We start from the raw sequence: 57,671 nt of genomic DNA, 5'->3' as shown, positions 1-57,671 counted from the left end.
AGTCCCCCTTTAAAAAAGGGGGACTTAGAGGGATTCATTCAAAAGGGTAATTAAATTTGTGGCTTAAAATAAGGCTTCTTGGCTTTTACTTTCTTTTGAAAGCGGCTCACGCTGAGTTTTTTAACCAGACTTGCTGGAACAGGACAGGCTTCACCCAGAATCTGGGCGGCCAAAATTTCACTACAAAGGGGTGCAAATAAAAAGCCTTTGGAGCCTAGACCGGCAAAACTATAAATTTCCTGTTCAGGCTGCATTTTACCGAGTAAAGGAAAGTAATCCTGACTTTGGGCACGTAGCGCTGCACGGCCATGCCAGGTGTCCATCGGTGCTAATGACGCGGCATAATCTGGAAAGACGCTCTGGAGCAGCTCATGATTATGTGCATGATCTTCTGGGAGCACCTCTGTATCCTCCCGGCCGGGATGGAAAGATGCACCGAGAATTAAATGTGTATCATCCAGTTGCATACAATACCCACCGTAGTTATAAGCAGTATCTTTGCTTAAAGGCTGAGCGCTATTGTTTAGCCAGCTCACTTGTCCACGAATTGGCTTGAGTGCCGGATAATGCTCAAAGAATTGTGCTGTCTCGCGGGCGCTACAAACCAGCGCATGATCAAACTGACCCAAACAATTTTCATTTTCAAAAAGTTTGGGTTGAGATAGCTGCTCAATTTTGGTGATTTTTGCTTGGATATATTTAATATTCGGATGCTGTAAAATTTCATCACGCAATTGATGCGGAGAAATAGTTCCTGCTGCTAAAAGTTTTAAACTTGAATATTCAGTATGCAGTTTCTGCTCATCCGCCGTTTGCACTGAAAGAATATGTGCTGGATATTCATCTGCCAGACTTAAAAGAGTCTCGGGATGTTTGAGTGCCAATTGACTGACCTGAATCGGTCGAAAGGCTTTGAATTTTGCATAATGAGTCAGGGCATGTTGCCAAGCCAAGGTCATTAAATGTTCTGCACTCTGCTCAATCGGGCAGAGTTTTGGGTTCAAGAGCGCAAGCGGATTACCAGAACCACCAGCAAGTGGCGCTGATTGATCGTAAATCGTGACTTGGTGGCCACGCTGTGCAAAGGCCCAAGCAGCACTTAAACCTGCGATTCCGGCGCCAATAACTGCAATCTGGCGTATGTTAAATTCAAGCTCAGGATTTAATGCTGTTTTTTTTTGAGTAATATCCTGATCTGCACCCGAATTGGCTGGTTCAGATAGCTTCCAGATGGCTTTGAGCATTTCACGTTTATGCCCAAAACCTCTTGGACGTGAAATGGAAATCCCATGATTCTTTAGGCCACGTTTCAGGACACCTGCGACACTAAAAGAAGCGAAAGTGGTGCCGATCTCGGATAAACGCACAATATTATTTAAAACATTTTCTTCCCACATGTCTGGATTACAAGACGGCGCAAAACCATCCAGAAACCATGCATTCACAGGTGCGGTTTTTTCCATGATGGGAAATACATCATGGGCATCTCCGAGCCACAAGTCGATTGAGAAACGTTCTTCCGGGAAGCTTAAACGGTGGCAGCCTGCAATTGGCATCGGATATTGGGAAATCAGTTGATCTGCCAATGGCTTGAGTTCAGGCCAGACATTTAAAGCGCGAATCAGATCGGGTTTAGAGAGCGGAAATTTCTCCACTGAAATCGCATGCAAATGACTGTGATTGTCCGGACGGGTCTGCTGCCAGAGCTGCCATAACGCCAGAATATTCAGTCCTGTGCCAAAGCCGGTTTCGCCCACACAAAAATATTCAAACGGTTTTAAGTCAGTCAGGCGGGTCGGCAGGTCATTGCCATTTAAAAAAACATGGCGGGTTTCCAGCAAACCATTGTCTTTAGAAAAATAAACATCGCCAAACTGTTTAGAGACAGGCACTTCAATGCCATCCACCAAGTGCCAATCGAGATCGGCGGTTTGAATTGCATGCGACAAAACGACTACAACCTTAAATAAGTCCGAAAGGGGAATAGATTACCATTGACGGCGGCGCTTGGTATAAACGTAACTGGCAATCAGAAAGCCCAGCAAAACGCCCACGGCCAACGTGGCAGCACCATACAGGAACATCTGCGCACTGCGTTCGCTTTGTAAAACCTGTACTTGCACGCCAAGATTGTCATTTCTGAGCTGTAGTTCCTGATTTTGTGCTAACGCTTCCAGATTGGCTTTTTCCAGCTGTTGCAGACGCGTCGCCTGATCTTTCACCAAAGCTTTTACTTTGGCGTCTTGCTGAGCTTTATTTCTGGCAAGTTCTTCAGCAGTCAGTGGCTTATTTCCAGTTGCCGGAAGTACTTGAGATGCTGTTGCAGCCACAGGGATGATTGCAGGTTTTGGCGTAGCAGTGGGGGTTGCGACCGCAGCTTGTACAGCAGCAGCGGCGACACTGTTTGGTGTTGTCTGAACTGTGGCAACTTCTACTGCCCATACAGAATGAAAGGTACAACAGAGGCCAATAACACTGGCAAGAACAACACGCATAAACCTTATCCTTGAGGGAATGCTTTGTTAAACGGTTTCACATCAATCTGTGCATATACACCTTCTTTCAGGAAGGGTTCATCCTCTAGCCAGGTATCCAGGTCTTCACGGCTGTCAAAATCGACAATGATGGTACTACCATAAAAGCCGGCTTGTGGATTACTCGGATCTTTCGGCATCGCGCCTGCAACAATCAGACGGCCTTCATCATTCAGCTTTTGCAAGCGGGCAAGATGTTGTGGACGAATGGCAAGACGTTTCTCCACTGTACCTTCCTGATCGGTACAGCTAACGACAAATAATGGCATGATGATTCTCAATTGTTTGTAGTTGGATTTATTCAGCAGTCTTAAAGTATTTACGCAATACAATAAACTGGATAATGATAAAGGAAAACATCACGATCATGTCACCGAATGCCGTGAATTCGCCCCAATATTTTCCATCCAGCCACAAGTAGGCAAAGAAGGTATGTAAAAATGACATCAGTGCAAACATGGCGACCCAGGCATAGTTCAGTTTGATCCAGCCTTTTTCACTTAAGTTGAAAACCGGGCCAAACAGACGCTGAATCAGTGGCTTTTTATCTTTACTAAACCAAGGCGACAGCAGGAATACGCCGGCAAAGACCAGATTCAGCAATACCGCCTTTAAACGGATATAGAAATCGTCGCTCAGCATCAGAGTGATCCCACCAAAAATCACGGTCATAAACAGCACAATCCATTGCTGCTTATCCAGGCGGAATTTTTGCATGACAAATAACGCACCATAGACCACCAGCATAGCAATAATCAGACCCGTGGTTGCCACAAGAATATTATTATTGTCGACACCCCCCGCAGAACCGATCAATTGCAAAAGTTGATGGTCAGTGTCTTTTGGATCTACAGTTTTATATAAATAAAAGAAAATAATGAGTGGCACAAAGTCTAAAAGTGCTTTCATGTTAGAGTATCTAAATCTGATTAAATAAATGTCATAGTATAGAGATGCACGGCGTAGATTTACATACACATAGCAATATTTCTGATGGAACTTTAACTCCACAGCAATTGGTCGAGGCTGCCGTAGAGAAATCGGTGCATACTTTGGCATTGACAGATCACGACACTATGGATGGCCTGGAACTGGCACAAGAAGCCGCTAAAAATCATGAGATTAAGATCATTTCTGGGGTGGAAATCTCCAGCCAGTGGTCACGTCCAGCCACCAAGAAAAATTATGGCGTGCATATTGTTGCACTGAATATGCAAAATCCTGAGCCTTTACAAAAAGCCCTCAATCAGCAGAAGAAAATCCGGGCGGAACGCTCGAAACAGATCTGTGACTTACTGATTCCTTTAATTGGTCAGGATATTTATGCCGATGTACTGGTCAAAGTCGATAATATCCCTGATCGGGTAACACGGACGCATATTGCCAAAACCTTAGTAGAAAAAGGTATTGTGACTCGCCCGCAACAGGCTTTTGATAAGTACATCAAGGAAGGCAAGAAAGCCTATGTCAAATTTGATGGCTTGAGTCTTGAAGACACGGTTCAGGTGATTCATGAAAGTGGCGGTTTTGCAGTGCTGGCACATCCGACCAAATATGACCTATCTGCGACCAACATTCGTTACCTGATCGAGATCTTTGCCAAGTTTGGTGGCGACGCCGTTGAACTGCCGCCAGCGGTAGATCCAAGTTCCACTCGCCAGATGGTCGATCGGATGATTGCGGAGCATCGTCTGAAAGTTTCGATTGGCAGTGACTTTCATGGCGACCATATGCCATGGATCAGACTCGGGAATGTGCCGAGCCTAAAACCGGGACAAGTCGGGATTTGGGAGAGTTTTGTTGATTGAGTGCTTTACTCGAACTTTGTTCTTGCAAAGCAGAAGTGCCTTTTGCTGATAGAAAAGGGCAAGAGAAGAATAAATTACAGTAGGTTATGATCTTTGGCCTGAATCGGTGGTGGGGTTGGTTTGCCCAGCGTGCCTAAGAGTTCAATTTCAATTGTACGCACCATTGAGTCCAGTGGCAAATCATTACTTTGCGTGCCAAAAGGTTCTTCAATTTCTGAGCTTAAGGCATCTAGTCCTAAAAAGGTATAAGCCAAAATTCCGACCAGCAAAGGCGTAAATAAACCCAATGTTGAACCCAGGCTAAAAGGCAAAATAAAACAGAAAAAATAGACGGTACGATTCAGCAAGACCGAATAGGCAAAAGGCAAAGGCGTTGTCGCAATCCGGTCACAACCAGTCTGGACAATACTTAGTTCTGCCACATGATTATTCATCTGCATATAGATGATGTCTGAGATTTCACCTTCTTTGAGTGCCTGCATTAACTCCCATTGAATCAGGCTTAAGGTATATTGCGGCGCGTTGGCCTGTTGATAGAGCTGGGTCACCGCTTGCTGGCTCATGCCGCTGGTTTCAACCAGTTCGGTCGGATTGGCTGTTTGATGGCGTAGCCGGTCACGGAGAACATTGGCAAAGACAATCACATGCTGAATCACACGCTCACGGCGACCTTGGGACAGCATCCTGCAATCCCGGTCAAAATGACGTGAATTGGCAATCAAAATACCCCAAAGTTTGCGCGCTTCCCACCAGCGGTCATAACAGGCCGAGTTCTTAAATCCGAGAAAGATCGACAGCACGACTCCAATCAGGGTAAATCCGACCAGGGGTAATTCTGGAAAATGAAAATAGCCAATATGTGATAAGCCACCAATGATAGCTGACATCAGCATCACCACGCCTAAAGGTGGTAAAACTTTAGGTAAAATCGTCCCCCGCCAGGAAAACAGCAGTTTAAAAACAGTCGGCTGGTCACGTACGATCATTTATTGGAATCATCACAATTTTTTTCATGATCTTGTGGAGTTGTGCCTGCTTTGTCAAGTGCTATTCAATACTGCATTTCCGGTTTGATGAGTTGCTGCTCAGCAAAGGAAAAACTGCCTTCCAAAGCAATGATGCAATGGTCGATTAAATGGATATCCACCAGCTGGCAAGCCTGTTGAATCTGACGGGTCAATGCCAGGTCGGCCTTGGATGGAGAGGGCCGACCCAGCGGATGATTATGCGCAATGACAATCGAGGTCGCCTGCTGGCTAATCGCATAACGTAGCAATTGATTAATAGAAATATCACATGCATTGATGGACCCATAAAACAGTTTTTTAAAGGCAATTTTTCTTAAACTGGCATCCAGACACAGCACGGCAAACACTTCTTGAGTTTCACCGAGCAGTTCAAAACGTAAATAATCTCTCAGCCGTTTGGAATTATTGAGCTCCAGTGCATCCTGTTTCAGATGTTCGGAAATATAACGCCGTCCGAGTTCCTTGACGGCCATGAGTTGGGTATATTTACTGATGCCCATGCCATGAAACTGGCTGACTTCCTGTAAAGGTGCATCCAGTAAGGCAGTGAGATGACCGAAATGCTGAATCAAGAGTCGGGCAAGTTCGACTGCGGAATGTTGCTGGGAGCCCGAACGAAGAAAGATGGCCAGTAGCTCGGCATCGGACAGACTTTCTGCGCCATATTGAATTAAGCGTTCTCGCGGCCGTTCTTGTTCCGGCCAGTTTTTAATAGAAAATTGCATAGTTATTAGACTTATTTATTATGAATTATCAGTTTTCCCGCAAGCCGATCTCTTGGGAATGCGGTTATTTAATGCTATTGTGAGCCCCACTGCAACAGAAAGGTAGCCTGTTTGTGAGCTTCGACGTAAGTGTAATTCCTCATAAAAATATCATTTTAGCTGTGACTGGCGGCATTGCTGCCTATAAAAGTGCGATTCTGGTTCGTCGTCTGAAAGATGCTGGATTTAATGTGCGGGTGGTGATGACCCAAGGGGCACAGGCTTTTATTACACCTTTAACGTTTCAAGCCTTATCAGGCAATCCGGTCCATACGGCATTACTGGATCCTGAAGCGGAAGCAGGTATGGGGCATATCGAGCTGGCACGTTGGGCGGATCTGTTACTGGTTGCACCTGCAAGTTGTGACACCTTGGCAAAGTTTGCAGCAGGTCTAGCAGATGATTTGCTCAGTACTTTATATCTGGCGACCAAGGCCCCGGTCTGGGTGGCGCCTGCCATGAACCAGCAAATGTGGGCAGCTAAGCCAACACAACGCAACTTGGCCACTTTAATTGAAGATGGTGTGCATGTGATCATGCCGGATGCCGGATCTCAAGCCTGTGGCGATGTGGGTTTAGGCCGTATGCCTGAGCCGGAAGATCTGGCACGACAAGTCACAGAATATTTCCATCAAGCACAGCGTGCGATCGCAGAAAAATTTGGTCAGCTTGCGGGTAAACGTGTCACCATCACCGCCGGTCCAACCCGTGAAGCGATTGATCCGGTACGTTATATTTCCAATCACAGTACCGGTAAAATGGGCTTTGCTCTGGCAGCTGCCTGTTATGCCGCTGGGGCAGATGTGACCCTGATTGCAGGGCCAGTGACTCTGGATACACCAAATGGCGTCAAACGCAAAAATGTCAGTTCTGCCGTAAAAATGCTCAATGAAAGCATGCAGATGCTGGAAGATGGCTGTGATATTTTTATTGCAACTGCTGCGGTGGCGGATTACCGCGTGGCGGAAGTTGCAGAACACAAAATTAAAAAAACTGGCGATGAGCTGAATGTGGCGCTTGTGAAAAATCCGGATATTGTTGCGACCATCGCCCAGCAAGAGAAACGTCCGTTTATGGTCGGTTTTGCGGCGGAAACCCGCAATATTGAAGAATATGCCGCGGGCAAACTGGTCGCGAAAAAACTGGATATGATTGCCTGCAATGATGTCTCACGTGCCGATATCGGTTTTGCGTCGGATGAAAATGCCATGACCGTATTTTTTGCCGAACAGTATCAGATGGATAAGCGTGATCTGGAAAAAGCCTCCAAGCAGGAAATTGCCCAGCAGCTGATCGAAGCGATTCATGATGCCTTGCATCGTGATCCATCCAGTGATGACGATTTTTAAAAGAATCTTCACAAAAAAAAGCCCTGTTAGACTCAGGGCTTTTTTATGAGTAAATTTTTATCATTTATTCAAAAAGCTGTAGAAATCTTAAATAATTTAGTCATGATTCATGCACTGCTTATTTCTTGTTTTTTCAAAAAAGCATAAAATAGGTCACAGAATAAGCAAGCATAACAATACTGCATATATCAGCTATAAGCAGGAACAGGAAAGAAAAAGAAGGAGGCGCTATGAGAACAATCATTGTGTTATGGATGATCGCCTGTCTGGCTGGATGCAGTTACTTTGTCTCGATGGATGAATTGGCCAGAAATATTCAAGCGCAGATGCAACAGGAATTTAATTCCAATCAGGATTATCAACGCTATCGTTTTACTGTGCAGAAGGTCAAAATTGTCCAGCGGCAGGGCAATCAATTTAAAGCGATTTCTCATCTGAATTATCAGGGGGAGGCATATCCGGTCAATGTCAAAATCTTTAAGGTCGATGGAGGCTATAGGTGGGCGATCGAAGAGGATGCCTTTGCTTTTATTGATGAAATTGAAATAGAGCAATACCGGCAGCAACTGGATCGGGAGTTACAGCAGCTGGCTTCAGCCTTAGATGACCTGGAACCTGTAGATGAGTCAAAAGAACATGAGCGCGGTTCTCTGGTCACACCCATTGCCGAGCCAGAATTTCAAGGTGTTTCTTATCAGGAAGAACCGGTTCCGGTCGGTAATATCACCGCATATACTCAATAACGTCTTCGCTCATCTCTATAAAAAAGCACCGATGATCGGTGCTTTTTTATATCGATTAGACTTTTAAATTCGTATTTAGGATTCAACTTGCTGATGTTCACGCACATAGTCTTCAGTACGTTGCATTGCTTCTTGAATATTAAACAGCGCAGTTTCCACATCTTTCAAGGTTTTGGCATTGCCACCGCTTAGTGCCTGACGCCATTTACGTGCACCCGGCAAGTTCTGGAACAGTCCTAAAATATGACGGCTAATAATTGACAATGGTGCACCTTCTGCCATGCGCTGGGCAATATAAGGCAGCATTTGTTGCATGATCTCGAAACGATCCGGTACATCCAGATTCCACAATTGGCCCAGTTCAGCCAATAAGTACGGATTATGATAGGCTTCACGACCAATCATCACGCCATCGACATGTTTGAGATGTTCCAGCGTTTCGGCATAGGTCTTGATCCCGCCATTGATTTCAATCAGCAGATCAGGACGATCCTGCTTCAGGCGATAAACATCTTCATAACGCAGGGGCGGCACATCGCGGTTTTCTTTAGGCGATAGACCTTTTAATAAGGCAATGCGCGCGTGTACGATAAAATTATTGCAGCCGGTTTTGGCTACGGTATCGACAAAATGCAGCATTTCTTCATAAGACTGCATATCATCAATCCCGATCCGGTGTTTTACAGTCACTGGAATATCCACCGCATGCTGCATTTCAGCAATACATTCCGCGACTAAATCGGGTTCAGCCATGAGGCAGGCCCCAATTTTATTATTCTGTACCCGGTCACTCGGGCAACCCACATTTAAATTGACTTCGTTATAACCCCAATCCTGTGCCATCTTGGTACAGATCGCGAGATCTTTAGGATTCGAGCCACCAAGTTGTAGCACGATCGGCTGTTCTTCGGTGTTAAAGTCCAAATGCCGTTTGGCATCCCCATAAATGATGGCACCTGTGGTGACCATTTCAGTGTACATAATCACATTTGGGTTAAACAGACGGGCAAAGAAGCGATAGTCTTTGGTGGTCCAATCCATCATCGGGGCAACACTGATTCGTGGTTGAAGTTTATTTTCAATGGTGGTCAGATCAGTCATTCAAAATTATGCCTTAACGAAATGGAAGAAGAAGGGATGAATAAATCACCCAAAGATTATTTTTTTTTGCCCAAGCTCGCTAGGCCAACATCGCAAAAAAAGAGGGCGTAATACTAGCATAAAATCAGCAGAACGACCCGGCGAACTTGAGTCAAGCCAGTAAGTCCAGGACATAAAACAAGAAATAAAATTAGAATTCCAAGTCATTCCAGAATGGTATATTTTGATAGTAGAAACACCAATATAAAAAATGATAGAAATAAGGAGAATAATTATGCTGTTATTGGAGGAGATTTATAAAAGCCATAAAGCACAAAATTCAGCACATTTTAACTTAAAAATTCATCGTGGCTTAGGCTGGTTTAAAAAAGCGCTAGACTTGGATCAAGATCTGGATTTTAAATTCATCAGTCTATGGATTGGTTTTCAGGCTATTTATGCAGAAGAGGATGATCGGGTTCAGGGAAAGGATAAGCTGCATCAATTTCTAGAAATACTTTGCCAAAATGATCTGGACCAGAAGATTAATCATATTGTCTGGGAAAAGTACAGTCAGCCAATCCACTCACTCTTAGCGAACCCCTATATGGAACAAAGTTTTTGGGATTATCGTCACCAGAAAATTAGTCTGGAACGCTGTAATGCTGAACTGGAAACGCAGAAAAAAATCATACAGCATGCTTTAAATGAGCGAAATTCTGTCGAAATTTTAGTCGGGGTATTTCGTCGTTTATATACATTACACCATCAGCTCATGCAGGGCGGAGTTACCTATCATAGTTCCCTGAACCACAAGTCACTCGAGGAAAGCTGCCGGATTCTGGCCGCTTTGCTGCCGGTCTTTATCTGTATTTTATTGGAAAATTCAGTTGCTCTAGATTTAAATAAACCTTTCTATCCAGCGGCTCAAGTCAGCTAAGTATAGTTAAGCATCTAGGCTGCTGTCCGGGCGTGATGCCATTGGTCCAGTAAGGCGAATAGGGTGGCGCCTAGGGCTAGCCCGAGTCCTGCTATACAGGTCATGCTCCAGCCCCCATGATGCCAGGCATATACACCCAAGGCCGAACCACAGGCACCGCCAATAAAGTACAGGGTCATATACAGTGAATTGACCCGTGATTTGGCATCCGGGCGCAGGCGGAAAATCACATTCTGATTACAGCTATGCGTAATCGCCAACCCCAGATTAATCAGTCCATAGCCCAGAATATAGCTCAGCAGCGATACCGCACCAAAATATAGGAACAGCCAGCTCCCAATCAGGATCGAACAGCCAATCCAGCTCAAGGTTTTGATATGGCCCCGATCGGCCCATTTGCCAATAAATTGAGTTGACAATGCACCAAAGACGCCGACCAGTGTCACCAGACCGACCATGACATCAGACAGCTGGAAAGGTTCTTGGGTCAGCAGCAGGGCAATGGTCGAGAACAGCATGCTCATGGCGGCAAAAGCACAGGCACCGGTAAGAGAGCGCAAGACCAGTCGTGGTTCATGTGTTAATAAGCTCGTCATAGATTTGAAAATCGCTGTATAGCTGATTCTTAGACGTGGCAGACTCGGTAATTTTCCTCGCAGATAAAAACTTAAAGCCAGCATGCTGATGCCACTGACGATATAGATCATTTTCCAGTGAAACAGGTCGGACAATAATCCCGCAATACTGGTCGAGAGCAGAATGCCCACCAGTAATCCGCTCATCAGGAAGCCCACCACTTCTCCAGTTTTTTCCGGTTTGACTGCCATGGTGGCCAGGGGAATCAGAATCTGTGCAGCCACGGAAAACAACCCGGCAATGATGGTGCCAACCCACAGCATCGGCAGGTTTATTGCACTGGCACAAATAAATAAACCTGCAGCTGCACCCAGCATGAGAAAGGGAATCAGCTTGGTTTTATTCAGCATATCGCCCAAAGGTACAATAAACAGCAGGCCTAATGCATAAGAGATTTGAGCAAAGGTAACGGTGAGTGCCACTTGTGATTCCGGCACCTGATAATATTGCTGAATCGATGAAATCAGTGGCTGGCAATAATAGTTGGCGCCGGCACATAAACCACAGGCAATCGCCATCAGCCATAATAAGGGCTTGTTTTGACTGATATCGAGGGGCGTGTTCATAGCAGCAACCTTATCTAAGCCGAGGAGAATTTAAAACAAGCAGCGCATTGATGCAGGAATGAAAGGCACTATAAGTGAGAACTTTAGGCTTTAAAAGTAGAAAAATATTACAATGACTCAATGAAAAGATCTTAGATCGCAAGGACTACACAAGACTTGAATTAGAAAACCAGTCAGGAATGATCAGGTTGCCAGATTTTTGATCAATAGCTGGCTTTATTACAACGCATAGGACAAAGAAAGAACGGAAAATCCCCTGAAAATGAAAAAAATTAAATAATGGCTCTCATTTTATGCGCAGATATGGTGCATAAACTTTATTTTAGTCACTTATTCGGTTTATGACATTAATATAATAAATGGTCAGCAAGATTTTTGTTCCTCTTGGTCTGATCATTTTAGAGATAATTGATCCTTAGACCCACAGATCTCGTTGTGTCACATCCATCAATTCAACCCTAGCTCGATGGGTGTTAAATCATAACTAAATTGAATAAAAGGTATTACTTTACAGATCAGATAGCTTATCGGGAATAAGTTCTTTATTTGTCAATAAAGTCAAATTTAGAAAACTTGGAAAGCTAAAGTGCCGCTGTCCTTAGCAGAGAGACCTATTCAGAAACGGGTAGCATAAAGAACCAAAACAGAAATTTTGGTCAGAAAGATCAATGTAACAAAATAAATCTCAAGTAGGCGGCTTATCAGCCGAGCGCATTTTCAGATTTTCATTCAGGTGAATGAATATCGTTTATAAAATAATCAAATATAAATATTTGGCGTATATAAGCCACGCACCAGTACAGCAACATTTTTATGAATCATCAGTTCAATATATAGGCATTTATTAAATAAATAGTAGGTAGTAATTTCAAACAGTTTGATTAGAATCCAAAAATTCAACAAGAACACATCCTGAGGGGAAGCATCGTTTAAGCGATGTTTACTTAAGAAAAATTAGCTTGAGGAACGCTCATGCAGATCGGAATTCCAGCCGAAACTGTTGTCGGTGAAAATCGCGTCGCTGCGACGCCAGAGACAGTAAAGAAATTGATCAGCGCAGGACATAGCGTGATTATCGAACGTAGTGCAGGGCTTAAAGCTGCCTATATCGATAGTGCCTATGAACAAGTTGGTGCCAAAATTACGGATGATGCCTACACCGGCAGTCAATTGATTTTAAAAGTTCGTGCACCGAAAGGTGAGGAAATTCAAAAACTCAATCCGAACACCGCCATCGTGGCAATGTTTGATCCTTACCGTAATACTGAGCTTGACCAATTTGCGGCACAGAACGTGTCTGCATTTGCATTGGAGCTTTTGCCACGGACCTTGTCTCGTGCGCAGAATATGGATGTCTTGTCTTCTCAAGCCAACCTTGCAGGATACAAGTCAGTCCTTCTGGCTGCGGCTGAATACCAGCGCATGTTCCCGATGCTAATGACGGCTGCGGGGACGGTCAAACCAGCCCGTGTGGTGATCATGGGGGTCGGGGTCGCGGGTCTGCAAGCCATTGCCACTGCAAAACGCTTAGGCGCTATTGTGGAAGCCACAGACTTGCGTCCAACAGCAAAAGACCAAGTGGAATCATTGGGCGGTAAATGGCTGGATGTGCCGATGTCAGCCGAAGAGCAGCAAAAAGCGGCGGATGCGGCCAAGAATGGTTATGGCTGGATGCCGGGTGAGGAATACATCCGCGATCAGGCTGCCATTGTGGATAAAGCCGTATCAAATGCTGACATTGTGATTACCACAGCGCTTTTACCCGGCCGTGATGCACCGCGTTTAATCCGTGCTGAAACAGTTGCGAAAATGAAACCGGGTTCAGTCATTTTAGATATGGCAGTGGAATCGGGCGGTAACGTTGAAGGTTCGAAATGCGGTGAAACTGTGCATACCGACAACGGCGTCAAAATTTTGGGTATTCCCAATATTCCTTCGACTGTATCGACTGAAGCATCGGCTTTATATGCACGTAACGTGTTTAATTTTGTCGAAACGCTGTTTGATGCCGACAAGAATTTTGTCCTGAATCCAGAAGAAGAAATTCAAAAAGCCCTACTTGTCACTCATGCCGGCCAAGTGCTGCTAAAACGTGGTTAAGGAGAAGACTCATGGTTGAAACAATTACGATTTTTGTCCTTGCCATTTTCGTAGGTTACTACGTGGTGTGGGGGGTAACACCAGCATTGCATACGCCGTTGATGGCGGTCACCAATGCCTTGTCATCGATCATTATTGTCGGTGCGATGATCCAGACCGTTGGTCTGCCGGTGATCGGCGTTGAAGGCAGCGTGGATTTCCAGACCATTAACGTGGTGAGCGTGCTGGGTGCAATCGCGGTGTTCCTGGCCAGTATCAATATTTTCGGTGGCTTTGCCGTGACTGCACGTATGCTGGAAATGTTTAAACCTAAGCAAAAGAAAAAAGAGGGTTAATCCATGGAAATGATTCGAGAATATGCGGATTGGTTCTACCTGATTGGTGCCGTTCTTTTTATCCTGACGCTACGTGGTTTATCAGGTCCTAAAACTGCAATTCAAGGTAACCGTTACGGTATGATCGCCATGGCGATTGCAGTATTGACCACCTTCTTTGTTGCAGATAATCCTGTGGTGTGGATAATTGTGGGCGCAATGGTAGCAGGTGCGGTGGTGGGTATTGCCCGTGCGCGTACTGTCCCTATGACCCAAATGCCAGAAACTGTGGCGCTGATGCACTCATTGGTGGGTCTGGCTGCGGTCTTGATTGCGATTGCTGCAATTATTCATAACAACAAACTGATTGAACTCGGTCCAGACCTTTTGGCGGCCAATGGTGTCAATTTCCATGAAATGAGCCGTGTTCATTTATTTGAACTGTTCGTGGGTTGTTTTGTCGGTGCAATTACCTTTACAGCATCAGTCTTTGCTTATGGAAAACTGGCTGCGAAGAAATGGGCAAAAACCATTTCTGGCGCATGGGTAAAACCTGTTCAGGCCATCATCTTTATTGCCATGTTGGTGTTTGGTTTCATGTTCTTCTCAACAGGGAATATGACCGCATTCTGGGCAATGACAGCACTTGCACTGGTCTTTGGCTGGGTATGGATTGCACCTGTCGGCGGTGGTGATATGCCGGTGGTGGTCTCGCTACTGAACTCATTCTCTGGTTGGGCTGCAGCCGGGATTGGTTTCACGCTTGAAAACAACATGCTGATTGTGGCAGGTTCACTGGTCGGTTCTTCAGGTGCGATTCTGTCTTATATCATGTGTAAAGCCATGAACCGTTCAATCATCAACGTTCTGTTTGGTGGCGCAATGGGCGGTACAGCTGCGCCGACAGCAGGTGCGGGTGAGCAGGTACAACGTAACCACCGTTCTGGTTCAGCAGATGATGCGGGCTTCCTCATGTCAAATGCGGACAGCGTGGTGATTGTACCGGGTTATGGTATGGCGCAAGGTCGTGCACAGAATGCGGTCAAAGAACTTGCGAACATCTTAAAAGAGCAGGGCGTAACCGTACGTTTTGCAATTCATCCGGTGGCAGGTCGTATGCCAGGTCATATGAACGTATTGCTGGCTGAAGCTGACGTACCCTATGAAGATATTTTAGAGATGGATGAAATCAACTCTGACTTCCCGGCAACGGATGTGGTGCTGGTGATTGGTGCAAACGACGTTGTCAACCCGGCAGCCAAAGATGATCCAACATCGCCGATTTATGGCATGCCGATTCTGGAAGCGCATAAAGCACGTACTATTATGGTAATCAAACGTTCAATGGCGACCGGTTATGCAGGTCTGGACAATGACTTGTTCTATAACGACAAGACCATGATGATCTTCGGTGATGCCAAGAAAGTGGTGGAAGATATGACCAAAGCGATTAATGGTACGGGTCACTAATCATTTAAATCCCCCTAAGTCCCCCTTTAATAAAGGGGGATTTTTTATTTTATATTTTATATTTTGGAAAAAGGATGATTGAGCGGTCATCGAACGTCTATGTTTATGATGAATTTATCCTAAAATACCCATCAAATCGGTGCATAAGACAAGATGAAAATTAAAGAAAAATAGCTGTAGCTTGAGTTGTATTAACGCTTATAAAGTCCGATGAACAGGCAATAAAAAAGCGACCTACACAGGTCGCTTTTTTGAATATTTGATTTTACGCTACAGAGTTTGTATCTGCAGGATTGCGCCATAAGCTTTCTAGATCATAGAATTTACGCGCTGTTGGAAGCATACAATGAACCACTACATAACCGAGGTCGATGAGGATCCATTCAGCATCACGTTCGCCTTCAATACCAAGCGGACGGAAGCCAGCTTTACGTGCTTCTTCAGCAACGTTATTGGCCAGTGATTTGATATGACGTGTCGATGTGCCGCTTGCAATGACCATAGCATCAGCCACATTACTGATACCGCTGACATCAAGCTCAACAATTTCTTTTGCTTTTACATCTTCAAGTGCAGCATGTACGACTTTTAAGCAGTCCTGTACAGCTTGAGAATTTGAATTCATAGTAAGATCGTGAGAATTAGAAGCGCTGGGCGATGGTTCTAAATTCATGGGGTGTGTAATTTCCTAACAATTATGCATGGTCTAATATAGCGGTTTTAGTGCTGAATTTCAAATGAAGCCGCAGTCCACTCAGTCATGCTCCGGAAAGAATTCGGCTTTCCAGACAAAGGAGTCATTGGAATGCTGCATCGGCTTATATTCGGCAGCGACATAAGCTTGATATTGACTATGTTTTAACCACTGAAATATATCATGATATTGAATAGACGCCGTATTGGGTTGATGTCGTCCCGGACAATCCGCAAACTGGATATGACCAATCAGGTGAATATTTTCTTTTAAATTTTCCAGTACATCTTCGCCCATCATCGCCATGTGATAGCAGTCATACTGCATTTTTAAGGCCGGATGATTGACTGCTTCCAGCATTTCCTGAGCTTGTGCAACATTTTGAATCAAAAAACGTGGCATATCGGTGCCATTGACCATTTCAAAGACCGGTTCAATTTGATGCTCGAGCAGCATTGAACAGGCCATTTTCAGATTACTTGCCAGCGTATTCAGGCAGGGCAACAGGTCACAATCCAGAGGCTGTTTGCCTGCCAGAATATTGACCCGAGGTACATTTAAGGCCGTGGCATACTGGATGGCTTGTTCAACAGCATGACGGAACTCGATTTCCCGCCCCGGGATACCGGCCAGGCCATGGCCGCCCTGCATTAAATCACCGGCAGGCACATTAATCAGGCATAAGTTCAGTTGATGGATGCTGAGCTGATTTTGAATCTGGCCAATCGTCAATTCATAAGGAAACTGGATTTCGACATGATTAAAGCCCTGTGCTCGAGCCAGTGCGAAGCGTTCGATGAGTGGCACTTCGGTAAAAATCATCGACAGGTTAACGGCGAGTTTAATCATGTATTTTCCTTATACATTCAGGGTATTACAAAAGTAAAAATTATGCGTGCTTGAGCTGTTGAATCACAGTGGCCAGATCGGCCTCGGCAAAGCCCTGGGCCTGATGGATTTGCAGCTGTGATAAGGCCTGAGTCGCGACCGGAACATCCAGGTCAAAGCTTTGGGCCAGTTGCACGGCATTGTTCAGATCTTTAGATAAGGTCTGCACTTTCCATTGCACCGGTTCGAAAGTTTGTGTGGCCATACGTGGCGCCAGAATCTGGAAAGGTTTGGAATCGGCAAAACCACCCGCCAAGGCAGGTGCCAGTAGGCGTGTATCTACACCTGCAAGGCCCGCCAATGCCACTGCTTCCGCGATCAGGGTACTATTGGCTGCGACAATGAGCTGATTACAAATTTTGGTCGCCTGACCAGTACCGGTGTCGCCCATACGGGTAACGCGCTGTGAAAGTGCTGCATAAATTGGGTCAAGATGTTCAATCATTGTGGCATCACCACCGGCAAAAATCACCAGACTGCCTTGTTCAGCACCTGCGGTACCGCCTGAAACTGGGGAGTCAATCCAGTTCACCTGTCTGGTCTGTGCTTGTGCTGCAAGCGCGTGGGTTTGCTGCACCGAAAGGCTGGAAAAATCCACAATGATTTGATCGGCAACCAAATACGGCACGATCTGCTCAAAGACCGATTGCACCGCCTGATCATCTGCCAAGCAAGTCAAAATCACTGGATAATCCGCAATCTGATTCAAAGACAGCGCAGTTGCACCCAAGTCGATTAAGGGATGGCAAGCCGCCGAGGTACGGTTCCATACCGCGACCTGAAAACCTGCCTGTAGTAGACGGGTCGCCATCCGGCGTCCCATCAGGCCCATACCCAAAAAGGCAATCTTAGTATCGCGATTTAACTGCATGCTTTTTCTTATTCCTTGCTTGGACTCTAACTCGATTTAGTTATATTGGCGTGGCACGAACTGGACTTCCGGATTCTTGTCCTTTTTGCGAGCCAGCTGACTGTTTTTACCTAGCAATAATTTGAGCTGCCAGATTTTTTCCATACGTAAAGATTTATTTGGGCGATGCTGCATGGCATCCAGTACAAACTTAGAGGCCATCAGGGCATCCGGAGAGCGTTGCAGCATTTCCTCAGCCAATGCTTGTGCGCGTGCCAGTGGTTCTTGATCCACATGGGTAACCAGACCAATCTCTTTGGCATAGGCACCGTCAAAAATCCGGGCAGTCAAGGTCAGCTCTTTGGCCAGATCAATCCCAATCAGGCCTTTCAGCGAACGGCTGAGTCCCATATCTGGTACCAGTCCCCAACGGGTTTCCATAATCGACATTTTGGTATCAGGATGTGCAATACGGATATCTGCGGCCAGAGCAAGCTGCATACCAGCGCCAAAACAGAAGCCCTGCATCGCAGCGATCACCGGCACCGGTAATTCCTGCCAGACCAGAAAGGCTTTCTGGAACAGGCTCTGACCCGGACGGATTAACTCCCAGGCCGCATAGGCACGATTTTTAGGATTATTTAAATCGGCCAGATCAATGCCGGCACTAAACACCTGCGCTTCACCGGTTAAAATGACGCAACGGATACTTTTATCTTTTTTGATTTTCTGCGCAGTCGCAACCAGTTCACGCAGCAGGGCAAAGCTCATGGCATTGCGTTTATCCGGGCGATTCAGTGTAACTGTGGCAATGCCGTTATTTTTTTCCAAGCGCACGAGTGACATGGCATTCTTCCTTATTTTTCCTGAGCCGAGCATAGCATGTGGCCTATGAGCTTGCATGACAGCTCAGTCATACTTTCTAAGTCACGGACTGAGCAGCTTCAAGTTTTAATTCAAATGTTGTTTCAGAATTTGCTGGGCGGCCTGTTCAACTTGTTCGACCACGGCTTTAAGTTCATCAAAATGTTTCAGCACGTCTTGAACAAAGTTTTCGTCGGCCTTGCGACGTTCTTTGCGCAGGGTTGAAACGAACTGTTCAAATCCGCCCGTGACTTTCTGCAAAGTCGGTGCGCCGACATAGCGGGTTGCACCATATAAACGATGCAAGACATGTTCCAGTTGCGGGAAATCTTCCAGTTCGATTAGCTGCTGCATTTCAGTGAGTTCATCGGCAAAACTGTCGACCAGCATGCGCAACAGGTCTACTGCCAGATCTTCCTTATTGGCTGCCAGTTGCAGGCTTTGCTGCCAGTCCAGAATATTCGGATCCAGTGCATCAATCACATGGGCGCGTTCCAGCACTGGAAGCCGTTTAAAATGTTCTGTGGTCCAGTGGGTCAGAATCTGCACAATCTGCTCGATCTGGATCGGCTTGGTGACATAATCATCCATGCCATTTTGCAGCAGCTTATGTTTTTCATCCGACAGCGCATGTGCAGTCAGGGCAATAATCGGCAGTCGGTTATGGTTTTCAAAGGTCGATTCCAGTGAGCGAATCGCACGTGTGGTATCAATTCCCGACATCACCGGCATCTGAATATCCATAAAGACCAGATCAAAAGCCGGCTGTTTCTGCTCATAACGGCGCTGGATGATATCAATCGCTTCCTGTCCGCTCAGGGCTTTGCTGGTGGTGACATTCAGTTCAGCGAGTAATGCTTCCAGAACAATCAGGTTGGGCAAATGGTCATCGACGGCCAGAATATGCAGACCCTGACCATTAAAGTCTTCATGCTGTTCCTGATCGAAGACCGGTTGATTGCCCAGCAGCTGAATCAAGGCACTGCGGCTGAGTGGCTGATGCAGAGCACGGGCACGATGGTCGTTCAGCATGCTTGGATCGAGTTGCATCTGATAACCATATACGGCCAAATGACCCTGATAACGCGAGCGGATCTCGCGTAATAGGACTTCGCTGTCGCCACTATGATCGACGATGAGCCAGGTGTTTTCAGAATTCTGTAGATGATTCAGGCGGCTAAACAGATCCAGAATCGATGCGCATTCAATATGCTTGACCTGATAATTTTCCAGATAATGACGCAAGACGTTCGCGGTTGCCGGATGGGCCAGATAAGACACCACCGTCAATTCATTGAAATCTGGATGTTCAATTACAGTATCTTCATCGACCAGGAATTGTGCAGTAAACCAGAAAGTTGAGCCTTTTTCGGTTGGGGCACGTTCCTGATTATCTTCAAAACCAATCTGGCCATGCATCAGGCTGACCAGCTGTTTGGAAATGGCCAGCCCCAGCCCTGTACCGCCAAACTGACGGGTGACCGAAGTATCGCCCTGTGAGAAAGACTCGAATAATTTTTTACGATCGGTACCACTCAGGCCAATGCCGCTGTCCTGTACACTAAAATGCAAGACACATCGATCGATCCCCTCATGTTCCATACGTGCCCGCACGATGATTTCGCCATCCGGCGTGAATTTGATCGCATTGGAAATCAGGTTGGTCAGAATCTGCTTAAAGCGTAGCGCATCGCCAATCACATGTTTCGGTACGCTATCTGCGTAGTAGAAGGCCATATCAATATGTTTTTGTGCCGCCAGGGGTGAGAGCATGTCCATCACATCAAAAATGGCTTCTTCCAGATCGAAAGCTGCGGTTTCCAGTTCCAGTTTGCCGGCATCAATTTTGGAAAAATCCAGCACATCATTAATCAGCGCCAGTAAATGTGCGGAAGATTTACGAATGGTCTGCAAATATAGACTTTGCTCATTGCTGAGATTGCCCTGACGCAAGAGCAGATGAATAAAGCCATCAATACTGTTGAGCGGGGTACGCAGTTCATGGGAAATATTGGCCAAAAACACCGACTTGGCCTGGTTGGCTGAAATCGCCTGGTCACGTGCCTGACGGTAAGTAATATTCTGTACTTCGAGCGTATCTAAAGTACGACGTAAATCATCTTCAGTCTGTTCAGTATGTTCGCGCAGTTCCAGAAAACTAAAATGCAGACGTTTTACCACATTGGCAATATCCCGTTGCAGTAAACGTAGCTCTCCGGTGCTGTTAATCACCATATGCTGGCCGAGGGTATCGGCATTCAGGCGTTGCAACTGCATGCGAATTTCATACATCGGTGCAATCCAGCGCCGTGAGTAGAAATTCAGACAGAGTAATAACAATAATAAGGTTAATAGACCCGTTGCAATCAATACGATCAAGACCCGGTAACGGGCAATTTCCAGCGGCTGATTATCCAGTTCAATTGCCAGCCAGCCTTTAGAAAAACTGTTTTCATTCACTTTAATGGCATAAATATGATTGTCTTTATGCAGAATCGGGCCAATAAAGTTACCGCTTTTATCAAAATCGGGCCAAGCGGCCTGTTCCTGAAAGCCGATACCTAAACGATTCTTGCCACTGTCATCCAGAATGGCTGCCCGAACCAGATGTTTTTCATTGAGCATATTCTGCATGGCATTGTGGGCCTGATCATATTGCCAGGGATACAGGCTTAAAATATCCAGTGCATACTCAGACGTGCCTTGAAAACGCGTCATAATGGCAATTGCCATCTGCTTTTGCTGGGCACGTGCGGCATTCGAGGTTTCAGTCAACACCAGCATCGCGCCAACACAGGCCAAAATAGTAATCGGCACAAAAATCAGCGCAATCAACTGTCCATAGGCGTGATTTAAGTGTAGGCGTTTAAACAGCTTTTTATTGATCGTTGACATGATTTAAGCAGTATTTTCTTTATGTCTGGCATATTAGCATGCTTTAAATCGACAGTTAAAATTTAAGCATTATTTTTATAAGGGTTCAGATCAACCTTTAAAAATACAAGAGATTTCAGTTAAATGATTGCTGAAATACAGTGAAAAGCGGGCGATGAAGACTTCAGTCGTCTGAAAGTCCGGGGCTGAAAATAACGCTTTTATATTCACAGCTGAGCTGCTTGATCTTGCTAAATCACAGGGAAATGAAGTTTATAGCAGGATACTGAGTCTGTTTTAGAGAGTTTCCTGAAAAAGCAGTGCTAAATGGATGCAGGGAAAAGCATTTTTTCATACAATAGCCGCACCTCGATATAGGTGCACACAATGAGTAATACCACCCCCGATTTTCAAGCAGATGAATTTTTGTTAGACCACTATGTCGGCAAAACGCCACTGGTGCGTTTACAGCGTCTGGTAAGTCACACTCAAGCTACAGTACTCGCGAAACTCGAAGGCAATAATCCGGCAGGATCGGTCAAAGACCGTCCGGCCTATAATATGATCATGCAGGCCGAGAAGCGTGGACAGATCAAGCCGGGTGATACCCTGATTGAAGCAACGAGCGGAAATACGGGGATTGCATTGGCGATGGTCGCAGCGATGCGTGGCTATAAAATGAAGCTGATCATGCCGAACAATATGAGTCAGGAACGTAAGGATGCGATGCGTGCTTATGGTGCCGAGCTGATTGAAGTTACCAAAGAACAAGGCATGGAAGGTGCACGTGATCTGGCCGCTCAAATGCAAAATGATGGCGTGGGTCTGGTACTGAATCAGTTTGGCAATCCGGATAATGTCGAAGCACATTATCTGACTACAGGTCCTGAAATCTGGCAGCAAACCGGTGGCAAGATTACCCACTTTGTCAGTTCTATGGGTACAACCGGCACTATTATGGGTGTCTCGAAATATCTGAAGGAAATGAATCCGGAGATTCAGATCGTGGGTTTACAGCCATCTGATGGTTCAAGCATTGCCGGAATCCGTCGCTGGCCGGAAGAATATCTGCCGACCATTTTTGATCGCAGTCGCGTGGATCGTATTATCGATATTCCACAAATTGAAGCTGAAAAAACCATGCGTAAGCTGGCGCAGAAAGAAGGCATCAGTGCTGGTACTTCATCTGGTGGTGCAGTGTGGGCTTCCATAAAGCTGGCGGAAGAACATCCGGATGCCGTCATTGTGTGTATTATTTGTGACCGTGGTGACCGTTACTTGTCTACAGGGTTATTCTCTGTGCAAGATTCTGAATAATTATTTGAGCACTGTGTTATGCGCCTGCCTGTTTTAACTTTCGATATTGAAACCCAAACCGATCTCAAATCAGGCGCGCATTTATTTGGTCTGGACTTGCCTGAAGCAGATCTGGATCAGGCCCTGACCAAACTGCGCCGTCAGGATTCAGGCTCTGATTTTCAGCGTCCGCCCTTGCATGAAATTGTCTGTATTTCCGGTTTATGGATCGATGAGCAGGGCATGAAGCTGTTTTCTTTTAGCCGGGAACAGCATTCTGAAGCGGAAATTTTAAGAAAATTCTTATCGATTTTTGATAAGCGTCATCCGACGCTGGTCAGCTGGAATGGTTCACAGTTTGATTTACCGGTGATTTTATACCGTGCCATGTATCATGGACTCTCTGCACCGAGTCTATTCGATCAGGGCGAAATTGACACGCAAAAGCGTTATAATAACTACCAGAATCGTTACCATCATCGTCATGTCGACTTAATGGATGTGATGGCCATGTTCCATGCGCGTCATTTCCAGAAGCTGGACGATGTTGCACATTTGCTGGGTTATCCGGGTAAACGCGGTGACGGGGCCTATCGGGTTCCTGAATATGTCCGCAATCAGCAATGGACCGAACTGACCTCTTATTGTGAAGGCGATGTGCTGAATACCTGGCTGGTCTATATCCGCTGGCTGTTGTTAAAAGGACAGCTGTTATTGCCGGATTATCAGCATTTGCTGCACAGTACGATTCAATATTTGCATACCCAACCGCAGCATGCGGACTTTTTATCGGTTTGGCGTGAAACGTCACAAAGAACTGACTTTAGCCGTTTTGATTTTCCAACTCCCACATCCTAGGTTTTCATGAAGCATCGAGCACACACACGTCCTACCCAGCAACCCGAGTACATTTTTCAGGTTGAGTCACTTTCGCATGAGGGACGTGGCATCGCTCATTATGGTTCACACCCGGATCATCCACCGCATAAACACGGCAAGAAAGTCTTTATCCGTTATGCCTTGCCCGGTGAAACCGTGCGTGCTCGCATTACCCGTGAAGTTAAAAAACTGGAAGAAGCTGACAGTCTTGAATTACTCAGCGAAGCTTCCGAAATTCGCGTCAAGCCGATCTGTGCACATTTTGGGGTCTGTGGCGGCTGTAATATGCAGCATATCGCAGCCGATGCACAGATTGAACTAAAACAGAATGTGCTGAAATCGCATTTACAGCATTTTGCTGGCATCCAGCCTGTGCAGTGGCTTGCACCGCTACGTTCCGAGCGTGAAGATTATCGCCGTAAAGCCCGGATCGGAGTGCGTTATCTGCCGGCTAAAGACACATTGGTGGTGGGTTTTCGTGAGAATCAAAGCAATAAATTAACCTCGATTGATCGCTGCATGATTCTGGATCGTGAATTTGGATCGCTTACAAGCCTTAAACAATTGCTGCAAAGTCTCAATGGCAAGGCTGACATTGGTCATATAGAATTGGCCATGGGGGATCAGGATATTGCCTTACTGGTGCGTGAAACTGCAAAATTATCAGTGGCTGATGTCAACCAATTGCGCGAATTTACGTTACAGAAAAGCTGGCAACTGTATGTGCAGCCTGCCGGCAAAGATACACTCTCGCGAATTGATGCTCCAGATGCCGCGGCGCGCTTGCACTATAGTCTTGATGACTTTGATGTGAAATTCGGTTTTAATCCTGTGGACTTCACTCAGGTGAATTCGACTATCAATCCGCAAATGGTAGCGCTGGCATGTAATTTGCTACAGCTGCAACAGGGTGAGCGGGTTCTGGATCTATTTTGTGGATTAGGAAATTTTTCTCTAGCACTGGCACGCTGTGTAGGCACATCCGGTCAGGTGATTGCGGTGGAAGGGAGTGAAGAAATGGTGCAACGCGGTGCGGAAAATGCCAAAAATAATGGTATTGCCCAAGTTGCTTTTTATTCACAAGATTTAACCAAAGATTTCTCGCACCAGACTTGGGCAAATCAAGGTTTTGATGCATTATTGATTGACCCGCCACGTGCTGGCGCAGAAGAAGTCATGCATTATCTTCCTCAGTTTGGTGCAAAAAGAATCGTTTATGTGTCATGTAATCCTGCGACACTCGCAAGAGATGCAGGGCTCTTGGTACAACAGGGTTATCGCCTCACTCAAGCCGGAGTGATGGATATGTTCACGCATACTGGGCATGTTGAATCGATTGCATTGTTCGAAAAAGAAAATTAAATGAACGATTGAAGAAATGATGTATTTACAAGTAGGAGAAGGGTATGGTCACAGTACGTGAGCAACTCCCTGGACGACTCAATGAGTTGTCACAGGAGACGACTGTAGAACATGCCGAACAAGCACACCACGATCTGACTGAGTGGTTGGATCGGGTTCGTGGCATATTAGATGGGGCACCTTTACAGCAGCTCGAAGAAGTCGCCCACTTAACATTAGAAAGAGAGCTGCAAAGTACGGTTCAGCATCGTTCCAATACCTTTTATACCGGTATTGAGATGGCAGATATTTTGGCACATCTGCATGTCGATGAAGATACCCTGTCTGCGGCCATGCTCTATCGTTCGGTGCGTGAAGGCGTCATGCCACTGACTGAAGTGTTAGAAAAATTTGGTGAGCAAGTGCATAGCCTGGTCAAGGGCACGCTGGCCATGGGTAAACTGTCTGAACTGATCGAAAAAAATAAACGTCTGGAAGACCATTTCGATAATAATCAGCGTGAACATCTGTCCGGCATTTATAAAATGCTGATTTCAGTGACTGAAGATGTGCGTGTGGTTCTGGTGAAGTTGGCAGAGCGTACCTATGCCTTGCGTGAGCTGACCAATTCCTCGCGTGAACGTCAGGAGCGGGTTGCCCGAGAAATTCTGACGATCTACTCACCACTGGCGCACCGTTTAGGCATCGCCCAGTTAAAGTGGGAACTGGAAGACTTGGCCTTCCGTTATCTTGCGCCAGAACGTTATAAAGAAATTGCTTCTTTACTGAATGAAAAACGTTTAGAGCGAGAGCAATATATTCAATTCGTGATTGATAAATTACGCAATGAATTGTCTGAATATGGCATCGAAGCTGAAATTAACGGACGCGTAAAACACATTTATTCGATTTATCGAAAAATGAAAAGCAAGAGCCTGAGTTTTGACCAGCTCTATGATATTCGTGCCTTAAGGGTATTGGTCAAGAGCGTACCGGAGTGTTACCACAGTTTAGGGATTGTACATCAGATCTGGCGACATATTCCGCATCAGTTTGATGACTATATTACCAATCCAAAAGCCAATGGCTATCGTTCCCTGCATACGGCTGTAATTGCCGAGAACAAATCACTTGAAGTGCAGATTCGTACTTACAGCATGCATGAAGAAGCAGAGCTGGGGGTGTGTTCGCACTTTAATTATAAAGAAGGCTCGAAAACCACCGATCATTCTTTTAACCATCGTTTGCATTCCTTACGCGCAGTTCTCGAGCATTATCAGGAACGCAATGAGTCCAGTGCACATAAAGAAGCAGAAGATGAAATCGAAAACTTCGAACATATTCAAGACTTCGAAGGCTTCGAAAAAATTTATGTGTTTAGTCGTGATGGTGATATCAAAGAGTTGCCGCGTGATTCAACTGTGCTCGACTTTGCTTATCATGTGCATACCGAAGTTGGTAACAAATGCTATGCCGCGCGTGTCAATCAGCGCTATGTGCCACTGACCTATACCCTGAAAACCGGGGAACAGGTCGAGATTCTGACCAAAAAAGACCGTGAGCCGAATCGGGACTGGCTGGTTAACTCTCTGGGTTATATCAAGACTGCACGTGCGCGCGACAAGTTGCGCCACTGGTTCCGTCAACAGGACCGCAGTAAAAACCTGGAAGTCGGCCGTGAAGTGCTGAATAAAGAATTGTCACGTCTGGCGATTCATCCAAAATCAATCGATTTGAGTGATTATTGCAATCATTTTAATGTCAAAACCGGTGATGACATTCTGGTGAATCTGGTCAATGGTGATATCAGCCTGCATGCCTTGATTAATCAGGTGAATCGTCATATGCATCTGGATCAGGATGAACCTGAGCTGGTGCTGAAGCCAGCGCTGAATCCGCGTGCCAGTCATACGCTGTCAGCGCACGGTATTCTGATTGACGGGCTGGATAACGTAGAGCTGCATGTCGCGCAATGTTGCCAACCGGTGCATGGTGAGTCGATCGCTGGCTATATCACCCTGAATCGTGGGGTAAGCATTCATAAGGTGGCTTGTCCGGACTATGTGCGCATGATCACCCAAGAGCCTGAACGTGCGGTAGAAGCCGACTGGGAAATGCAGCCAACACGTGGCCAGAGCGTACAGATTGTGGTGGAAGCCTATGATCGACGTGGTCTGCTCAAAGATCTGACGCAAGTGATTTTTTCCGACCAGATCAATATCCGTCAGGTCAATACTATTTCGGAAGCGGACGGTATTGCCAATATGAAGCTATTGATTGAAGTTAAAGGTCTGGCGCAACTTTCCAAACTGCTGGCGCGTCTTGAACAGCAGCCGGGCATTATCAGCGCCCGCCGTCTGGTACAGGGCACTTAATTCTTTATTTCTAAGCTGAAGAAAGCCTGCAATTCAATTGTGGGCTTTTTTATTGTAAGGTATTTGAACAAAATGGATAAAAACAGATCAACAGACCGATATGAGTGCGCCAGAAATATTTGAACGAAGACGACATCATCTGACAAAAGTGATTGATCAGCTGATTGACACCCAGCAATTTAAAACCGGCAAAGAGATCTGCGAGCATTTTGGCTTGTCTGCTGCTTATATCGCGCAGTTACTGAATAGCAAACGCCAGATCGGAGAGAAGGTGGCAAGGGAACTGGAACAGCAACTTGGCTTAGCTCATTTAATTCTGGATCAGACGGTCGAACCGAAGATTGAACTTGCTACAGCTATAGAACAGGTCGCTTTATTTCAGATGCAGGTGGTACAGCAGCAGGCCTTTAAACTCAATCCCATAGATTCTATGGTTTCGTTCAATCAAGATATTTTTCATCTGCAAGCACAGCATTATGCGATTCAGGTGGCAGAGCACTATTATTTTCCCATTCTGAAACCGGACTGGTGGCTGGTTTGTGATAAAGAGTTGCCAGTTTTTGGGATGTGCTGTGTGTATCTGGTCAACGGCTTGCAGCTCATTTTAGAAGAGTTGGGCGAAGCTCAGGATGTTTATGAATTTCGAAGTCTGGATGAAAATCGGAAAGTCATTTTCCAAAAAACAGATATTGAAAAAATCCATCCAGTGATTGCGATTCTGCCGGCTACTTCAACATTCAAACAGCAGAAATAATTCAGCCCATCCTAGGACGGGCTGAACGATGAAAATGAAATATCAGATTAGGGAATCTGGTTTTCGTCTTCAAATTCTGGCTTGACTTGTACGATAAAGTCCTGACGGTTTAAACCACGCCAAAGTGCAAATCCAGTCCCGATATAGATTGAAGAGTAGGTACCGACAAAAACGCCGACAAACATCGCAATCGAGAACCATTTCAGACCATCACCGCCCATAACCATCATTGCAACAACAACCAGCAATAGCGTCATAGAGGTATGAATGGTACGGCGTAAGGTTTCGGTCAGGGCAATGTTAATCACTTCAAGCGGTTCTGCACCCCGAATCTTACGGAAGTTCTCACGGATACGGTCAGAGACCACGATATTATCGTTCAGTGAGAAACCAATGATCGCAAGGAGTGCCGCAAGTACCGTCAGGTCAAATGGCCACTGCGTCATGGCAAAAATCCCGAGGGTCACCACGATGTCATGGAACAGCGACAGTACTGCACCGATCGCCAGTTTGAGCTCAAAGCGGATGGTGACATAGACCAGCATCAGCAAGAGTGCCAGTGCCACCGCGCCACCAGAGCGGACATACAGCTCATTACCCACCTGTCCGCCGACTACATCAAGCTTCGGTACCTCTGCCGCATTATTTGGCAGCTGAACCGCTGCTGTGACCGCTTTAGTCAGGTCTTCAGCTTCAATGTCTTCCTGAACGGGCATACGTACCATCAGGTCGCGTTCTGAACCTAAAGTCTGCACCACGGCATCGTTGAAGCCAGCCTGGCTCAGTGCCTTGGAAACATCCTCCGGTTTGACCGGATTGGTATAGTTCAGCTCGGCTGCCACACCACCGGTAAAGTCCAGACCCAGGTTCAGACCTTTAGTGGCAATAAAGAACAGACTCGCAACCGTTAAGAAGATAGACAACAATGCCGCAGGCAAAGCAATCTTCATAAACGGAATGACGCGTTCGTCTTCAGGGCGACCATACTGTTTCTGATTCAGTTGAGTATTTTCAGTCATCATCGATCTCCTTAAATGCTCAACTTTTTCAAGTTACGTTTTTTGCCATAAATGATCTGTACCACGGCACGGGTTACTGTAATGGCAGTAAACATCGAGCAGACGATACCAATCATCAGGGTCACGGCAAAGCCTTTGATCGGACCTGTACCAATCGCGAACAGAATGAATGCAACCAGGAAGGTGGTGAGGTTCGAGTCAAAAATGGTGTTATAGGCTCGATCATAACCCGCCACGATCGCCTGTTTCGGCGAGGCACCCCATTTCATCTCTTCCCGTATTCGTTCACAGATCAGTACGTTGGCATCTACCGCCATACCGATGGTAATCACGATACCGGCAATACCAGGAAGGGTTAAAGAAGCCCCAATCCATGACATGACGGTAAGAAGCATGGCCAGGTTAAAGACCAGAGCAAAGTTGGCAATCACACCAAACAGACGGAAGAATACCACCATCCAGATCGCCACCAGAATGAAGCCGATTTGCGTTGAAAGTACCCCTTTGTCGATGTTTTCCTGACCCAGACTTGGACCAATCACACGTTCTTCGACAAAGTACATTGGTGCAGCCAAAGCACCTGCACGTAGCATCAAGGCAAGTTCAGCAGCTTCCTGCGGAGAATCCAGACCAGTAATACGGAACTGAGAGCCGAGTACTGCCTGAATAGTTGCAGCATTAATCACGACAGATTCAGTATATGGCGTACGCACTTCAGTTTGAGTCCCAGTCGCTGGATCTTCTACATAGCTAATGCGCTGTTTGTTCTCGATGAACAATACTGCCATCCGTTTGCCGACCGCATTCCGGGTCGCATCCGACATCAGTTTGCCGCCTGCGCTGTCTAGGGTAATGTTGACCTCAGCACCGCCAGTGTCCTGGCTAAAGCCGCTTGATGCATTCTGAACACGTTCACCGGTCAAGATACGGTTACGGTTCAACAGCAGCTGACGACCGCTGTCCAGTGATTCATAAGCGAATACTTCTGTGCCCGGTGGCAATGTACCCGTTGCCTGGCCGGTATATGGATCGATGTACTGATCATTCAGGTCAGAGACCAGACGGAACTCGAGGTTTGCAGTACGACCCAAAACACGTTTGGCTTCGGCTGTGTCCTGTACACCCGGCAATTCAACCACAATACGGTTGCTGCCCTGGGTTTGCACCAGTGCTTCTGCCACACCTAACTCGTTAATACGGTTACGTAAGGTGGTCAAGTTCTGGTTGACTGCATAAGACTCGATTTCTTGCTTACGTACATCAGTATAAGTCAAACGTAAAGTCGAACCGGTATCAGTCGCAACAGCCTGCTGGGTAAACTCATTGCCATTACGGCGCAAGAAGTCCATCGCTGCAGCACGATCATCATTGCTGGCAAACTGCACCACAATGGTGTTGCTGCTTAAGTTCAGGCTATTAAATTTCAGGTTGTTATCACGCAACTGACGACGTAGGTCTGTCGCAGAGGTTTCCATGCGCTGCGCAATCGCTTTGTCCATGTCCACTTCGAGTAAGAAGTGAACACCGCCACGTAAATCCAGACCCAGCTTCATTGGCTTGGCACCAATTTTTTGCAGCCATTCCGGCGTGGTCGGGGCAAGGTTCAATGCAACCACGTAATCATCACCTAATCCGCGACGTAAAGCTTCTTTGGCTTTAAGTTGCAATTCACTTGAATCTACACGTAATAAGGCAGCATTGTTGCTAAAGCTATTGTCATGGGTGGCAATATTTTCAGTTGTTAAAATTTGCTCTGCTTTTTGTACGATGCTTGCATCAATTTGAGTACCGGCTTTGGCACCCGAAATCTGTACAGCAGGTTCATCTGGATACAAACTTGGCAGGGCATATAAGGTACTGATGACTAGTACAACTAGAATCAGTACATATTTCCATGCTGGGTAACGCATTTATTTTCTTCTTAAAATGAAAAAGTCGTGCAAGGGCACGACTATTTTTGATTAAAGGTTATTTAAAGTGCCTTCAGGAAGGACTGAAATCACACTCGCACGCTGAACTTTAACTTCTACGCCACGGTTCAATTCAACCACTGCGAAGTCACCTTCAATCTTGGTGATTTTGCCCATTAATCCGCCTGCAAAAACGACTTCACTGCCAACACCAAGGCTTTCAACCAAAGCACGATGTTCTTTGGCACGTTTAGATTGAGGGCGCCAGATCAAAAAATAGAAGATTGCAATAAAAACCGCAATCATCAAAAGGTTCGCCATCATGCTGGGTTGTTGTGCAGCTTCACCTGCAGCGTGAGCAGTCGAAATAAAAAGGCTCATTACATTTTCCTAAAATAAAAAAACTGGTGATCAACTTGATAATAAATTGACATATTCTTGCAATTTACATTGTCTTTTTCCTCAGCGCAAATGCTGATGGATTAATCTTGCGGGCAAGGGGGTACTTCCAGGCCACGACGGGCATAAAAGTCCTGCACAAACGCATCAAATGTACCGTTGTCCAAGGCATCACGCATGGATTCAGTCAAGCGCAGGTAATAACGCAAGTTATGAATGGTACCGAGCATCGAACCGAGCATTTCCCCACATTTTTCGAGGTGGAATAAATAAGCACGAGTGAAGTTGGTACAGGTATAGCAATCGCAATGTGGATCAAGCGGGCTTTGATCGTGACGATATTTCGCATTACGGATCCGTACCAGACCATCTGTGACAAAATAATGACCATTACGTGCATTTCGGGTTGGCATCACGCAGTCAAACATATCGACACCACGGCGCACCGCTTCCACAATATCTTCAGGTTTGCCGACACCCATCAAATAGCGCGGTTTATCTGCCGGCATTTGTTCTGGAAGATAATCCAGTACCTTGATCATTTCCTCTTTAGGCTCGCCAACGGACAGACCGCCAATCGCGTAACCATCAAAGTCAATATCCAGCAGGCCTTTTAACGATTCTTCACGTAAGTCTTCATACATGCCACCCTGAATAATCCCAAACAGTGCATTACGGTTTTTCAGAACCTCATGATGTTGGGTTTTACAGCGCTTCGCCCAGCGCAAAGACAGTTGCAAGGATTTTTGCGCTTCTTCATGCGTCGCAGGGTAGGGCGTACATTCATCAAAAATCATCACAATGTCAGAGTTCAGCGTGTGCTGAATGTCCATTGAAATTTCAGGCGATAAAAATACTTTTGAACCATCGATGGGTGAGCGGAAGGTGACCCCTTCTTCTTTAATTTTACGCATTGCACCCAGACTGAATACCTGGAAGCCACCGGAATCGGTCAAAATGGGATTATTCCACTTCATAAATTCGTGCAGGCCACCATGTTCACGAATCACATCGAGTCCTGGACGTAAATACAAATGGAAGGTATTGCCCAAAATGACTTGAGACTTGATCTCTTTAATATCACGCGGCAACAGGCCTTTCACCGTACCGTAAGTGCCGACAGGCATAAACATCGGGGTTTCAACCACACCATGTTCAAGCGTTAAACGACCACGACGGGCGCGACCCGACTGACCTAATTTTTCAAACTTCATAGGAGTTCCACATCCAGGCGAAAAAACAGTTCGCTGCTAGTTCATAGCTAAAGGGCGCTATTTTCCTTGATTCTTACGCTAAACGCCAGCATTGTAGAGCATTCGCTCTGTAATTTTATTTATCGTTGAATAAATGCAAGATCAGGTGAAATAGTCGAATTTGCAGAAAACTGTTGCAAGCGCTGCTGGATATCTTCCCGGCTAAGAGCACAGCTGCCATCCGGTTCAGAGGCCATGGCGGCAATATGCTGGATCAGTTTCTGGATATAGATATTGCTGTCGATAAAGTAGGATTCCAAGGTCAGCAAATAGGCATCGTGCGCCACTTGCAGATAATCATAAGGCTCCATCACCAGCATTTGCTCCAGATCAATCAGAATGTCTTTGTCATTTTGCGAGAGTTTTAATCGCTTACTGATTTCAGAAAAAGGCTGGGTATGTCGGGAGGCTAGAAAGTTTTGCAATAAGGCGCTTTCTGGGTTGAGTTCCAGTGCAGATCGGCGTTCAAATTCGGCCTGGTTTGGCAGGCTCAGGAAAAAAAGTATATTGCCCAGATCCAGACCATAGGCTTCGGAGAGGCGATATTTGGCCTGTTTGAATGTTTGCAGTAATAAATCCAGATGTGTTGTGTGGAGCTGTTGCTGTTCTAATAGCGGATGACCAAAACTATGCTGGGTTTTAAAATAATCAGCCAGCAAAGTTTTGAACGGGATCAGTCCAGAGTCGGGCGCAGCTTGTGCCCGATAACGCCATTTTGGGACATTCCAGCGATCTTGTTCAGCCAGATATTGCCGCTGATCTTCCGGATCTTTAAAAATACTGCATTCAGTCGAAATGGCCAGATCATCCAGCAGTAAAAATTCGTCAAAGACCAGACTACAGGCATAGATTCCATCGTCCTGATAATGGTCATAAAGCTGATAAAATTCTTCCACCAGCGTCTGCTCTAAGCGCTCTACATAATTCAGCATAATTTTTATTCTTTATTTTATTGGTTTTATAAAGGTGTAGCTTCATCCTGGGTCATTTTATTATAAGTTGAGTACGCCAGGATGAGAAAGTCGATCAGATGAGATAGTTGCTCAGTGAAAATTTGGACGATAGTCAAAACTCTGGGTTGCGCTCTGATCGCGAAAAGGGCGAACTGCTTTTTTTCCTAACAGCATATTATTAATCACATTGTGTGGAAAAATCTGGATCTGGTTATTAAACAGTTCCACATTGCGATTATAAATGGTAATTGCCGCACCGACATTTTCATTCTGTTCTTCAATTTCAGCCATCATTTTCAGATAAATGTCATTGGCTTTTAGCTCGGGATAGTTTTCAACCACTACATTGAGGCTATGCATGAGTTGTTTGTTCAGGCTTTCAATGCGCTGTAACTGAGAAATGTCGGCATCGTTGATATTTAAATTCATGATGTTCTGACGCAGTTCGGTGACTTTTTCCAGTGTGCCTTTTTCAAAAGAAGAATATTGCTCGACCAGCGGCTGCAGCCCATCCAGAATTTTCAGTTTCTGCCGTTCATAACTGGCAACATCCGACCAGGCGCGAATCGTCGCGTTGTGATGACGGACAATACTGTTGCGGATCATAATGATCAGCACAATCAGCGCAATAATGATCAAACATAAAACCAAAAATCCCATGCGAGATCTCCCCAATTCATATTTATATTCTGAAAATATTGATTTAAAAAAAAGCAGTTATTTTAAAAACTGTACAAGATCATGTTGTAACTGTTCGAGTTGTCTTAATTTAAACGTTCTGAGATGGCCGCGCAATGTCGAAATATCATTGATATGACGATGCTTGCTCGACACCTGAAATAGGTCATGAGGCCCCAGATAGCAGAGCATCCGATTTTCTGGATGAAACAGTAAATCCCCCTGACGCTGTGCAAAAAAATCGGCCAGACGCAGTACAAAACCCGGACTGAGTAATTTGGCGGTTTGCATCGGATCACTGCCATAAAAGCTTAAGCGTTGATTGGTACGAATATCGCTACTATGCCAAGGATGGCTATAAGGATAATAAAATTTACGTCGAGAAGTCGTGACCGCCAGCCCCTGAATCTGGATATCAAAGACAAATACGCCCCACAGGTCTTTGTGAACCTGCATTAATTTAACCGGCTGCCCTTGCTTGTTGCGAACTTGTACTTCATCAATATAATGATATTGAAACAGCAGCACCTGATGTTGCTGGCCGTTTTCATCTTCCCATATCGTACTGGCATAACGTGTAATCTCATTACTCAAAGAACCTTGATTGAATAAGGGGAATAAACGTTTTAAATGTCCAATAAAATGCAGGGGATTTAAAGGAATTGAAATATGCTGTGGCTGTTGCTGAAAGGCAAGCTGATATTTTTTGGTCAGTGCTACATCTTCCAGAAAACCAATAACTTCATCTAGTGGTTGCTGCTGCTCATAGCAAAGATAGGCCCAGAACAGCAGCAGGCCGCCCAGAAAAACGCCACTTTGAATCCAGATATTTTCCGGTGCAATAAAAATGCTGACGATGAGCAACAAACCAATACCAGCCAGCGCCAATGGCAGATTATTTTCAAATTTTAGCGTTATCGGGCCATTCCAGGGATGCAATCCGTCAAGCAGGTCTTGATGACTCTTGGCTTGACGGCCCAAATCCCACAGCCGGGCGATATTCTGAAACACCACTGCATTTTTCTTGCGGCGAATATGAATGGACTGTTGTACAGACTCGATCGGCATGGGCAGCTATTCTCGCTATTGTGCCTGATCAATCAGCATGGCATCGCCATAACTGAAGAAGCGATAGTGGCTGTCTACTGCATGCTTGTAAGCATTCAGAATGTTGTCACGATTGGATAGGGCAGAAACCAGCATCAGCAGGGTCGATTCCGGTAAATGGAAATTGGTAATCAGACGATCGACCACTTTGAACTGATAACCCGGATAAATGAAAATCTGGGTATCACCGGTCCAGCCTTTCAGCTCACTGCCATTGGCCTGCGCCGCACTTTCTGTGGCACGGGTAGCCGTTGTACCAACGGCAATGACTTTATTGCCACGCGCTTTAGTTGTTTTGATGAGTTCCATCGACTCATCGGACACCTGGCACCATTCGCTGTGCATGATGTGATTTTCAATATCGGTAGTGCGTACTGGTAAGAATGTACCTGCGCCCACATGTAGTGTGACAAAGGTGGTTTGAATTCCTTTGGCTGCTAACTTTTTCAATAAGTCTTTATCGAAATGCAGAGAAGCCGTAGGTGCTGCGACACTGGCCAGCTTGGTTGGATCATTAAACACAGTTTGATAACGTTCGGTATCAATTTCTTCTGCTTCACGGTTGAAATAGGGCGGAATAGGGAGGGCGCCATATTTGTCTAAGACGTCTAAAATCGGCTGTGAAAATTCCACAATAAACAGGTTTTCATGACGACCTTGCACGGTCACTTTTACTGCATCTGGGCCAATAAACAGTTCTGCACCGGCTTTCGGTGAGTTGCTGGCCTTAATATGACAATGTGCAATAAACTGATCCATCATGCGCTCAACCAGTACTTCTACCGCGCCGCCTGAGGCACGTTTGCCTTTTAGACGTGCTTTCATGACTTTGGTGTCGTTCAATACCAGTAAGTCGCCGTCTTCAAGCAAGTCCAGAATATCGGTAAATTGATGGTCGTGATATTGACCGTGTGCATCGAGGTGCAGCAGGCGAGAGGCACTGCGTGTTTCCAGGGGATAGCGAGCAATCAGCTCATCGGGGAGATCAAAATTAAAATCAGAAAGTTGCATGATGATTTACGCTAAAAAAACTGCGGCTAGTATAAACTTTTTTCTTTTTTATGGCGGGAATTGCTCGATTTTAAAACGAAAAAATGCCATTTGTTTTAAAAATAAACAAATGTAAATATTCTGCGTTGACAGTGCCGAGAAATCGCGTATTATACCTTTCATCCACTCCCGAGGTGGTGAAATTGGTAGACGCGGCGGACTCAAAATCCGCTGTCAGAGATGACGTGTCGGTTCGAGTCCGACCCTCGGGACCAAAATTCTAGAAAACCCCAAGCACATTCAGTCTTGGGGTTTTTTATTGTCTGTATATTTAAAAGTATTTATTTTCATCATTTCTTAAAATGGTTTTTGACTGAATTTGAGTGGTTTTGTCAGTAAGATGATGATTTATATCTATAGCGAAAAATAGATTAATTGAATAACTTTGATACATCAATCAGACATAAAAAACCGGCGCCTAGACGCCGGTTTTTTTATTTTACATTACTGATCAAGTCAGTTTTGCAAAAGCTTAGATCGTAGCAAGTGCTGCATTCAAAGTAGCACTTGGACGCATCACTGCATTTACTTTCTCTTGATCAACAGCGTAGTAACCACCGATGTCTACTGATTTACCTTGAACTTCAGCAAGCTCAGTAACGATTTTCTCTTCATTTTCAGCTAAAGTTTTTGCAAGTGGTGCAAATTTCGCTTTCAATTCAGCATTTTCGTCTTGAGCAGCAAGTTCTTCAGCCCAGAACTTCGCCAGGTAGAAATGGCTACCACGGTTGTCGAGTTCGCCAGTACGACGAGAAGGTGACTTGTCGTTATCTAGCAATTTGCCAGTTGCACGGTCTAAAGTTTTAGCAAGTAACTTGATGTTGTCATTGCCTTCTTTAATACCCATTTCTTCTAGAGAAACTGCAAGCGCCATGAATTCACCCAGTGAATCCCAACGTAAGTGGTTTTCTTCAACTAACTGCTGTACGTGTTTAGGAGCAGAACCGCCTGCACCTGTTTCATACATGCCGCCACCCGCCATTAACGGCACGATTGACAACATTTTCGCAGATGTACCCAATTCCATGATCGGGAACAAGTCAGTCAGGTAGTCACGTAAAATGTTACCTGTTACAGAAATGGTATCTAGACCACGAGCAACACGTTCAAGCGTATAACGCATTGCACGTACTTGAGACATGATCTGGATATCAAGACCAGTCGTGTCATGATCTTTCAGGTATTTTTCAACTTTCTTGATCAGTTCGTTTTCGTGTGGACGGTACGGGTCAAGCCAGAAGATGGCCGGCATGCCAGAGTTACGTGCACGCGTTACTGCAAGTTTCACCCAGTCGCGGATCGGTGCGTCTTTCACCTGACACATACGCCAGATATCGCCTTCTTCCACGTTTTGTGACATCAACACTTCGCCAGTTTCAAGATCAACGATGTTGGCAATACCCGCTTCAGAGATCTCGAAAGTTTTGTCGTGTGAACCGTATTCTTCCGCTTTTTGTGCCATCAAACCAACGTTCGGTACGGTACCCATTGTACGTGGATCAAAATTGCCATTCCACTTACAGAAGTTGATCATTTCCTGGTAAATACGTGCGAATGTTGATTCAGGCATAACTGCTTTACAGTCATAAGGTTTGCCATCAGCGCCCCACATTTTACCGCCACCACGGATCATTGCAGGCATAGAAGCATCTACAATCACGTCGTTTGGTGAATGGAAGTTCGTGATGCCTTTGGCAGAATCAACCATCGCAAGTGCTGGACGGTGTTCTTGGCAAGCATGTAGATCTGCAATGATTTCTTCACGTACAGAGGTTGGTAGAGTTTCGATCTTTTCATAAAGACCAGCCATACCGTTGTTTACGTTCACGCCAAGCTCATCAAATAACTTGCCGTGTTTTTCAAATGCGTCTTTGTAGTAAATTCTCACACAGTGACCGAATACGATCGGGTGTGAAACTTTCATCATGGTTGCTTTCACGTGAAGTGAGAACAAGATGCCAGCTTCTTTACAATCATCTAATTCTTTTTCATAGAAATCGCAAAGCGCTTTTTTGCTCATGAACATTGAATCAATGATTTCGCCATCTTGAAGCGCAACTTTTGGCTTAAGAACGATGGTTTCACCAGACTTGGTGATCAATTCCATTTTCACATTACGTGCACGGTCTAAAGTCATCGACTTTTCGCCATGGTAGAAGTCGCCTTCGTCCATGTGTGAAACGTGAGTTTGAGACCACTGTTTCCACTCGCTCATAGAGTGCGGGTGTTTTTTCACATAGTTTTTAACGGCAGCAGGTGCACGACGGTCTGAGTTACCTTCACGTAGTACCGGGTTTACTGCTGAACCAAGACATTTGCTATAACGTGCCTTGATTGCTTTTTCTTCTTCAGTGGCCGGGTTTTCAGGATAGTCAGGAAGGGCATAGCCTTTAGACTGGAGTTCCTTGATACACGCTGTTAGCTGGCCAACAGAAGCACTGATATTTGGGAGTTTGATAATGTTCGTGTCTGGATCTTGTGTAAGACGACCTAGCTCAGCTAGAGTGTCAGGCACCTTTTGCTCTTCGCTTAGGTAATCTGTAAATTCAGAGAGCACGCGCACAGCTACAGAGATGTCACTTTTGACGATCTCAACGCCAGCTGGCTTAGTAAAGGTCTCAATGATCGGCAGCAGAGAATAAGTCGCCAGTAATGGCGCCTCGTCGGTCAGTGTGTAAATGATAGTTGACTTTCCACCAGCCATATATAGCCCCTTGCGTTGGATTGAGTTTCTGAGGACCGAACTTTTGGTCCAGCCTCATTGAACCGATTTGCTTAAATAAAAACATTGAGAGTATCGTCTTTCAGCGCATTTCAGTCAACGAAATATGCTTTTAGATTGAAATTTGGGCGAAAATTTGTACAGATTTGTATGGTTTAGCTGTGTTTGTATTTTGTACAAAAAAATAATTTTCGGCGCTTAGAAATCATTGTGGTGCTGGAAGGAAATTTTATGCTACCAGATTGTATTCACTGAAGATGAGTTTTTGAGCATTGGGCGGGATCGTGATGATCTCGAAATACAAATAAATGTTGAGTAATCAGATACTATTTCGGGACAATTTCTTAGGGTCAATTGAGGAAATTTGTCTTGACGAATCATCACCTCAATATCATGGAATTACTTTGCGATATACTTCTAAGTATTGATCAAATCATTCTTAAAATTGCAGCGAAATAAGGAAATCGAATGCCCAGTTTATTTATTGTGATGCTTGGTGGCCGTCATGCCCGTGCCAATACAGAAGTTCATGATGTGGTACTGGCAGTAGGCGAAACTCTGGAAGAAACCTATCCTCAACTGAAAAATGCCTGGTTTGCCGAGCAAAAAGGGCTGCATATTGATGCCTGGGCGCAAATTAATGGACTGGAGTTCGAGGGCAAAAATTATCACGTTCAATTTAGCGATGCTGCTCCGAATCAGGCTGCCGAAAAGCTTTGGCTGATTAATTTAGGGGGGTATGATGCACGTGAATTTGGTGAGCTGCACCGTTATGTGCTGGTGGTGGCACAGAATGCCATGGTGGCAAAACAGCGCGGTAAAGCTTATTTCGCCAAGCACTGGCAAAAACAGCATACTGACCGGGTGCTGGATGTCGATGATTGCATTGCGATTGATCAGGTGTATGGCCGATATGTACAGCTGGTCGAGGGACATTTTAGTGCGAATCGCTGGGAAAATACCTATCTCACGATTTAAAACTGAAGCATAGGGCTATAGCGTGGCTGAGGGTCAGGATTCGACGAGTGACTTAAAAAAAATCTTTATCAAAGTTCAATAATCTGCATAATACCGGAAAGGAAAAACAGCTTTTGACTGAGATGGAACATCTTAAATGGATTTAATTCAGGCAAATGGACAACCGCACTATGGACGTTTCAAGGAACTTCCAAAAAGTATTGACTATCAGGCATATCAATACAAGAACCCTTATGGTCAGGTGCTGTCAGGCTGGCGTAAGCATCTAAAATATAAGAAATTCAAATTTTGTAGTATTCAGCACGAACATTATACCATTGGGCTGGCGATTGCCGATATTGCATGGGCAGGGCACAGTTTTGTCTATGTCTACAACCATATGACCAATGATGTTCTGGAATGGAATGCGATTAATTTCCTGTCTCGCCATACTGTGCTGGACGAACAGCCATTATTCAATCACAGTTATTTCCATAAATCGCCTTTTCAGGTCGATATTCAGCATGCCAACGGTGTGCGCTATATCAATGTCAGTAAATACGGCGAAATTCAGCTCAGTGCACGAATCTTTTGTGCAGGAACCGATCCTTTAAGTATGTGTAGCCCAACTGGTATTAATGGTTGGACTTATACGCAAAAGCTCACGACCTTAGGTTGCGAAGGCTATTTTCTAAATAAACAAAAACAAAAGATTCAATTTAACGAACGAACTTTTGCCTTGCTGGATGACACCTGTGGTTTTCTACGTCCAGAAACTGCCTGGTTTTGGTTGTCATGTAACTTTTGGGATGCGACCAATCAGCGGATTGGAATTAATTTAGCATCCGGTGTTAACGAAAGCTTTGGTAATGAAAACTGTTTGTGGATCAACGGAAAAATTTATCCATTGGCTGATGTGCTCTTTCAGCAGGAAACTGAAACTCAATGGACGATTCAATCACTAGATGAAAAGCTGAATCTAACGGTGACAACCGGTTGGCGACGTTATGAAAATCTGAATTTGCGTCTGGTCGGCAGCCAGTTTAGCCAGTGGCAGGCCAAAGTCTGTGGCACCATTCAGCAGGATGATCAGGAAATTATTTTACTGAATGAATATGCCTTGCTTGAGCAGCATTATGCCAAGTGGTAAATCATCTTAAATCAAAAAGCCTTCAATTTTGAAGGCTTTTTGATTTAAGCGATGCTCACGTTTAGTCTTTCGCGGCCTGCCAGAAGGCTTCACCGGCTTGAATCGGATCGCCGGTTTCATTTAGGGTGTTGATCCAGACCTCGTATTGGGCAATCACTGGGTGCTGACTCGGATGAAAGTCTTTTTTAAACCAGTCTCGATACTGTTTGCCCATTCGGGCCAATGTGCCTTTTGGGCCAAAAAACCAGGGTAAGCTCTTGATATTCATCTGCAAGCGTTGCAAGGGACTAAAACCATCATGTTTCAGCATGACATTGGCACGGTAGACGGTAAAACTAAACATTAAAATGGTCGTGCTGACTAAGGTGGCTCGACGGGTAAATTCTGGGGTTTTGGCCACATTTTTCATCACATCAAAAGCTACATCGCGGTGTTCCATTTCCTCAATGGCATGCCAGGCCAATAATGCCCGTACAAAAGGATGGGCATCTTTCAGGGTCTGTTTTTGTCCATAAAAAGCTTCTGCCATAAGCGCCGTTAAATGCTCTGCCGCAGCGGTAATGGCAATATTAAACTGGGGTGAGCGGTGCTTCAGATCATAATTGAAAATTTTATTTAAACGTTCAATAAATTGGTCTACAGGCATGCCTTGTTCGCGCATCAACTGATTCATTTTGTCATGCGCGATGCCGTGCTGGGCTTCCTGGCGGATAAAATCCGCGACACGTTGTTGCAGCTCCGGGTCCTGGATCTGATCGCGGAACAGGCGGACACTCTGAATAAAATAGCGCTCGCCGTCTGGAAAGGTCAGGCTCAGGGCATCGAACATGCGTGTCATAAAGGGATCGCCGCCGAACCAGTAACGTGGAATTTCATCCAGTTTAAAATCAAGTTGGGTGCGAACCACAGGCTGTAGGGCGGATTTTAATATGGCGTTCATCTTGTAGATTCTTTTTTGTGACGATGCTGACAGTATGTCGGCGAATCTCGCCATTGTTTTGACAGAGCTTGCCAATTTTTATACATTTTATGCCAAATGAAAATAAAACTGGTCAGATTAGAGCTGCCAGCGAGAATCGCACATGCAAGACATAAAAATATCCAATGGTTATCTTCAGCTCTGGGCGACTTATTTGCGTGATTTGGGGATTGAACCCTTAACTGCCGACTTTCTGCAAGATGTACATGACTCGCTTGTGACCCTCATCGATCAGCCTTTTGATACACAAGTACCTTTGGAATTGTTGAATCATATTATTTTAACTACCCGGCAACATCTGAACTGTCCGCAGCTGATTTTTGAAATCGTGCAGGTCATTCGTCCTGAGCATTTTGGTGTACTGGGTTATATGGTTTCACGTAGCAGTAGTGTCGCGGAAATGATCGGCTATAGCATGCGCTTTCAGCGGCTGGTGATTGATGGCAGTGAATTCGTGCCTTTACAGTTGAAGCAGCATGAACACAGTATGGAACTCTATTGGGACTATTTAGATGGAAAATATAATTTGTTAAATGAGCTCACCATGGCAGCAATGGTGCAACTGGGACGGGTTATTTTGCAAGAGCAGCCACTTTTATTGCGTTGTGTACGACTGGCTCATGCAGCTGAAATGGCACAAATGCATTATCAAAAATTCTTTGCCTGTGAGGTTCAGTTTTCTCAAGATTATTATGCTCTGGAACTGGATGTACAGGGGCTAGGTCATGGGTCTGAGCAGGCAGATCCGATGCTGTTGCAGTTGCTGACTCTTCAGGCGGAACAGGCGATTGCAGCAAAAGCACCTGTTGAAAATACCTTGCAGCAAGCACAGCAAATCATTGCCGAACAGTTGCGAACCAGGCAACAGGCGATCAAAATTGAGCAGCTTGCCCAGCAGTTGTGGATGTCGACCCGAAGCTTGCAACGCTTATTCAGCATATATCAAACTTCATTTAAAAAACTGCTGCAACAGCAGCGCATCAAACGCTGTGAGATTTTGTTACAGCAGGGGCTTAGTCTGAGCGAGATTGCTGAAGCGCTGGATTATTCCGACCAGTCGGCCTTGGCCCGCGCCTATAAAGCAGCCACCGGACAGACTTTGTTCCAGCGCAAGAAACAGTTAAAGCATGCACAGCAATAAAAAAGCGACCCAATCAGATCGCTTTTTGATGTGAGGATGATACAGAGATTAAGCGGTTGCTTTAAGGTTGGGGAATCTCAACGCAATCGCAGCAATTGCGAAGATGGCCAGAATCCAGCAATAGTACAAGCCGCCAATCAGTTCAACCGGTGAGATTTTTGCAATCGAGCAGGCGAGGAGCAACTGTGCACCATAAGGAATCAGACCTTGTACCACGCAGGAGAAAATATCCATCAGTGCTGCAGAACGCTTGGGATCCACGCCGTATTCTTTGGCGACTTCACGTGCCATATCACCCGACAGAATAATTGCGACGGTATTATTGGCCACAAAGATATTTGAAAATACCACCAGAAAGCTGATCCCGATTTCGCCGGCCCTTTGCTGCCCAACTTTAAACAGACGGGTCAGGCTATAAATGCGCTCGATTAGCCAGCGTAAACCACCTTCACGTTGCATGATCGCTGACAGACCCGCCAGAAACATGGACAGTAATGCCACTTCAAACATGCCGACAAAGCCGTCATAAATCGAAGTATTCAGCTTGAGCAGGTTAAATTCAGGCGTCGCAAACAGACCGAACAGACCCGAAAGCAAAACACCAATGGTCAGTACTGCGAGGACATGCAGGCGACTAAAAGCCAAAACAAAGACCGCAATATAAGGTAAGACCAGTAACCAGTTAAAATCTTTATATTCTACGGAGCTGGAGCTGCCTGTACTTAAAATATAAATCACAATGGTGCTGATAGAGGCCGGTACAGCAATCCAGACATTGACTTTAAACTTGTCACGTAATTGCACCCGCTGGCTGGTGGTGGCTGCAATGGTGGTATCTGAAATCATGGAAAGGTTGTCACCGAACATGGCACCGCCTACGACTGCACCAATGGCGTAGATCACATTAATATCGGTGACCTGGGTAAAACCAAAGGCAATCGGGGCACAAGCTGCAATGGTGCCCATGGAGGTGCCCATCGCCGTGGCAATAAATGCCGAGATGATAAACAGCATCGGCAAGATAAATTCAGGCGGAATAATCGACAGGCCCAGTTGTACCGTGGCATCCACACTGCCAATCGCACTGCTGACACTGGCAAAGGCACCGGCCAGCATAAACACCATAAACATCAAAATTAAGTTCGGATGACTGGCCCCTTTTAGAAAGGCTTCAATGCCCTGATTGAGTTTGCCGCGATACACCAATGCAGCCAAAATAATCGCAGGCAGGGCAGCAACAGGCGCTTTCACCTGATAGAACGCAAATTCGGTTCCAATCAGGGAATGATAGATCCCGCTACCCAAAAATAGGGTTAAAAATACAATAAGCGGCAGCAGTGCAATGGCGCGTGCCTGCACTGTAGCCTCAGAATCAGTCTGCATAGGAGATAAAAAAGTAAGAGAATAGGACTAGTATAAAGCAGGTTTTGCAATTTCAGAAAACTTTAAATGAATGCGCTAACATCTGCATTTTTATTAATTTTTGCATGATAAAAATAAGTTTATCTAAATATTCAGGATTTTAGCTAATAGCAAAATTAGGCATCTTTGATCATTGTGAAAAAAATCAAAATAATCGTAAATAGACCCTTCCGAATTGTTTTGAAATCTTCGTACAGGAAATGAAATACTCGAGGTCGGTATCGCAGACTGTTCATTGGACAAAAAATAGCGTTACAATGCGACGTCTTGTATTTTTACATAGTCAATGCCTCAAGTTTGAAACACGTTAAGGAAAGCTCAGCCCTATGTCACGTTTAGCCACACGATTTGAACAACTTAAATCTCAACAGCGTAAAGCTTTAGTTTCTTATGTGATGGCTGGTGATCCGCATCCAGAGGTCACTGTACCTTTGCTCCATGCAATGGTAGAGGCGGGTGTCGATGTGATTGAGCTGGGTCTTCCTTTCTCCGACCCGATGGCAGATGGTCCCGTAATTGCTTTAGCGGCTGAACGTGCGCTGGCAGGCGGAACCAATACTTTGGACGCACTGCACATGGTGAAAGAATTTCGCTTGAAAGATCGCGAAACACCTGTGGTGCTGATGGGTTATCTGAATCCGGTCGAAGTGATTGGCTATGAAAAGTTTGTGGCTTATGCTTACGAATGTGGAGTAGATGGCGTGCTGCTGGTGGACTTACCGCCAGAGGAAGCACAAAGTCTGGGTGAAGTACTGGAAAAATATGACATGGATCAGATTTTCCTGCTGGCACCCACTTCAACCGATGCACGTATTCAACACGTAGCGAAACAGGCCACTGGCTTTATCTACTATGTATCCTTGAAAGGCGTGACCGGTGCAGCAACTTTAGATGTCTCTGAAGCCGCTGCCCGCATTCAAAAGATTAAAGCTGTGACTGATGTTCCTGTAGGCGTAGGTTTCGGTATCAGCGATGCTGCATCTGCGAAAGCGATGGGTGTTGCTGCCGATGCAGTTATTGTGGGAAGTGCGTTTGTAAAGCAGTTTGCAACGCTTGCACCAGAACAAGCCGTTATTGCGACGGTGAATAAAGTCAAGGAGCTTCGAGCAGCGCTCGATGAGTTATAGTATGAGTCAACCCGTGAAATCAGGCAAAATTCTGAGCCCATCGACCCCATGGACGGAACGCATTGTTCCAGGCATTCATGTACCCGATGAGCAAACGATCTACAAAGCGACATTTACCGAGCCTACGGTCGAGTGTCCTGAATGTCATGCTTTGGTGACCCGTACCGCGATGTCATTCAATGCCTATGTTTGTCCGCAGTGTGATGAGCATTTACGCATGAAAGCCCGTGATCGCCTGAACTGGTTCTTTGACCAGGTACAGACTGAACTGGGTCAGGAGTTTAAGGCTAAAGATCCGTTAAAGTTTGTCGATAGTAAAGCTTATCCAGAGCGTATGGCAGAAGCACAAAAGAAAACCGGCGAAACCGAAGCGTTGGTCGTGATTCAGGGTCTGCTCAAAGACGTCCCAATGATTGCCTGTGCATTTGAATTCGATTTCATGGGCGGCTCTATGGGAACAGTGGTCGGTGACCGTTTTGTTCAGGCGGCAGAGCGTGCGATTGAAGCCCGTCAGCCCTTGATCTGCTTTGCTGCTTCAGGCGGTGCACGTATGCAGGAAGGCATGTTGTCCTTGATGCAAATGGCACGTACTTCGGCTGCTATCCAGCGTTTAAAAGAAGCAGGCCTGCCTTATGTGGTGGTATTGACGCATCCGGTATACGGTGGTGTCACTGCATCACTGGCGATGCTGGGTGATGTACATCTGGCTGAACCGAAGGCGATGATTGGCTTTGCCGGTAAACGAGTGATCGAACAAACTGTCCGTGAAAAACTGGAAGAACCGTTCCAGCGCGCGGAATATTTGCTTGATCATGGGGTAATCGATCAGATTGTTCACCGTCACGCATTACGTGATACAGTTTACCGTATTGTTACGAAATTGATGAACCTGCATTGAACACAGCACCGCTAGCAACAGATTCTTTAAGTACATGGCTCGATTATTGGAGCCATGTTCACGTTACGGGTATTGATTTAGGTCTGGAACGGGTTATTCCGGTGGCTGAAAAGCTCGGTGTGACACATCCGGCGGCCAAAGTGCTGACGGTGGCTGGAACCAATGGTAAGGGTTCAACCACCACCACACTGGCTGCGATTTTGAATGCACAAGGCTTCAAGGTCGGACTGTATCAATCTCCACACGTGTATCGTTTCAATGAGCGGGTAAAATTGCGCGGCATTGAAGTTGAAGATCAGTTGTTGGTGGATGCTTTTGTTCAGGTGGATCAGGCTCGTCGCGAATGTGATTTGAGCCTGTCTTTCTTTGAAGCGACCACTTTGGCCGCTTTTGTGATTTTTAAAGATCAGTTATGTGATGTCTGGGTGCTGGAAGTCGGTCTGGGCGGTCGTCTGGATGTGGTTAATGTGGTTAATCCGGATGTAGCAGTGATTACCAATATTGGTCTGGATCATACCGATTGGCTCGGTGATAGCATCGAGAAAATTGCCTTTGAAAAAGCCGGAATTATCCGGCCGAATATTCCGGTGGTATTTGGTGGACAGCAACAGATTCCACAAGCCATTTTAGCTAAAACTCAGCAATGCAACGCGCCCCTATATGCGGTGAATCGTGATTATTTCTATGAAGCATGTGCAGATGGCCAGTCTTGGGCCTTTGCCTCTTCGGGTACGACCTTAAAACTTCCAACAGGTTCACTGGCGCTAGATAATATTTCTACCGCTGTGGCTGCAATTTTGCTGAGCGGTTTAACGGTCAGTCAGGATGTGATGGCACAAGGGATTCAAACGGCAAAGTTGCCGGGACGTTTTGAAGTCTGTCAAATCCAGAATAAAACCGTGATTTTTGATGCCGGACATAACCCGCATGGGGTCGAGTTTCTGCTGAAACAGTTGCGAAACTATTTAAATTACAATCAAAACTATAAAAATATCGTTTGTGTGTTTTCAATGTTGGCAGATAAAGATATAAATTCTGTCACCAAGTTATTGAAAGACACGGTTCAATTGTGGAAAATTGCACCATTATCCGTCCCACGTGCGGCAGAGCTCACAATTTTAGCTGAGGCTCTAGGCGGTGAGGCGGTAGAACAATTTGACAATGTGAAATTAGCTTTTAAATCAGCACTGGATCAAACAGATAATAATCAGCTGATTTTGGTATGTGGATCATTTCATACCTTAGAAGCGGTATGGGAGTATTTGGAAGAATGTCAATGAATAACAAACAGCGCTGGATGGGCGGTGTTGTTTTACTCGGTGGTGGTGTTTTATTGGCAGCATTACTCCTGAAAGGTCAAGATGAAATCAAGCAGGATCGTCAGCAGAAACCGGCACAGGTTGCGGAAGTGGAAACTAAGGATGCAGTGAATCATTCGCTGGGTTCCTTGACGGTCGATGTGGAAACAGAAAAGCGTTTACTTGAACAGCAACGCCGTGATCGGGAAAAATCTGTGGCAGAGCAGGAGGCTCGTGCGGCTGAATTTTTAGCGATGCAGCAGCAGGCAGAAGCAGATGCGGCGCGTAAAGCGGCTGAAGAATATGCTGCACTTAATGCGCATCGTATGGGACAGCAAAGCTCGGATAATATTCCACCAGAACTGGTCGAAGACGAACAGGCCAAACAGAAACGCTTGGCTGAAGAAAAGGCTGCACAAGACAAAAAGCTAGCCCTGCAGAAGCTTGAGCAGCAAAAAGCCAACAGTTCAACTGAAGCGGCCAAGAAAGAAGCGGAGCGTAAAGCCGCTGAAAGCAAAGCGGCTGAAGAAAAACGTAAATTGGAGCAACAGCAAAAAGCCGAAGCAGAACGTAAGACGGCTGAGGCAAAACGTAAGGCTGAGGAAGAGCGTAAGGCAGCCGAGAAGAAAGAAGCTGAACGTAAAGCCGCCGAAGAAAAACGTAAAGCCGAAGACAAACGTAAGGCTGAAGAAGCCAAGAAAAAGGCAGCAGAAGACGCCAAAAAGAAAGCAGAAGCTGAGCAGGCACGTAAATTGCTGGAAGGTGAAAGTGACAAGCAGTGGATGGTGCAGGTCGCACTGGCAGCCAATGAAGCCAATGCAGATGCGGTTGCGGCAAAACTGCGTGCCAAGGGTTATAAAGTGACCAAGAGTCCAACCTCTAAAGGGATTCGTATCATGGTCGGTCCATCAAAGGATCGGGAAACTGCTGATGCTTCGCGTAAAAAAATCGCTGCAGATGACAGTCTGAATATGAAATCTGCCTGGGTGATTGACTGGGTGCCTTTAGATAAGCGTAACTAAGACAGCGTATTACTGTACTTTGGTTTAAAATGGATTCAGGTTATGCCTGGATCCATTTTTATTGGGGAGCAAAAATTAAAAAGGTGACAAAGCTCTCAGGATTAAAAAAGCCTATCTAAAGATAGGCTGGTGATGAACTTCGAACTCGGCACGTCATTCGGGTTAGAAATTCAGTTTTAATCTTGCTGCTTTTTATATAGATACATCAACGTTAAGAGTGGATGTACTTATACATATTCTTTATGAACAGAGCAGTGCTTCGTTTATTCTTACAGTCACAGCCTAGCTTCTTGTCTTCTTGCGGAATATATGTCCTCAGGACAGAGCAGTGCTCCGTTTTATCCCGTGCTACGCACTTCGCTTGTCTTGCGCAAAATTAAAAAGGAGTCCTTTTAATTTGTGTCACTCGAAGCGTAGCTTCTCGTCTTCTTGCGGAATATATTCCTCAGAGCGAAGCAGTGCCTTGCTGATCCTCACTCAGGATGTGGCGTTAAGCGCAGGTAAGGCGTGACCGCGGTATACCCTTTAGGAAAACGTTGTGCAATTTCAGTCTCATCTTTTAGGGAAGGCACAATCACCACATCATCGCCATGCTGCCAATTGGCCGGTGTTGCGACTTTATGGCTGTCGGTGAGTTGCAATGAATCCACCACACGCAAGATTTCATGGAAATTACGACCCGTCGATGCCGGATAGGTAATAATCAAACGGACTTTTTTGTTTGGATCGATGACCACCAAAGAGCGAACTGTGAGCGTTTCACTGGCATTCGGGTGAATAAAGTCATATAGTTCAGACACTTTACGATCCTGATCGGCAATGATTGGGAAATTGACCGTGGTATTCTGGGTTTCATTGATGTCTTTAATCCAGCCCTTATGTGATTCAACATCATCAACCGATAAGGCAATGGCTTTGACACCACGTTTTTCAAATTCATCCTTCAGCTTTGCGGTATAGCCAAGTTCAGTGGTACATACCGGCGTATAGTCCGCCGGATGTGAAAATAAAATGCCCCAGCTATCGCCCAGAAAATCATAAAAATTAATCAGGCCTTTACTGGATTGCTGTTCAAAATTCGGTGCGGTGTCGCCTAGACGTAAACTCATCTTTTGCCTCAATTGGTCTTTTAATGTAGAGATGAGATTTAATATGAACTAATTTTTTTATGATTAAAAATAGTGTTTTTAGCTTTCTTTATGAATAAATTACATAAGTCATTTGTTTTATCTATCTAGAATCAAACAAATCAGTCGTCTAATTGACTATATTGCACAGCTAAAGTTTGCTACATTACTTTGCCTTAGATCTCGGGGCTAGAACTCAGGATCAGATTTTTTTCAGCGGTTTTATAGCAAAACCCTTGTAGTTCAAATTTCTAGCACCATAATAACGACTAAGAACATATTCATTTGACAAGCAAGATTTAGAGAGTCTATTCATGTTGGCAAGTCTGATCGGAGGAATCTTCGGTACCAAAAATGAGCGCGAACTCAAACGCATGCGTAAAATCGTAGACAAGATTAATGTGCTCGAGCCGACGATATCTACCCTTAGCGATGCAGACTTATCTGCAAAAACTGAAGAATTCAAACAACGATATAATAAGGGTGAAAACCTCGATAAATTATTGCCTGAAGCATTTGCAGTCTGTCGTGAAGCCGCCAAGCGGGTCATGGGCATGCGTCATTATGACGTGCAGCTGATCGGTGGTATTACCTTGCACGAAGGTAAAATTGCAGAGATGCGTACCGGTGAGGGTAAAACCCTGATGGGTACCTTGGCCTGTTACCTGAATGCCATCAGCGGTCAGGGTGTGCATGTCATTACCGTGAACGATTACCTGGCACAACGTGATGCCGAGCTCAACCGTCCATTATTTGAATTTTTGGGTTTAAGCATCGGGATTATTTATTCCATGCAAAATCCGATGGAAAAAGCGGAAGCTTATCGTGCCGATATTACCTACGGTACCAATAACGAATTTGGCTTTGATTACCTGCGTGACAACATGGTGTTCTCGCTGGCTGAGAAAAAGCAGCGTGGTTTAACCTATGCGATTATTGATGAGGTCGATTCGATCCTGATTGATGAAGCACGTACTCCGCTGATTATTTCCGGTCAAAGTGAAGATTCTTCACAGCTTTATGCAGCCATTAATAATATTCCACCAAAATTACAGGCACAGAAAGAAGAGAAAGTGCCGGATGGCGGTCACTTCTGGATTGATGAAAAACAGCGTTCAGTTGAAATTACTGAAGTGGGTTTTGAAACCATTGAAAGTGAACTGATTGAAATGGGCTTGTTGGCAGAAGGCGAGAGCTTGTATTCAGCGTCGAACCTGAATCTGTTGCATCATGTGACTGCGGCAATTCGTGCCCATTATTTATATCAACGTAACGTGCAATACATCATCAATGATGGTGAAGTGATTATCGTCGATGAAAATACCGGTCGTACCATGCCGGGCCGTCGCTGGTCTGAAGGTTTGCATCAGGCGGTAGAAGCCAAAGAAGGTCTGGAAATTCAACCAGAGAACCAGACCCTGGCAACCACAACCTTCCAGAACTATTTCCGTCTGTATAAAAAATTATCGGGTATGACCGGTACCGCTGATACTGAAGCCGCGGAAATGAAAGAAATTTATGGTCTGGATGTGGTGCTGATTCCGACCCATCGTCCAATGATCCGTGATGACCAGAACGATTTAATCTATTTAAATCGTGAAGGCAAATATAACGCGATTATTCAAGAAATTCAGCGTGTGCATGAAGCCGGTGTTGCGCCAATCTTGATTGGTACGGCAACCATCGAAGCATCTGAGATTCTATCCGATAAGCTGAAAGCTGCGGGCATTACCCACGAAGTACTGAATGCCAAACAGCACGAACGTGAAGCGGATATTATTGCGCAAGCTGGTGCGCCGCGTGCCGTAACCATTGCCACCAACATGGCGGGGCGTGGTACCGATATTCTGCTGGGTGGTAACTGGAAAGCATTGCTGGCCAAAATTGAAAATCCGACAAGCGATGACGAAGCGCGTCTGAAAGCGGAATGGGATGTTAATCATCAATCTGTTCTGGATTCGGGTGGCTTGCATATTATCGGTTCTGAACGTCATGAATCACGCCGTATCGATAACCAGTTGCGTGGTCGTGCAGGCCGTCAGGGGGATCCGGGTGTATCGCGTTTCTACCTGTCGCTTGAAGATGACTTGATGCGTATTTTCGCCGGTGACCGTGTGGTGGGTATGATGCGTGCCATGGGCTTGCAGGAAGATGAAGCGATTGAACACAAAATGGTGTCTCGCTCGATTGAGAATGCACAGCGTAAAGTCGAAGCACGTAACTTCGATATTCGTAAGAACTTGCTGAAATACGATGACGTGAATAACGAACAGCGTAAGATTATTTATAGTCAGCGTGATGACATTCTGGCAGAAAATTCGCTGCAAGATTATATTGAAGAAATGATCCGTGAAGTGATGCAGGGTGTAATTGCCAATTATATTCCGCCTGAGTCGATTCATGACCAGTGGGATATTGAAGGTCTGGAATTGGCCTTGCGTGAAGACATGTCACTGGATCTTCCTATCGCACAATGGCTGGAACAGGACCGTCGTCTCGATGAAGAGGCATTGGTGGTGCGTATTAGCGATGAAGTACTGAATCGTTACCGTTCACGTCGTGAACAAATGGGTGCGGAATCTGCAGCATCGCTTGAACGTCACTTTATGCTGAATTCTCTGGATCGTCACTGGAAAGAACATCTGGCAGCGATGGATTACTTGCGTCAGGGCATCCATTTACGTGGCTATGCACAGAAAAATCCAGAGCAGGAATATAAAAAAGAAGCCTATAACCTGTTTGTGAATATGCTGGGTGTCATCAAATCGGATGTCGTTACAGATTTATCGCGTATTCATGTTCCAACACCTGAAGAGCTGGCTGAAATGGAAGCGCAGCAGCTGGCACAGGCTGAGGCAATGCGTTTGCAGTTATCTCATGATGAGTTCGACGGTTTACTGGCAGATGAACATGAAAATACGACTGAACAAAATGCTGAGGCAAATCCGGTAGCGCCAGTCTTTGAAGCGCCGGCAAGCCGTAATGCACCTTGTCCATGTGGTTCAGGCCTGAAATATAAACAGTGTCATGGCAGAATCTAAGCGATATTGAAAATCAGAGCCACATGGCTCTGATTTTTTATGTATAAAGATTTTTCAGAAACTGAATACTATTTGCAGTCCTGCGGATTAAATGGTATTTAATGGCTCATTCAACACCGAAAAGTGGAATAACCTGAATGAAAAAAGTATTAAAAACGCTCATGATTGCCGCTTTGGCCATGCCTGCTTTAAGTTTTGCAGAAACTGCAGCCACCACGACACTTGATAAAGTTCAGCAAGCAGTGGGTTCTACTACAGCTCAAGTACAACGTACAGATGAACAAGTGACCGTGGCCAGCCCGCGTACCGGGATTCGTTATACCTTTGCCAATCAGAATCGCCCGATTGTGTTGCAGACCGCTGCGATTGCACCGGCCAATGCGGCCAATGCAGATCGTATTGTGGCATCTAATCCGGCACTTTCTGCCGCGAGTCAGCAGCAAGCGAAGCAGGCTTTATTAAATGAAGCAGGGCAACTTGCGAAAAATTAAAATCTCCGATTTTTTAAAATGCAGAAACCAGTCTTGATGACTGGTTTTTTATTGTGAAAATCCATCATAAATCTCAAGCTGACTCAGGCTTTGGCTCGATTTTTTGTTGCAGATCAACTAAGCTGTATTTTTCCGAAACTTCAATATTGGACTTTAAAATGGCAGTTGGTGACGTATCTATGCCACAGATGCATGTGGTAAAAGGGGTTAAAATTGGTTCGGCTGAAGCCTATGTGCGCTATCAGAACCGACGTGACCTGGTGATATTTGAACTGGCTGCAGGCTCCAATGTTGCAGGGGTATTTACTCAAAATGCCTTCTGCGCAGCCCCGGTGCATGTATCTAAAGCGCATTTACAGGTAGGGAATCCGCGTTACCTAGTGATCAATACCGGTAATGCCAATGCAGGAACTGGTCCTACAGGCATGGCAAATGCAGAAGCCACCTGTGCCAAGCTGGCTGAACTGGCAGGGATACAGGCTGCTGAAGTTTTACCATTCTCTACGGGTGTCATTGGCGAGCAATTGCCAATGGAGCGTTTGCTCAGCGGTTTACAACCTGCGCTAGACTCATTGCGTGATGATGCCTGGGTCGATGCTGCAACGGGAATCATGACCACAGATACTACACCGAAAGGCGCTTCAGAGCAGTTCGAGCTGGATGGTGCCACCTATACCATGACCGGTATTTCCAAGGGTGCCGGCATGATTCGTCCAAATATGGCGACTATGCTGGGTTATGTGGCAACCGATGCTCCAATCAGCCGTGAACTGGTTCAGCAGTTATTAACAGAAACAGTAAATGTGTCGTTTAACCGCATTACCATCGATGGTGATACTTCAACCAATGATTCCTGCATCTTGATTGCCACAGGTCAAGGCGGGGGGGCTGAAATTACTTCGACTGAAGATCCACGTTATGCAGTCGTGCTTGATGTGTTAATGCGTACCATGAAACGCTTGGCGCAACTGATTGTGCGTGATGGTGAAGGTGCCACCAAATTTATTACAGTTGCGGTAGAAGGTGGTGCTAATATTCAGGAATGCTGTGATGTGGCTTATAGCATTGCACATTCGCCATTGGTTAAAACTGCGATTTTTGCTTCTGATCCAAACTGGGGGCGTATTCTGGCAGCGATTGGTTATGCTGGTGTGCCGAATTTAGACGTTGCAAAAATTCAGGTTTGGTTAGATGATGTACAAATCTGTAAAGATGGTGGTGCGGCGGCAGACTATACTGAAGCAGCTGGTGTAGGTGTGATGGCCCAAGCTGAAATGACGATTCGTGTTGATCTTGGACGTGGTACAGCGAAAGACACGGTCTATACCTGTGACCTGTCTTATGATTACGTCAAGATTAATGCAGATTATCGTTCATAATTCAGATCGTTTCTAAAGCCTCCGTTGTGGGGCTTTTTTTATATCTTATGATTTTTAATGACTGGTCAAAAATGGCATTTTGCCAATTGTGATTAGGGTGTAGGGTAAATGTCCGTGTCATAACGGATAATTAGGGTAGAGTAAGAGTTGTTATGAATAGTGCGACCAAATTAATAGCCAATGAAGCAAAGTCGATTGTGCAGGCGCATTTAGATCGTTTAGGCGTTCCTCAAGAACATCAAATGAGCCAGCAGGAAAAATTAGACAAATTTGCACAAATCAAGGCTGAGCTGGAAAAACAGGATGCCGTTTTGGTGGCGCATTATTATTGCGATCCTGAAGTGCAAGAACTGGCTGAGTTGACCGGTGGTTGTGTTTCGGATTCTCTGGAAATGGCACGTTTTGGTCGCGATCATCCAGCCTCTACGTTGGTGGTGGCAGGAGTGAAATTTATGGGTGAAACCTCAAAAATTTTATCTCCAGATAAAACCGTGCTGATGCCAACCCTGGAAGCAACCTGTTCACTGGATCTTGGTTGTCCGGTTGATGAATTTACAGCTTTTTGCGATGCGCACCCCGATCATACCGTGGTGGTGTATGCCAATACTTCCGCAGCGGTGAAAGCGCGTGCCGATTGGGTGGTGACTTCTAGCTGTGCAGTGGAAATTATTGAACATCTGGATAGTCTCGGTGAAAAAATTATCTGGGCGCCGGATCAGCACTTGGGCCGATATATCCAAAGCAAAACCGGTGCAGAAATGTTGCTCTGGGATGGTGCCTGTATCGTGCATGAAGAATTCCGTTCACGCGGTATTGTCAATATGAAAGCACTCTATCCCGATGCTGCGGTGTTGGTACATCCGGAATCCCCCATGTCTGTAGTCGAGATTGCCGATGCAGTAGGCAGTACCTCGCAACTGATTAAAGCCGCACAGACTTTGCCACATCAGCGTTTAATTGTGGCTACGGATCGTGGTATCTTCTATAAAATGCAGCAAGCAGTTCCCGATAAAATCCTGATTGAGGCACCAACTGCGGGGGAAGGGGCAACCTGTCGTTCTTGTGCGCATTGTCCGTGGATGGCAATGAATGAGCTGGATGGTATTTTGCATGTATTACAGCATAAGGATCAGGAAGTACATGTCGATCCTGTACTGGCTGAACGCGCAAAACTGCCTCTAGATCGCATGTTGAATTTTAGTGCCGGACTAAAACGTTAAAATTTGTATAAAAAATGTCTGAAGCGCTTGATAAATAAACGCTTGGCGCGTTTTTTAGGTTTTTTTTTAAGATAGGTGTTGACGTCTCCGGGCGTCACGCCTAGAATGCACACCGTACCGAACGATGTTCGATACGAAAGCTGAGATGAATCGGAGCATAGCACAGCCTGGTAGTGCACCTGGTTTGGGACCAGGGGGTCGTAGGTTCGAATCCTACTGCTCCGACCAATTCTTCAAGGCAAATGATGTTTGCATCAGTAACGCGCTTGTAGCTCAGTTGGATAGAGCATCCGCCTTCTAAGCGGATGGTCACAGGTTCGAATCCTGTCAGGCGCGCCATTTGGTCGCTTGATGTTAAGAATCAAAATGATGGTGGATGTAGCTCAGTTGGTAGAGCCCTGGATTGTGATTCCAGTTGTCGCGGGTTCGAATCCCGTCATTCACCCCAACTTTTAAAGTTGAAATCGGAGCATAGCACAGCCTGGTAGTGCACCTGGTTTGGGACCAGGGGGTCGTAGGTTCGAATCCTACTGCTCCGACCATCTCCTTAAAGATGGTCGAGATAAAAGATACCGCGTTAAGCGGTTTTTTTATGCCTAAAATTTAATAAGTATAAAAAATACACAATATTATTTATAGTCGCCTTTTTGATAATTGTTTATGTAATCACTTGTATCTCTATATCAATTTATTTTTCACTCAATATAGCTTATGCAGGTGAGATGGGTTTTTTATTTTATGTCTTTTGCTGAAGAAGGATTATGATGCGTTTAAGGGTGGAGGAATATTGAGGCATTCTCATTTTCGTATTATTTTATTTTGGTGAAGTGTATGAGTTCCTCAGCATTTATATAAAAGGGAAATATAAATAATTTATCAGTCTTGATATCTATATTTTTCTTGCTAAAGAAAAGATAAATTAAAATATAAATCTGAAATCCACCAGAAATAGCTTTTATAAGTAAATAAACACTATAAACCTCCTTGGAGTGTATGTTTTATGATCAAAAAATAGAAAAACCTGCATTTTTTGTAGAATAAATAAACAGTCGTTGGGTTTTTGCTGAATTATTTAAAAATAAGGGTTGTGTTGAGTGTGAAATGCTGTAGAATGCACATCCATCGGCAGTGATGAAGATTAAAACTTCTGATAAAACAGTAACTTAGCACGAAGTGTTAAG

Annotated in this window: 48 protein-coding genes and 5 tRNA genes; 28 read left to right on the top strand and 25 right to left on the bottom strand. The window is 45.3% G+C overall.

Annotated elements, in window-relative coordinates; all coding sequences use genetic code 11:
• Positions 1–50: 50 nt before the first annotated feature.
• From mnmC to GVV58_RS12040, 4 genes are read right to left on the bottom strand one after another with little or no spacing between them, the layout of a single operon-like run.
• Positions 51–1,949 (bottom strand): FAD-dependent 5-carboxymethylaminomethyl-2-thiouridine(34) oxidoreductase MnmC, encoded by a 1,899-nt coding sequence (gene mnmC / locus GVV58_RS12055; protein WP_159516652.1) that lies wholly within the window; start codon positions 1,947–1,949, stop codon positions 51–53.
• 39 nt (positions 1,950–1,988) lie between these two features.
• Entirely contained in the window at positions 1,989–2,495 is a 507-nt protein-coding gene (locus GVV58_RS12050) for a hypothetical protein (protein WP_159516651.1), read from the bottom strand.
• A gap of 5 nt (positions 2,496–2,500) precedes the next feature.
• A complete protein-coding gene (locus tag GVV58_RS12045) occupies positions 2,501–2,803 on the bottom strand; it encodes a YciI family protein (RefSeq protein WP_005098111.1) in 303 nt (100 codons plus the stop codon).
• Between the two features lie 28 nt (positions 2,804–2,831).
• Positions 2,832–3,443 carry a septation protein IspZ gene (locus tag GVV58_RS12040; protein ID WP_005168649.1) on the bottom strand — a complete coding sequence of 204 codons (612 nt, stop codon included), beginning with the start codon at positions 3,441–3,443 and terminating at the stop codon, positions 2,832–2,834.
• A gap of 44 nt (positions 3,444–3,487) precedes the next feature.
• Here GVV58_RS12040 and GVV58_RS12035 point away from each other — a divergent pair, with 44 nt between their 5' ends.
• Positions 3,488–4,342, top strand: coding sequence for a PHP domain-containing protein (locus GVV58_RS12035; protein WP_005098107.1), 855 nt, complete (start codon positions 3,488–3,490; stop codon positions 4,340–4,342).
• Positions 4,343–4,416: 74 nt separating this feature from the next.
• Here the strand turns inward: GVV58_RS12035 and GVV58_RS12030 are convergent, their stop codons facing one another.
• Positions 4,417–5,328 carry a bestrophin family protein gene (locus tag GVV58_RS12030; RefSeq protein ID WP_004281608.1) on the bottom strand — a complete coding sequence of 304 codons (912 nt, stop codon included), beginning with the start codon at positions 5,326–5,328 and terminating at the stop codon, positions 4,417–4,419.
• Between the two features lie 65 nt (positions 5,329–5,393).
• Entirely contained in the window at positions 5,394–6,095 is a 702-nt protein-coding gene (gene radC / locus GVV58_RS12025; RefSeq protein WP_159516650.1) for a DNA repair protein RadC, read from the bottom strand.
• A 113-nt stretch (positions 6,096–6,208) separates the two neighbouring features.
• On the opposite strand from radC, the gene coaBC reads away from it, so the two are divergent.
• Together coaBC and GVV58_RS12015 are read left to right on the top strand one after the other, a co-directional pair.
• Positions 6,209–7,483 (top strand): bifunctional phosphopantothenoylcysteine decarboxylase/phosphopantothenate--cysteine ligase CoaBC, encoded by a 1,275-nt coding sequence (gene coaBC, locus GVV58_RS12020; protein ID WP_159516649.1) that lies wholly within the window; start codon positions 6,209–6,211, stop codon positions 7,481–7,483.
• Positions 7,484–7,713: 230 nt separating this feature from the next.
• Positions 7,714–8,226: a hypothetical protein gene (locus GVV58_RS12015; RefSeq protein WP_159516648.1), complete on the top strand. Its 513-nt coding sequence runs from the start codon at positions 7,714–7,716 to the stop codon at positions 8,224–8,226.
• Positions 8,227–8,301: 75 nt separating this feature from the next.
• On the opposite strand, the gene dusA is transcribed toward GVV58_RS12015, so the two are convergent.
• Positions 8,302–9,318, bottom strand: coding sequence for a tRNA dihydrouridine(20/20a) synthase DusA (gene dusA / locus GVV58_RS12010; protein WP_171502648.1), 1,017 nt, complete (start codon positions 9,316–9,318; stop codon positions 8,302–8,304).
• A gap of 283 nt (positions 9,319–9,601) precedes the next feature.
• On the opposite strand from dusA, the gene GVV58_RS12005 reads away from it, so the two are divergent.
• The gene (locus GVV58_RS12005; protein ID WP_159516646.1) at positions 9,602–10,246 is read left to right on the top strand and encodes a hypothetical protein; all 645 of its coding nucleotides are present in this window, start codon (positions 9,602–9,604) and stop codon (positions 10,244–10,246) included.
• 14 nt (positions 10,247–10,260) lie between these two features.
• Here the strand turns inward: GVV58_RS12005 and GVV58_RS12000 are convergent, their stop codons facing one another.
• Complete coding sequence (locus GVV58_RS12000; protein ID WP_159516645.1) at positions 10,261–11,448, bottom strand: MFS transporter; 1,188 nt, start codon at positions 11,446–11,448, stop codon at positions 10,261–10,263.
• A 972-nt stretch (positions 11,449–12,420) separates the two neighbouring features.
• Here GVV58_RS12000 and GVV58_RS11995 point away from each other — a divergent pair.
• From GVV58_RS11995 to GVV58_RS11985, 3 genes are read left to right on the top strand one after another with little or no spacing between them, the layout of a single operon-like run.
• The gene (locus tag GVV58_RS11995) at positions 12,421–13,548 is read left to right on the top strand and encodes a Re/Si-specific NAD(P)(+) transhydrogenase subunit alpha (RefSeq protein WP_074383527.1); all 1,128 of its coding nucleotides are present in this window, start codon (positions 12,421–12,423) and stop codon (positions 13,546–13,548) included.
• An 11-nt stretch (positions 13,549–13,559) separates the two neighbouring features.
• Positions 13,560–13,883 (top strand): proton-translocating transhydrogenase family protein, encoded by a 324-nt coding sequence (locus tag GVV58_RS11990; RefSeq protein ID WP_004281642.1) that lies wholly within the window; start codon positions 13,560–13,562, stop codon positions 13,881–13,883.
• 3 nt (positions 13,884–13,886) lie between these two features.
• A complete protein-coding gene (locus tag GVV58_RS11985; RefSeq protein ID WP_159516644.1) occupies positions 13,887–15,332 on the top strand; it encodes an NAD(P)(+) transhydrogenase (Re/Si-specific) subunit beta in 1,446 nt (481 codons plus the stop codon).
• 265 nt (positions 15,333–15,597) lie between these two features.
• Here the strand turns inward: GVV58_RS11985 and rsfS are convergent, their stop codons facing one another.
• The 5 genes from rsfS to GVV58_RS11960 form a co-directional block, all read right to left on the bottom strand.
• A complete protein-coding gene (rsfS, locus tag GVV58_RS11980; RefSeq protein ID WP_005098092.1) occupies positions 15,598–16,005 on the bottom strand; it encodes a ribosome silencing factor in 408 nt (135 codons plus the stop codon).
• A gap of 81 nt (positions 16,006–16,086) precedes the next feature.
• A complete protein-coding gene (locus GVV58_RS11975; RefSeq protein WP_100329839.1) occupies positions 16,087–16,875 on the bottom strand; it encodes a TIM barrel protein in 789 nt (262 codons plus the stop codon).
• Positions 16,876–16,915: 40 nt separating this feature from the next.
• Complete coding sequence (locus tag GVV58_RS11970; RefSeq protein ID WP_005168630.1) at positions 16,916–17,785, bottom strand: NAD(P)-dependent oxidoreductase; 870 nt, start codon at positions 17,783–17,785, stop codon at positions 16,916–16,918.
• A 36-nt stretch (positions 17,786–17,821) separates the two neighbouring features.
• Entirely contained in the window at positions 17,822–18,610 is a 789-nt protein-coding gene (locus GVV58_RS11965; protein ID WP_100329837.1) for a crotonase/enoyl-CoA hydratase family protein, read from the bottom strand.
• A gap of 105 nt (positions 18,611–18,715) precedes the next feature.
• Entirely contained in the window at positions 18,716–21,523 is a 2,808-nt protein-coding gene (locus tag GVV58_RS11960) for an ATP-binding protein (protein WP_159516643.1), read from the bottom strand.
• 366 nt (positions 21,524–21,889) lie between these two features.
• On the opposite strand from GVV58_RS11960, the gene cysM reads away from it, so the two are divergent.
• The 5 genes from cysM (at position 21,890) to GVV58_RS11935 (ending at position 28,147) form a co-directional block, all read left to right on the top strand.
• Positions 21,890–22,819, top strand: coding sequence for a cysteine synthase CysM (gene cysM, locus GVV58_RS11955; protein ID WP_005098086.1), 930 nt, complete (start codon positions 21,890–21,892; stop codon positions 22,817–22,819).
• An 18-nt stretch (positions 22,820–22,837) separates the two neighbouring features.
• Positions 22,838–23,656 carry a 3'-5' exonuclease gene (locus tag GVV58_RS11950; RefSeq protein ID WP_159516642.1) on the top strand — a complete coding sequence of 273 codons (819 nt, stop codon included), beginning with the start codon at positions 22,838–22,840 and terminating at the stop codon, positions 23,654–23,656.
• A 6-nt stretch (positions 23,657–23,662) separates the two neighbouring features.
• Positions 23,663–25,039, top strand: coding sequence for a 23S rRNA (uracil(1939)-C(5))-methyltransferase RlmD (gene rlmD / locus GVV58_RS11945; RefSeq protein WP_159516641.1), 1,377 nt, complete (start codon positions 23,663–23,665; stop codon positions 25,037–25,039).
• A 44-nt stretch (positions 25,040–25,083) separates the two neighbouring features.
• Positions 25,084–27,393, top strand: a complete 2,310-nt coding sequence (locus GVV58_RS11940) for a bifunctional (p)ppGpp synthetase/guanosine-3',5'-bis(diphosphate) 3'-pyrophosphohydrolase (RefSeq protein WP_005098082.1) — start codon at positions 25,084–25,086, stop codon at positions 27,391–27,393.
• A gap of 100 nt (positions 27,394–27,493) precedes the next feature.
• Positions 27,494–28,147, top strand: a complete 654-nt coding sequence (locus tag GVV58_RS11935) for a hypothetical protein (protein ID WP_159516640.1) — start codon at positions 27,494–27,496, stop codon at positions 28,145–28,147.
• A 47-nt stretch (positions 28,148–28,194) separates the two neighbouring features.
• Here the strand turns inward: GVV58_RS11935 and secF are convergent, their stop codons facing one another.
• From secF to queA, 8 genes are all read right to left on the bottom strand, one after another.
• The gene (secF, locus tag GVV58_RS11930; protein ID WP_171502647.1) at positions 28,195–29,169 is read right to left on the bottom strand and encodes a protein translocase subunit SecF; all 975 of its coding nucleotides are present in this window, start codon (positions 29,167–29,169) and stop codon (positions 28,195–28,197) included.
• An 8-nt stretch (positions 29,170–29,177) separates the two neighbouring features.
• The gene (gene secD, locus GVV58_RS11925) at positions 29,178–31,076 is read right to left on the bottom strand and encodes a protein translocase subunit SecD (protein ID WP_005168609.1); all 1,899 of its coding nucleotides are present in this window, start codon (positions 31,074–31,076) and stop codon (positions 29,178–29,180) included.
• A gap of 51 nt (positions 31,077–31,127) precedes the next feature.
• Entirely contained in the window at positions 31,128–31,457 is a 330-nt protein-coding gene (gene yajC / locus GVV58_RS11920) for a preprotein translocase subunit YajC (protein ID WP_005098077.1), read from the bottom strand.
• A 101-nt stretch (positions 31,458–31,558) separates the two neighbouring features.
• Entirely contained in the window at positions 31,559–32,689 is a 1,131-nt protein-coding gene (tgt, locus tag GVV58_RS11915; protein WP_005098076.1) for a tRNA guanosine(34) transglycosylase Tgt, read from the bottom strand.
• Between the two features lie 119 nt (positions 32,690–32,808).
• The gene (locus tag GVV58_RS11910) at positions 32,809–33,660 is read right to left on the bottom strand and encodes a DUF4303 domain-containing protein (protein WP_159516638.1); all 852 of its coding nucleotides are present in this window, start codon (positions 33,658–33,660) and stop codon (positions 32,809–32,811) included.
• 111 nt (positions 33,661–33,771) lie between these two features.
• A complete protein-coding gene (locus GVV58_RS11905; protein WP_005098074.1) occupies positions 33,772–34,341 on the bottom strand; it encodes a LemA family protein in 570 nt (189 codons plus the stop codon).
• Between the two features lie 57 nt (positions 34,342–34,398).
• Positions 34,399–35,427 (bottom strand): hypothetical protein, encoded by a 1,029-nt coding sequence (locus GVV58_RS11900; RefSeq protein WP_159516637.1) that lies wholly within the window; start codon positions 35,425–35,427, stop codon positions 34,399–34,401.
• 15 nt (positions 35,428–35,442) lie between these two features.
• Positions 35,443–36,477, bottom strand: coding sequence for a tRNA preQ1(34) S-adenosylmethionine ribosyltransferase-isomerase QueA (gene queA, locus GVV58_RS11895; RefSeq protein WP_159516636.1), 1,035 nt, complete (start codon positions 36,475–36,477; stop codon positions 35,443–35,445).
• 167 nt (positions 36,478–36,644) lie between these two features.
• Between queA and GVV58_RS11890 the strand changes: the two genes are divergently transcribed.
• Positions 36,645–36,731 (top strand) — tRNA-Leu (locus GVV58_RS11890).
• A gap of 257 nt (positions 36,732–36,988) precedes the next feature.
• On the opposite strand, the gene GVV58_RS11885 is transcribed toward GVV58_RS11890, so the two are convergent.
• A complete protein-coding gene (locus GVV58_RS11885) occupies positions 36,989–39,220 on the bottom strand; it encodes an NADP-dependent isocitrate dehydrogenase (protein WP_100357986.1) in 2,232 nt (743 codons plus the stop codon).
• A gap of 486 nt (positions 39,221–39,706) precedes the next feature.
• Here GVV58_RS11885 and GVV58_RS11880 point away from each other — a divergent pair, with 486 nt between their 5' ends.
• The gene (locus tag GVV58_RS11880; protein ID WP_005098068.1) at positions 39,707–40,216 is read left to right on the top strand and encodes a DUF1543 domain-containing protein; all 510 of its coding nucleotides are present in this window, start codon (positions 39,707–39,709) and stop codon (positions 40,214–40,216) included.
• Positions 40,217–40,352: 136 nt separating this feature from the next.
• A complete protein-coding gene (locus GVV58_RS11875) occupies positions 40,353–41,345 on the top strand; it encodes a DUF2804 domain-containing protein (protein ID WP_100329830.1) in 993 nt (330 codons plus the stop codon).
• Between the two features lie 61 nt (positions 41,346–41,406).
• Here the strand turns inward: GVV58_RS11875 and GVV58_RS11870 are convergent, their stop codons facing one another.
• Positions 41,407–42,285, bottom strand: coding sequence for a metal-dependent hydrolase (locus GVV58_RS11870; RefSeq protein ID WP_159516635.1), 879 nt, complete (start codon positions 42,283–42,285; stop codon positions 41,407–41,409).
• A 142-nt stretch (positions 42,286–42,427) separates the two neighbouring features.
• On the opposite strand from GVV58_RS11870, the gene GVV58_RS11865 reads away from it, so the two are divergent.
• Positions 42,428–43,465 (top strand): AraC family transcriptional regulator, encoded by a 1,038-nt coding sequence (locus GVV58_RS11865; protein ID WP_159516634.1) that lies wholly within the window; start codon positions 42,428–42,430, stop codon positions 43,463–43,465.
• 48 nt (positions 43,466–43,513) lie between these two features.
• Here the strand turns inward: GVV58_RS11865 and GVV58_RS11860 are convergent, their stop codons facing one another.
• Complete coding sequence (locus tag GVV58_RS11860; protein ID WP_159516633.1) at positions 43,514–44,848, bottom strand: Na+/H+ antiporter NhaC family protein; 1,335 nt, start codon at positions 44,846–44,848, stop codon at positions 43,514–43,516.
• A gap of 365 nt (positions 44,849–45,213) precedes the next feature.
• On the opposite strand from GVV58_RS11860, the gene trpA reads away from it, so the two are divergent.
• Genes trpA through GVV58_RS11840 form a run of 4 tightly spaced genes read left to right on the top strand, consistent with a single transcriptional unit; the run spans position 45,214 to position 49,232 of the window.
• A complete protein-coding gene (trpA, locus tag GVV58_RS11855; protein ID WP_005098062.1) occupies positions 45,214–46,014 on the top strand; it encodes a tryptophan synthase subunit alpha in 801 nt (266 codons plus the stop codon).
• Position 46,015: 1 nt separating this feature from the next.
• Entirely contained in the window at positions 46,016–46,912 is an 897-nt protein-coding gene (gene accD / locus GVV58_RS11850; RefSeq protein ID WP_034608357.1) for an acetyl-CoA carboxylase, carboxyltransferase subunit beta, read from the top strand.
• Positions 46,909–48,192 carry a bifunctional tetrahydrofolate synthase/dihydrofolate synthase gene (folC, locus tag GVV58_RS11845; RefSeq protein ID WP_159516632.1) on the top strand — a complete coding sequence of 428 codons (1,284 nt, stop codon included), beginning with the start codon at positions 46,909–46,911 and terminating at the stop codon, positions 48,190–48,192. Before accD ends, folC begins: the two co-directional genes overlap by 4 nt.
• On the top strand, positions 48,189–49,232 hold the full coding sequence (locus GVV58_RS11840; RefSeq protein ID WP_005098058.1) for an SPOR domain-containing protein: 1,044 nt from the start codon (positions 48,189–48,191) through the stop codon (positions 49,230–49,232). Before folC ends, GVV58_RS11840 begins: the two co-directional genes overlap by 4 nt.
• 473 nt (positions 49,233–49,705) lie before the next feature.
• On the opposite strand, the gene GVV58_RS11835 is transcribed toward GVV58_RS11840, so the two are convergent.
• Positions 49,706–50,341, bottom strand: a complete 636-nt coding sequence (locus tag GVV58_RS11835) for a peroxiredoxin (RefSeq protein WP_005098056.1) — start codon at positions 50,339–50,341, stop codon at positions 49,706–49,708.
• 332 nt (positions 50,342–50,673) lie between these two features.
• On the opposite strand from GVV58_RS11835, the gene secA reads away from it, so the two are divergent.
• The 8 genes from secA to GVV58_RS11795 all read left to right on the top strand — a co-directional run bounded on the left by secA (position 50,674) and on the right by GVV58_RS11795 (position 57,032).
• Entirely contained in the window at positions 50,674–53,400 is a 2,727-nt protein-coding gene (gene secA, locus GVV58_RS11830) for a preprotein translocase subunit SecA (protein ID WP_005098055.1), read from the top strand.
• 137 nt (positions 53,401–53,537) lie between these two features.
• Positions 53,538–53,891: a hypothetical protein gene (locus GVV58_RS11825; RefSeq protein WP_005098054.1), complete on the top strand. Its 354-nt coding sequence runs from the start codon at positions 53,538–53,540 to the stop codon at positions 53,889–53,891.
• A 158-nt stretch (positions 53,892–54,049) separates the two neighbouring features.
• A complete protein-coding gene (gene argJ, locus GVV58_RS11820; RefSeq protein ID WP_159516631.1) occupies positions 54,050–55,270 on the top strand; it encodes a bifunctional glutamate N-acetyltransferase/amino-acid acetyltransferase ArgJ in 1,221 nt (406 codons plus the stop codon).
• A gap of 152 nt (positions 55,271–55,422) precedes the next feature.
• Positions 55,423–56,490, top strand: coding sequence for a quinolinate synthase NadA (gene nadA / locus GVV58_RS11815; RefSeq protein ID WP_159516630.1), 1,068 nt, complete (start codon positions 55,423–55,425; stop codon positions 56,488–56,490).
• Between the two features lie 151 nt (positions 56,491–56,641).
• Positions 56,642–56,718, top strand: a tRNA-Pro gene (locus tag GVV58_RS11810).
• Positions 56,719–56,752: 34 nt separating this feature from the next.
• A tRNA-Arg gene (locus GVV58_RS11805) sits at positions 56,753–56,829 on the top strand.
• A 33-nt stretch (positions 56,830–56,862) separates the two neighbouring features.
• A tRNA-His gene (locus GVV58_RS11800) sits at positions 56,863–56,938 on the top strand.
• A 17-nt stretch (positions 56,939–56,955) separates the two neighbouring features.
• Positions 56,956–57,032, top strand: a tRNA-Pro gene (locus tag GVV58_RS11795).
• The last annotated feature ends 639 nt before the right edge of the window (positions 57,033–57,671 follow it).

It is taken from the genome of Acinetobacter sp. 18QD2AZ41W (assembly GCF_009829025.1).
Classification (GTDB): domain Bacteria; phylum Pseudomonadota; class Gammaproteobacteria; order Pseudomonadales; family Moraxellaceae; genus Acinetobacter; species Acinetobacter pseudolwoffii.
The sequence above is the reverse complement of the archived record's forward strand: the minus strand, read 5'-3'. Positions and strand labels throughout refer to the sequence as shown.

Coding starts and splice junctions, on each gene's coding strand:
- radC (WP_159516650.1), bottom strand. CDS start 6,095: ATGCAATTTTCTATTAAAAACTGGCCGGAACAAGAACGGCCGCGAGAA.
- GVV58_RS12015 (WP_159516648.1), top strand. CDS start 7,714: ATGAGAACAATCATTGTGTTATGGATGATCGCCTGTCTGGCTGGATGC.
- argJ (WP_159516631.1), top strand. CDS start 54,050: ATGGCAGTTGGTGACGTATCTATGCCACAGATGCATGTGGTAAAAGGG.
- GVV58_RS11880 (WP_005098068.1), top strand. CDS start 39,707: ATGCCCAGTTTATTTATTGTGATGCTTGGTGGCCGTCATGCCCGTGCC.
- GVV58_RS11905 (WP_005098074.1), bottom strand. CDS start 34,341: ATGGGATTTTTGGTTTTATGTTTGATCATTATTGCGCTGATTGTGCTG.
- GVV58_RS11995 (WP_074383527.1), top strand. CDS start 12,421: ATGCAGATCGGAATTCCAGCCGAAACTGTTGTCGGTGAAAATCGCGTC.
- secF (WP_171502647.1), bottom strand. CDS start 29,169: ATGATGACTGAAAATACTCAACTGAATCAGAAACAGTATGGTCGCCCT.
- secD (WP_005168609.1), bottom strand. CDS start 31,076: ATGCGTTACCCAGCATGGAAATATGTACTGATTCTAGTTGTACTAGTC.
- GVV58_RS11970 (WP_005168630.1), bottom strand. CDS start 17,785: ATGCAGTTAAATCGCGATACTAAGATTGCCTTTTTGGGTATGGGCCTG.
- GVV58_RS11985 (WP_159516644.1), top strand. CDS start 13,887: ATGGAAATGATTCGAGAATATGCGGATTGGTTCTACCTGATTGGTGCC.
- GVV58_RS11935 (WP_159516640.1), top strand. CDS start 27,494: ATGAGTGCGCCAGAAATATTTGAACGAAGACGACATCATCTGACAAAA.
- GVV58_RS11835 (WP_005098056.1), bottom strand. CDS start 50,341: ATGAGTTTACGTCTAGGCGACACCGCACCGAATTTTGAACAGCAATCC.
- GVV58_RS11870 (WP_159516635.1), bottom strand. CDS start 42,285: ATGAACGCCATATTAAAATCCGCCCTACAGCCTGTGGTTCGCACCCAA.
- GVV58_RS12030 (WP_004281608.1), bottom strand. CDS start 5,328: ATGATCGTACGTGACCAGCCGACTGTTTTTAAACTGCTGTTTTCCTGG.
- secA (WP_005098055.1), top strand. CDS start 50,674: ATGTTGGCAAGTCTGATCGGAGGAATCTTCGGTACCAAAAATGAGCGC.
- GVV58_RS12000 (WP_159516645.1), bottom strand. CDS start 11,448: ATGAACACGCCCCTCGATATCAGTCAAAACAAGCCCTTATTATGGCTG.
- GVV58_RS11825 (WP_005098054.1), top strand. CDS start 53,538: ATGAAAAAAGTATTAAAAACGCTCATGATTGCCGCTTTGGCCATGCCT.
- tgt (WP_005098076.1), bottom strand. CDS start 32,689: ATGAAGTTTGAAAAATTAGGTCAGTCGGGTCGCGCCCGTCGTGGTCGT.
- GVV58_RS11940 (WP_005098082.1), top strand. CDS start 25,084: ATGGTCACAGTACGTGAGCAACTCCCTGGACGACTCAATGAGTTGTCA.
- GVV58_RS11860 (WP_159516633.1), bottom strand. CDS start 44,848: ATGCAGACTGATTCTGAGGCTACAGTGCAGGCACGCGCCATTGCACTG.
- GVV58_RS12045 (WP_005098111.1), bottom strand. CDS start 2,803: ATGCCATTATTTGTCGTTAGCTGTACCGATCAGGAAGGTACAGTGGAG.
- rsfS (WP_005098092.1), bottom strand. CDS start 16,005: ATGAATTTAGAACCATCGCCCAGCGCTTCTAATTCTCACGATCTTACT.
- queA (WP_159516636.1), bottom strand. CDS start 36,477: ATGCAACTTTCTGATTTTAATTTTGATCTCCCCGATGAGCTGATTGCT.
- GVV58_RS11990 (WP_004281642.1), top strand. CDS start 13,560: ATGGTTGAAACAATTACGATTTTTGTCCTTGCCATTTTCGTAGGTTAC.
- GVV58_RS11950 (WP_159516642.1), top strand. CDS start 22,838: ATGCGCCTGCCTGTTTTAACTTTCGATATTGAAACCCAAACCGATCTC.
- GVV58_RS12005 (WP_159516646.1), top strand. CDS start 9,602: ATGCTGTTATTGGAGGAGATTTATAAAAGCCATAAAGCACAAAATTCA.
- GVV58_RS11910 (WP_159516638.1), bottom strand. CDS start 33,660: ATGCTGAATTATGTAGAGCGCTTAGAGCAGACGCTGGTGGAAGAATTT.
- GVV58_RS11900 (WP_159516637.1), bottom strand. CDS start 35,427: ATGCCGATCGAGTCTGTACAACAGTCCATTCATATTCGCCGCAAGAAA.
- GVV58_RS11865 (WP_159516634.1), top strand. CDS start 42,428: ATGCAAGACATAAAAATATCCAATGGTTATCTTCAGCTCTGGGCGACT.
- GVV58_RS11885 (WP_100357986.1), bottom strand. CDS start 39,220: ATGGCTGGTGGAAAGTCAACTATCATTTACACACTGACCGACGAGGCG.
- GVV58_RS11965 (WP_100329837.1), bottom strand. CDS start 18,610: ATGTCACTCGTGCGCTTGGAAAAAAATAACGGCATTGCCACAGTTACA.
- GVV58_RS12050 (WP_159516651.1), bottom strand. CDS start 2,495: ATGCGTGTTGTTCTTGCCAGTGTTATTGGCCTCTGTTGTACCTTTCAT.
- rlmD (WP_159516641.1), top strand. CDS start 23,663: ATGAAGCATCGAGCACACACACGTCCTACCCAGCAACCCGAGTACATT.
- accD (WP_034608357.1), top strand. CDS start 46,016: ATGAGTCAACCCGTGAAATCAGGCAAAATTCTGAGCCCATCGACCCCA.
- yajC (WP_005098077.1), bottom strand. CDS start 31,457: ATGAGCCTTTTTATTTCGACTGCTCACGCTGCAGGTGAAGCTGCACAA.
- trpA (WP_005098062.1), top strand. CDS start 45,214: ATGTCACGTTTAGCCACACGATTTGAACAACTTAAATCTCAACAGCGT.
- GVV58_RS12040 (WP_005168649.1), bottom strand. CDS start 3,443: ATGAAAGCACTTTTAGACTTTGTGCCACTCATTATTTTCTTTTATTTA.
- nadA (WP_159516630.1), top strand. CDS start 55,423: ATGAATAGTGCGACCAAATTAATAGCCAATGAAGCAAAGTCGATTGTG.
- GVV58_RS11840 (WP_005098058.1), top strand. CDS start 48,189: ATGAATAACAAACAGCGCTGGATGGGCGGTGTTGTTTTACTCGGTGGT.
- GVV58_RS11960 (WP_159516643.1), bottom strand. CDS start 21,523: ATGTCAACGATCAATAAAAAGCTGTTTAAACGCCTACACTTAAATCAC.
- GVV58_RS11975 (WP_100329839.1), bottom strand. CDS start 16,875: ATGATTAAACTCGCCGTTAACCTGTCGATGATTTTTACCGAAGTGCCA.
- GVV58_RS11875 (WP_100329830.1), top strand. CDS start 40,353: ATGGATTTAATTCAGGCAAATGGACAACCGCACTATGGACGTTTCAAG.
- GVV58_RS12035 (WP_005098107.1), top strand. CDS start 3,488: ATGCACGGCGTAGATTTACATACACATAGCAATATTTCTGATGGAACT.
- cysM (WP_005098086.1), top strand. CDS start 21,890: ATGAGTAATACCACCCCCGATTTTCAAGCAGATGAATTTTTGTTAGAC.